Below are 56756 nucleotides of genomic sequence, written 5' to 3' on the forward strand. Positions count from 1 at the left end.
TACTGGCGCATACGCGGCGCGTTCAAGTTCAGGGTCTTCTTTCTATGAACGTCGAGCGCATCGTCATCTTTCGCGCATTGCAGCTCGGGGACATGTTGTGCGCCGTGCCTGCGTTGCGTGCATTGCGCCGCGCCTATCCGCAAGCACATATCGCGCTTATCGGTCTGCCTTGGGCGGCGAGTTTCGTCGAACGATACGCGCATCTCGTCGATGAACTCATCGTGTTTCCCGGCGCTATCGGTTTTCCCGAGCAGCAGGAAACAGATGCACATCTGCCTCGTTTTCATCAAGCGATGCGCGCACGTCGCTTCGATCTCGCGATTCAACTGCATGGAAGCGGCGGCGTGGCGAACGATATCGTCGAAGGCATCGGCGCGCGTCTGAACGCGGGCTTTCTGAAGCCGGACGAAGCCATGCGTAAAGGCGTCTTCATGCCATGGCCCGACGATCTGCCCGAATCCGCGCGATACACCGCGCTCATGCAGCGGCTCGGCATCGACGCAAACGATCTCGATCTCGAGATTCCGCTGACCGATGCCGACAATCGCGAATGCGATGCGCTGATCGAAGCGTGCGCGCTCGATAGCGAGCGGCTCGTGCTCGTGCATCCGGGCGCGCAGCTGCCTTCCCGTCGATGGCCCGTCGAGCGCTTCGCCGACGTGGCGCGCGCGTTGTCGCGGCGCGGCTGGCAAGTCGCCGTCACAGGCAGCGCGGGTGAAGCCTCGTTGACGGCGCGCGTTGCGCAAGGTGCCGGCATCGATCTCGCCGGCCGCACGTCGCTCGGCTCGCTCGCGGCGCTCGTCGCGAAGGCGCGGCTCATCGTATGCAACGACACGGGGCTTTCGCATGTCGCCGCAGCGATGCGCACGCCGAGTGTCGTCGTCGCGTCGGGCAGCGATACACGTCGCTGGGCGCCGCTCGATCACGCGCGTCATCGCGTGCTCGCGGACTGGCCCTCGTGCCGTCCGTGCGCGTTTCGCGAGTGTCCTTACGGTCATGAATGCGCGGTGAACATAAGCGTGCAATCCGTGATCGACACGGCATTCGCCCAGCTTGAATCGACCGTCCGAGAGGAGACGCTTCTTCATGCCCACGACTAGTTCCCGGCGTCTGCGCGTGCTTACCTGGCATATTCACGGCAATTATCTTTACTATCTGAGCCAGGCGCCGCACGACTTCTATCTCGTCACGCGCCCCGGTTATCCGCCGGGCTATGCGGGCACGGCGGGTGCGTTGCCCTTCGGCCCGAACGTGCATGAAATTCCGGCGAGCGAAGTGCAGTCGCAATCCTTCGATGTCGTGCTCTTTCAGCACAAGCGTCAATGGGACGACGACCGCATCAATCTGCTGAGCGACGCGCAACGCCGGCTGCCGCGCGTCTACATCGAGCACGATCCGCCGCAGGAAAACCCCTTCGAACAGAAGCACTGGGTGCAGGAACGCGACACGCTGCTCGTGCACGTCACGCACTTCAACAAGCTGATGTGGGACAGCGGCGAAACGCCGACGCGCGTCATCGAACACGGCGTGATCGTGCCCGAAGACGTGCGCTATAGCGGCGAACTCGAACGCGGCATCGCGGTGATCAATCATCTGCGCCAGCGCGGCAGGCGGCTCGGCAACGATGTCTATGCACAAGCGGCCGCGCGCGTGCCGCTCGATCTCGTCGGCATGGATGCGCAGTCGGCGGGCGGCATCGGCGAGATCGGCAATCTGGAGCTTGCGGCGTTCAGCGCGCGCTATCGCTTCTTCTTCAATCCGATTCGCTGGACGAGCCTCGGGCTCGCCATCGTCGAAGCGATGACGATCGGCATGCCGATCATCGGTCTCGCGACGACCGAACTCGCCACCGTGATCCGCAACGGCGAAAGCGGCTACGTGCATACCGACACGCAGGCGCTCATCGACGCGATGCAGCACCTGCTGCGCGATCCCGCCGAAGCGCGGCGTCTCGGCGAAGGCGCGCGGCGCACCGCGCTCGAACGATTCAATATCGCGCGCTTCGCCCGCGACTGGGACGAAACGCTGCGCTTCGTATGCAGTTAGCACACACATCGAAAGGATGAAGGCGACATGAGAGAAGCCTATAGAAAGCGAATTCTGGTGACGGGCGGCGCGGGCTTTCTCGGCTCGCATCTGTGCGAGCGGCTGCTCGCGCTCGGGCACGATGTGCTGTGTGTCGATAACTTCTACACCGGCACGAAGGACAACATCGCGCATCTGCTCGACAGCCCGAATTTCGAACTGATGCGGCACGATGTGACATTTCCGCTTTACGTCGAAGTGGACGAGATTTACAACCTCGCCTGCCCCGCTTCGCCGATTCATTACCAGCACGATCCGGTGCAGACGACGAAGACCAGCGTGCACGGCGCGATCAACATGCTCGGGCTTGCGAAGCGCGTGCATGCGCGCATCTTCCAGGCATCGACGAGCGAAGTGTATGGCGACGCGCATGTGCATCCGCAACAGGAAGCGTACTGGGGCAACGTGAATCCGATCGGTCCGCGCTCGTGTTACGACGAAGGCAAGCGCTGCGCCGAAACGCTCTTCATGGATTATCGGCGGCAGCACGGACTGTCGATCAAGATCGCGCGCATCTTCAACACGTACGGGCCGCGCATGCATCCGTCGGACGGACGCGTGATCTCCAACTTCATGATGCAGGCGCTCTCGGGCGAGCCGATCACCGTGTACGGCGAAGGCTCGCAGACGCGCTCCTTCTGCTATGTCGACGATATGGTCGACGCATTCATCCGCCTGATGGACACGCCCGATGAACTCACCGGACCCGTCAATCTCGGCAATCCGCACGAGCTTTCGATGCTCGAGATCGCGCGGCGCATCATCGAGTTGACGGGATCGTCATCGGAGATCGTGTTCAAGCCTTTGCCGATGGACGATCCGTGGCATCGTCAGCCGGATATCGCGCTCGCACGCGATGCCCTCGGCTGGACACCGACGACGCCGCTCGACGAAGGCCTGCGTCGCACGGCGCAGCATTTCCATGGCGTCATCGAGGCGATGCAGGGACGTCACGCGCTCCATATCGCCACGTCAGGTTGATGCTTCCGTTCAACGGCGCAGCATTGCATCGTCACATTCGAACGCGCGCTCGCGCCGCCCTCATCGAAGCGATGTGCGCGCCGTCACGTCGCCGATCGTCGCGATCAGCTTCGGCGCGGCGACCGGCTTCGTCAGATGCGCCTGAAAGCCCGCGGCCTGCGCGCGCGAACGTGCATCCGCCTGCGTGTGTCCCGTCAGCGCGATCGCGGGCATGCGTTCGGACAGCGACGCGCCGCGGCGCGACTCTTCCTCGCGAATGAGTCGCAGCACGTCGTAGCCGTTCTGTTCGCCGCCTAGCACGATGTCGCACAGAAGCGCGTCCGGCCACTGCGCGCCGGGCAGTTCGCGCAGACGCGCAAGCGCTTCATCGCCCGATGCGCAAGACATGACGCGCGCGCCCACCGATTCGAGCACGGCTTCGAGCGCATCGCGCGCGTCTTCCTGATCGTCGAGCACCATCACGGTGATGCCGGCCAATGCATCGTCATGCGTGGCTTCGGACGCTTGCGGATCGTCGAGCACGGGACGCAGCGGCATCGTCGCGACATACGCGACATGCTCGTCGATATAGCGCACCGTGAAGCCGCCGCCCATTTCGTTCAATGCGGATTCGAGCCGCCGCATCTGCTGCGAAGACAGATCGGCGGGACTCGCGCGCTGACCGATCACCGTGAGATTCGCGTGATTGTCTTCGCGGAACACGCGCAGTTCGATGCGCTCGCCGCGCGCCGCCGAGCTCATGTGCGAACGGCACAGATCGGCCACGATCTGCTGCAGCACGCTGGCATCGCCCGAGACGCGCAAGCCCGGATCGCTGATGACCGTGTAGAGATTCACGCCGCGCGTGACGATCTCGTCGTGCAGCGCATCGACCACGCCTGCGACGAGCGCATCCAGTCCGAGCGCCGTCGCGGACACCTTGCGTTGCGCGTGCTTCAGCTCGCCCTGCTGCCATTGCAGCGACCACATGCGCGCGTACACGCCATCGCGCGCGAGCAGTTCGTCGTGCTGTCCCTGCTCGACGATGCGTCCATGCTCCATCACGAGAATCCAGTCGGCATCGACGACAGTGGACAGCCGGTGCGCGATGACGATCGACGTGCGGCCCTCCGCGAGCCTGTCGAGCTCGTTCTGGATCGCGCGTTCGGAGCGCGTATCGAGCGCGGACGTCGCTTCGTCGAACACGATGATGCGCGGATTCTTGAGTATCGCCCGCGCAATCGCGATGCGCTGACGCTCGCCGCCAGAGAGCCGCACGCCGCGCTCGCCGACGCGCGTCTCGTAGTCGTCCGGCAGACGCTCGATGAAGCCGTCGAGTTGCGCCGCGCGCGCCGCCCGCGCGATGTCCGCGCGCGTCGCGCCGGGACGCCCATAGCCGATGTTGTAGGCGATCGTGTCGTTGAAGAGCACGGTGTCCTGCGGCACGATGCCGATGGTCGCGCGCAGGCTGTTCTGCGTGACCTGCGAGATGTCCTGACCGTCGATGCGTATCGCGCCCGCCGTCGGCTCGTAGAGCCTGAACAGCAGCTTCACGAGCGTCGACTTGCCCGATCCGCTGCCGCCGACGACCGCGAGCTTCTTGCCCGGATGCGCGCGAAAATCGACATCGCGCAGAATCTGCCGCGCCGGATCGTAGCCGAACTCGACATGATCGAACTCGATCTCGCCCGCCGTCACGACGAGCGGCTTCGCGTGCGCTTCATCGACATCCTCGCGCACGCGGCCGCGCGACAGCAGAATGTTGAACATGCGCTCGACGTTGACCATCGCGTCGTTGGTCTCGCGAAACACGAAGCCGAGCGTGTTGAGCGGATTGCACACCTGCACGATATACGCGTTGACGAGCACGAGATCGCCCACGCTCATCGTGCCCGCGACGACGTGTTGCGCCGCGCGCAACATCACCGCCGCAATGCCGATCGTGATGATCGTGCTCTGCCCGACATGCAGCAGCGTGAGCGCGCGCTGATTGGCGATGCGCGCATGCACCCACTGCTCCAGCACGCTCGAAAGACGCCGCGTTTCGATGCTTTCACTCGCGAAGAACTTCACCGTTTCGTAGTTGAGCAGGCTGTCGACGAGACGGCCGTCCGATTGTGCTTCGAGGCCGTTCACCGCGCGCTGGAAGCGCATGCGAAAGCGCGTGAAGATGACCGTCCACACCGAATACAGCACGAACGTCGCGCCGATGATCGCCATGAATTCCAGCGAATACGCATGCACCATGACCGCGACGATCGTGCCGATCTCGATCATCACCGGCACGATCGTGAAGAGCGATGTGCCGAGCAAAAAGCCGATGCCGTCCGCGCCCTTCTGCACGTCGCGCACGACCGCGCCGGTTTCGCGCCGCGCATGAAAGCGCGCGCCGAGCGCATGAAGATGCGCGAACGTGCGCTCGGTGAACGACGCGACCGTGCGCTGCGTGACGATGCTGAAGACGACGTCGCGCGCTTCGTTGAGCACATCGCCGAGATAGCGCAGCAGCACGTAGGCGAGGACGAGAAAGACCGGAAAGACGACGCTCGATGCGGGATGGCTGAACTCGTCGATGACGCGCTTGAGCATCAGCGGCACGCCGACCACCGCGAGCCGCGCGCCGATCATCAGCGCGACCGCCGCGGCGGTCTGATAGCGCCAGGCCCACACCGCGCGCCACAGATCGGCGCCGATGCGCCTGCGCAGACGCGCGCGCTCCTGATCCTCCGTTACGCGGGCCGTCACTCCTTCCAGTCCTTGCGCTTGCCCGCGCCGGGATTCGATGCGCCCTTCGTCGCGGATTGCGCGTTGTTCTTCTGCACGCGCTCTTCTTCCATGCGGCTAAGCGTGGCCGGGTCCGTGCCCGACTGGCCCGCGGCGCCCGCGCCGCCGGCAACACCCGCGGATTTCCCGGATGCCTGGTTTCCCGATGTGGAATGGCCTGGCGGCGCACCGTTTTGCTGGGCGTTTGCGAGCGTGACGCCCGACAGCGAGACGCACGCGAGCGTGTGGATCATTCCCGATCGTAATTTGCGATTCATGGCGTTCTTCCTGCAACAGGGAGTGGTCAGCACTGGTGTGTCGATCAGCAACCCGTGCGCCCGGGACCGCGATGACGGACCGAATGGGAAGCGTCAAGGGGCCTGAATCCAGCATGAACCCACGTCATCATCGGGGCGCCCGAAGTCTTGTCCGACAGCGAATCGATATCGCCGGAGGCATCTCAGGCGGTTTTGCAATTCGTGAAGCAATGCCATGCACTCTTTACCATTGCAACCGATCTGTCGTAGACGAATCTGACGCTATTCCTGTTCGGAAACTCTACGCTCGAATTGCGTGAGCGTGAGGTCGATCCTCGAGAGAGTCTGCCTATCCATCTTGTCGTAGTGGATTGAGATCGAAAAGACTCGACCCAGTACGTTTGCAGGCAATTGCCTTCAATGAGCCTTGCGCGCCGCCTCTTCCAGCCGCAAGGACGATTCGAGAACTTCGCTCGAAGACGTGACGAATTCGCGTGCCCATTGCGTGGCGGCGCGCTCGGCGGCGCTCCGTGTTCCATACGCCACGTTGGTCGGAAAGGTCGCTTTGGGCACTTCGTCGTGCTTTCGATAATCTCGCTGGCGCGAGAACTGTGCGATCGCGGTCCAGCCGTCATCCGGTACGTGTTCTGGAATGATCTCGACAAAAAAACCGCTCATGGAGTACATGATGTCCTTCGTTTAAAAGCACATCTGCTGATGCAAGGTCCGAACGCCCGGAGAAACGCCCGACCGTTCGAGCGCTGCCTTGCCGCGCCGCTTTCGACGGCCACGCAATGCACGTTTTTCCAGACATGCGATGTAAATCAGGCATTCGGATAGCCTAGCCCTTATCGAGCAAATATCGGACCGCAGCGCCTAAAAAATCACGCGCATTTCATGATGTGGTTATAGGAAAGCATTCGATTGAATGCGCCGCTTTCTTGGCCGCATCCCGGGCAACATCCGGTAAGAGGCGCGTAACCCAATGCGCGTCGTGCCTTCATAGACTGTGCGCTTTCGATAACCCGCTTCGAACGCACATGCGCCCGGCTCTCACCATCGATTCGCTCGCGAGCTTCCGGCTAAGCGAAGACGGCGGCTATCTCGTCGTCGACGCGCCCTCGGGCTCGTCGGTCGCATTGCATTGCTCCGTCATGCACGAGTTGATCGCCGCGCTCGCGCACGCCATCGCGTGCTCGGAAAGAATCCGCAAGAAAAATCGCGCGGCCAAATTCACGATGCATTGCGCAGGCTGGGAAGTCGCGCTCGATGCGGATGGCACCGGCGCGCTGATTCTCTCCTTCGTCCTTCAGGGCGGCGCGCAGCTCTCCTTTCGCATACGCCGCGAAAGCGCGCTGCAGATCCATGAAGTCATCGGCGCGGCGACCGGCCAGTCCCTGCCTGCCATCGGCGATGCACCGATCCAGTAAGCCCGCGCCGCTCTCTCCACTTTTCCCGGTTCCCGCATGAAGCATCACATCTATCGCTCGCTCGCAGTCGCGGCGGGCGCCCTCGTCAGCGCGCACGCGCATGCCGGCAGCAGCTTCATCGTGCGCGACATTCGCGTGGAAGGCGTGAGCCGCGTCGATCCGTCGACGGTCTTCGCCAATCTCAAGATACGGCGCGGCGACACCTTCACCGAGACGGGAGCCACCGATGCGATCCGCGCGCTCTACGACACCGGCCTCTTCACCGACGTGAGCGTGTCGACCGAAGGCGACGTGCTCGTCGTGCGCGTCGTCGAAGCGGCGGCCATCGCCGGCGTTCAGTTCGCGGGCGTGCATGAATTCGACAAGGACAATTTGTCGAAGGCGTTGAAATCGGTCGGACTCGCGCCGGGTCAGACCTACAACAAGGCGCTCGCGAACCGCGCGGAACAGGAACTCAAGCGCCAATATCTGATGCGCGGCTTTTACGCCGCCGAAGTCACGACCACGGTGACGCCGCTCGATCGCGGCCGCGTGCAACTGCTTTTCTCGGTCGCCGAAGGACCGAGCGCGAAGATCAGGCAGATCAATTTTCTCGGCAACACCGCGTTCGATGAAAAGACGCTGCACGACGAGATGCAGCTCTCCACGCCCAACTGGTTTTCCTGGTACACGAAGAACGATCTTTATCAGAAGGAAAAGCTCACCGGCGATCTGCAAAACCTGCGCTCGTTCTATCTCGATCGCGGCTACCTCGAATTCAGCGTGGAATCGACGCAGGTTTCGATCTCGCCCGACAAGAAGGACATGTATCTGACGATCATGCTGCACGAAGGCAAGCCTTACACCATCACGAGCGTGAAGCTCGCGGGCAATCTGCTCGGGCGCGATGCGGAATTGGCGCGGCTCGTGAGCATCGAGCCGGGCGAGCTGTTCTCGGCTAACAAGCTGCAGCAAGTGACGCAGACGCTCGTCGACAGGCTCGGCGGATACGGCTACGCCTTCGCGAGCGTGAACGCGCAGCCGGACATCGATCAGGCGCATCACACGGTCGCGCTCACGTTGCAGGTCGATCCGGGCAAGCGCGTGTATGTGCGCCGCGTCGAAGTGATCGGCAATACGCGCACGCGCGATGAAGTCGTGCGCCGTGAAATGCGCCAGTTCGAAAGCGCATGGTTCGACAGTCAGGCGCTCAAGCTCTCGAAAGACCGCATCAGCCGTCTCGGCTATTTCACCGATGTCGATGTGACGACCGTGCCCATCGAAGGCGATCCGGATCAGGTCGACGTGCAGATGAAAGTGACAGAGAAACCGACAGGGGCGATCACGCTCGGCGCGGGCTTTTCATCGACGGACAAGGTCGTGCTGTCCGCCGGCGTCACGCAGGACAACGTGTTCGGCTCGGGCACGAGTCTCGGCGTGAACGTCAATACGGCGAAGACGTATCGCACGCTGAGCATCACGCAGACGGACCCGTACTTCACCGTCGACGGCATTCAGCGCATCACCGATGCGTATTACCGGACGACGTATCCGCTCTACTATTCGAGCGATTCGAGCTTTCGTATCGTGAGCATGGGCGTCGACACGAAGTTCGGCATTCCGTTCTCCGAATCGGACATGGTGTACTTCGGCGCGGGCGTCGAGCAGGATCGCTTCAATACCGATTCGGATACGCCGCAATCGTATCTGGACTACGTGAGCGAGTTCGGCCGTGTGGTGAACAACGTGCCGCTCACGGCGAGCTGGAAGCGCGACCATCGCGACAGCGCGCTGGTGCCGAGCCGCGGCTATTATTTGCAGGCCAACGCGGAAGTGGGCACGCCGCTCGGCAACACCGAGTACTACAAGACCGATTTCACCGCGCAGTATTACCACTCGTTCTCGCGCGGCTTCGTGTTCGGCGTGAACCTTCAGGCGGGCTATGGCTCGGGTCTGGGTGGCAAGTCGTATCCGATCTTCAAGAATTATTACGCGGGCGGCATCGGTTCCGTGCGCGGCTACGAGTCGAGCTCGCTCGGTCCGCGCGACAAGACGACGAACGATCCGATCGGCGGCTCGAAGATGGTCGTCGCCAACATCGAGATGACGTTCCCGTTGCCGGGCACCGGCTACGACCGCACCTTGCGCGTGTTCACCTTCGTCGATGGCGGCAACGTCTGGGGCGACGAAGGCAACAGCACCGGATCGAACGGCCTGCGTTACAGCTACGGCATGGGCCTCGAATGGATTTCGCCGATCGGCCCGCTGAAGCTGAGCCTCGGTTTCCCGATCGTGCATCACAGCGGAGACACGTATCAGAAGTTCCAGTTTCAGATCGGCACCGCGTTTTAAGGCTCTTTACGTGAATCTCCGGCGAAGAGCCCGGCCCGTCCCGGTTCGGCGATCTACGCATGAGCGGGCATGACCGCGCCGAGCTTCGCGCCATTCGGACTGAAGGCGTAGCCGCGCCCGCGTATCGTCTGAATGAGGCGCGGCTCTGCGGGATCGTCCTCGACGATCTGCCGCAAACGGCACACGAGCGCATCGACCGAGCGCTCGGACAGCGCGCAGCCCTGCTCGCTCAACTGACGCGTGAGGCGCAGGCGCGACATCACCGTCATTGGATTGCGCGCGAACAACGCGAGCAGTTCGAGGAGCCTGTCGTGTACGTCGATGGCCACGCGCTTGCGCTTCAGCGTGCGCTTCGCCGGATCGAGCACGAAGTCGCCGAGGCGCAGCTTGCCGTCGCCAGGCGTGACCGGCAATGCACGCCCCGCGCGATGACGCAACAGATTGCGCATCCGCGAAAGAATCTCGCGCTCGTTGCAGGGCATTTGCACGAAGTCGTCGGCGCCGAGATCGAGACAGGTGACGGCGTCCATCCAGCCGTGCGGCGCGCCGATGACGAGCACCGCGATATCCGGATGCAGCGTGCGCAGATCGCAGAGCACGGCTGCCGTGGGCGTGTCGGTCAGTTCGTTGCTGAGCAGGATCAGCGAAGGCTTCGTGTGCTCGATCTCGACGGCGAGCGTCTCTGCATTCGAGATCGTTCGCATCGCCGGGTAATAGCTCGAAAGAAATGCGCGCAGTTTTTGCCGAACGCCGTCATCCGGCTCGACGATGACAATGCGATGCGGCTCGTGCGTACCTGAGATCATCGTTACGCCCTCCGCAGCTTCGGACGGCCGAGCGCGGCCGCATCGAGCGCGACGTGACGTTCGCCGTTGGCGTGCAGGCGCATGCGCTCGCGGATTTCCGGTTCCGTCGCGCTCACATGCACCGCGATGAACGAGCGTTCGCCGCGAAAGTTGATCCATTCGACGACACGGCAGGACGCGCCCCACGGCTGCACGATCGGCGCGGAAAGGCGGCAGCCGCGCAGTTTCGTCGCGGGTTCGTCGGCGATCTGCGCTACATCGGCGGAACTTCGTCCGGGCCAGGACGGGCGCTTCATATCGGCCTCCTTTGGTTCGGTGCGTGGCATGGCGTAACTCCGTGGTTTTCCCTTGAGATTGCCAGCGACGTTAGCGATCAATGCCGCATCCAGCATGGAGAAAAAGTGGAGAAGTCGTGGAGATTCGCGAGGAAACTGCGTGACGAAGGCCGCATCAACTAGAATCGGCCGTCATTCAATCCGCCTGCCACGCGAAGGGTTCCTCATTGAAGTTTCGTTTTGGCATCGCCTCGAAGATCTTTCTGCTCGTGCTGGTCGCGTGTCTCGTCATCACGTTGACGATGGGCTACGCCGTGCGCGTCAGCTTCGAGAACGGCTTTCTGCATTACGTGCGCGAACGCGATGCGGGGCGCGAACGCGCCGTGATGGCGAAGGTCGCGAGCGAGTACGCCGCGCACGGCAACTGGGCGTTCCTGCGCGGCAACGACGATGCATGGCTCGCGCTGCTCGACGACGCACAGGAGCAGTTCGTGCGGCGCGAGATCGAAGACATGCGCGCGACCGTGCCGAGCGCGTGGCGCAGCTTTCCGGGCAGCGGGAGCGTGGCGCGCATCCTCGGGCCGCTCGGCGAGCCGTGGCACGGTCCGCACTGGGGCATGCGTCCTTCGAACGCGTTGCCGAACCCGTCGCCTTTCGCGCCGCCCGAATCCGCACGTCTGCGCGATTCGCTGAATACAGCGCCCGAAATCGAATCGGCGGATCGCGTGCGCGGGCATGGACGGGAACGTCCGCCTGCCGCGCTGTTCGATGCGGATCGCGCGCTCGTCGCATCCACCAACGAGCCGCCGCCGCCGGATGCGCCCGCGTCGCCCGTGCGCGTGCATGGCAAGATCGTCGGCTGGCTCGCAACCGCCGGGCCGACGCCGCTCACCGACGCCGCCGACATCGCGTTTCAGGCGCAGCAGATGCGCGCGACCTGGCAGATCGGCGGCGTCGCCGTGATACTCGCCGCCGTCGTCGCGATGGTGCTCGCGCGCCTCGTGCTCGTGCCGGTGCGCCGCGTGATGGCCGCGACGCATCGGCTCGCGAGCGGTGACTATTCGATTCGCGTGCCCGCGAAGAATCGCGACGAGCTCGACAAGCTCGCATCGGACTTCAACTCGCTCGCCGATTCGCTGGAGCGCGCGGAACGTTGCCGGCGCGAGTTCATCGCGGACGTGTCGCACGAATTGCGCACGCCGCTCGCCGTGCTGCGCAGCGAACTCGAAGCGATCGAAGACGGCGTGCATGTATTCGATGCCGCATCGCTCGCCTCGCTGCAGACGGAAGTCGCGGCGCTGAACAAGCTCATCGAAGACCTGTACGACCTGTCGCTGAGCGATGTCGGCATGCTGCGCTATCGCAAGGCGCCCGCGCAGGTGAACGCGCTCACGCGCGCGTCCGTCGATGCGATGCGTCAGTCGTTCCGCGCGAAGCGGCTCGCCATCGATGTCGAATGCAGCGATGCGCTCGCCTCCGCCGATGTCGATGTCGACGCCGCGCGTTTCGTGCAATTGCTGAAGAACCTGTTGCAGAATTCCCTGCGCTACACGGATCCGAACGGGCGCGTGCGCGTCGCGCTCGCGGGCGCACCCGACGACTGGACGCTCAACGTGCAGGACTCGTCGCCGGGCGTGCCGACGTCCGCGCTGCCGCATCTCTTCGACCGTTTCTATCGCGTCGACGAATCGCGCAGCCGGCAAAGCGGCGGCGCGGGACTCGGGCTCTCGCTATGCAAGGCGATCGTCACGGCGCATGGCGGCAGCATCCGCGCGGACGATTCGGCGCACGGCGGCGTGTCGATCACCGCGCGCTTTCCTTCCCTCCGCGAGTAAGCGATGCCCGTAACTTCTCCCGCCCATGTCCTGATCGTCGAGGACGAGCCGAAGCTGGCCGCCGTGCTCGCCGACTATCTGCGCGTCGCGGGTTACATCGTGACGACGCTCGCCGATGGCGCGCAGGTCATCCCGTTCGTGCGTCAAACGCCGCCTTCGCTGATGCTGCTCGACCTGATGTTGCCGGGCCGCGGCGGACTCGATATCTGCCGCGAATTACGGACGTTTTCGGAGCTGCCGGTCATCATCCTGACGGCGCGCATCGACGAGATCGATCGTCTGCTCGGACTCGAAACCGGCGCGGACGACTACGTGTGCAAGCCGTTCAGCCCGCGTGAAGTGGTCGCGCGCGTGAAGGCGATCTTGCGTCGCGCGGGCGGCGCGAACGCAACCGCGAGCGGCGCGGCGGCCAGTGCGCTTCAAATCGATCCGCAGTTTCATCGCGTGACGCTCGACGGCCACGAACTGCGCCTCACGCCGATCGAATTCCGATTGCTGCATCTGCTGCATGTGTCGATGGGCCGAATACTGCCGCGCTCGTTTCTGCTCGATAACGTCTACGCGGATCATCGCGTGGTGACGGATCGCACGATCGACAGCCACATCAAGAATCTGCGCCGCAAGCTGCAGGACGTCCGGCCCGAGGGCGAGATCATCGTCTCGGTCTACGGCGTCGGATACAAGCTCGAAATCTGAGCGAACGTTCAGTTCGATGCGGGCATCGTCACGCGTGCGATCAGGCCCGAAGGCTCGCGATTGATGAGCGCGAGCGTGCCGCCGTGCGAACGCACGATGTCATCGACGATCGACAGCCCGAGGCCCACGCTGCCGGGCCGCTGCGCGCGCGCCGGGTCCAGGCGCACGAACGGCTCGATCACGTCCTGAAGGCGATCTGCAGGAATGCCCGGCCCGTCGTCGGTCACGTCGATCACCACGTTGCCTGCATCGAGCGCCGCAGTCACGACGATCTCCGTGCCGAAGTGAATGGCGTTGTCGATGAGATTCGTGAGAACGCGCTGGATCGCATCCGGCTTGCAGAAGAACGGAATCTGATCCGGCCCGTCGTAGCGGATCGCCGCGCCCGACTCCGCGTATTCGTCGCATAGCGTGCCGAGCAGCGCGCCGAGATCGAGCCACTCTTTTTTCTCCGCGCCCGCATCGCTCGTGAGGAATGCGAGGGCGGAACTCACCATTGTCTGCATCAGATCGATGTCGCGCAGCAGCTTGGCACGCTCGATCTCTTTCTTCTCGGCGTCGAGCTGCAGGCGCATGCGCGTGAGCGGCGTGCGCAGATCGTGGCTGATCGCGGCGAGCATGCGCGTGCGGCTTTGCATCGAGCGCGCGATGCGTTCCTGCATACGGTTGAACGCATGCGCGGCGCGGCGGATTTCGAGCGGTCCTTCTTCATCGATCGGCGCAACGGTGATGTCGCGGCCGAACGCATCGGCTTTCTCGGACAATCGCCGCAACGGGCGAATCACGCGCGACACCGCCCACGCCGACAATCCCGCGACGCCCACGCACAGAAACGCGAGCGCGCCGAAGAACGGAATCGTGAAGCGATCGGGCTCGCGTTCGTTGCGGTCGGTGCGAATCTCCAGCGTGCGCTGGCCGAGGGGAATCAGCACTTGAAGATTCTGCGTCGGCTGACGCGCATCGCACGTTCGCACCGTCAGCGCCGCGCCCGCGTGCAGTTCCGCTCTGAGCGCGGCTTCGAGATCGTGCGTGTCGAGCGTCGAGCCTTTGCAGATGACGGCATCGTCGACGAGCTTCGCCGTCATGCGCGCGCGATCGGCGGCGGCCAGCACGCGCACGCGGTCCGCGTCGGGCGTCGCGCTCAGCATGTCCACCAGCGCGACGATGCGATACGACGTCTGCCACGGCCACGGCGGGCTCGGCGGCGCGCCGGGATAGAACAGCAACACGATGAAGAGCAACAGCGTCGCCGCCGACGAGCCCGCGACGATCGCGAGAATCTGCCCGAGCGTGGTCGCGAAAACTCGCGGCATCAGGCGGCGCATCACTGGGCGGTCACTTCGGGCTGGAACGCGTAACCGTCGGCGCGCACGGTTCGGATCGGATCATCGAGCGGATCGTCGCCCGCGAGCTTGCGGCGCAGCCGGCTCACGAGCAGATCGACGGAGCGCGTCGCGATCGGGAAGTTTTTGCCGCGCGTGAGACGGATGAGTTCTTCGCGCGATAGCACTTGCCGCGGATGCTGGCACAGCACGAGCAGCAAGTCGGTTTCGGCGCCCGTCAACGGCACGCGCAAGCCGGCGGGCGAGCGTAGAAAGCGCCGGTACGGATAGAACGTGAAGCCGGAGAACGTCATCACGATTTCGCTTGCCGGCGCGCGCGCGGCGGCCTCGTTCGTCTGGCCGCGGCGCAACACGACGCGGATGCGCGCGAGCAGCTCGCGCAGATCGAAGGGCTTCGACACGTAATCGTCCGCGCCGAGTTCGAGGCCGACGACCTTGTCGGTCGGTTCGGACAGCGCGGTCAGCATGATGATGGGCGGCCCGCCCGATGCACGCACGCGACGGCAGAAGCTCAGGCCGTCTTCGCCGGGCAGCATCACGTCGAGCAGCACGAGGTCGAAGCCGCCGCGCGCGAGCAGTTCGTGTCCGGCTTCCGCGCTTCCGGCGACCTGCACGCGAAAGCCCTTGCCGCGCAGATAATCCGCGAGCGATTCGCTGATTTCCGGGTCGTCTTCCACGAGCAGCAGTTGAGATTCGTTCACTTCGTTGCACCGGTTCGAGAGCGGGCGGCGTCGCGCCTCAAGACGAGATTGTCCATCAATCCGGACCTCAACTTCATGTCAATCCGGACACACTCGGCCATCTTACTCAGTACGCGGATGTCGCGCGCAGACCACAACGTCCTTCCGATTCGCACAAGGCATTACCGCAGGTGATCGCGATTCGCGCCGCATTGCGGCATCGCGCGCACGCGAACGCATTGATGCTCAAGGGATTCCTCTTTCGCTGTGCTCCGCAGGCGCACGCGTTACACAACATTCGGTAACTCGCGTCCAACGAAAGCACGTCATGTGCCGTGATTTAATCCGCCGTCCGATGCGTCGACCGATCGATCGGAAAGAACCTCAAGCTCTCTTGGAGATACCACAGTGAAGAAATCCCTATTCACGCTGAGCGCGCTGGCCGCGCTCGGCACCGTCGCCGGCACGGCGCACGCGCAAAGCAGCGTGACGCTCTATGGCCTCATCGACGCGGGCCTCACCTACACGAACAATCAGGGCGGCGCGCATAACGTTCAGGCGACGAGCGGCGCCGTCAACGGCAGCCGCTGGGGCCTGCGCGGAACGGAAGATCTCGGCGGCGGCCTGAAGGCGATCTTCACCCTCGAAAGCGGCTTCAGCATCATGAACGGCAAGCTCGGCCAAGGCGGACGCGAGTTCGGCCGTCAGGCGTTCGTCGGACTGTCGAGCGATCGCGCGGGCGCACTCACGCTCGGCCGTCAGTACGATTCCGTCGTCGATTATCTCGGCCCGCTCGCACTCACGGGCACGCAATACGGCGGCACGCAGGCCGCGCATCCGTTCGACAACGACAACCTCGACAACTCGTTCCGCGTCAGCAACTCCGTGAAGTACCAGAGCCTGAACTACGGCGGCTTCAAGTTCGGCGGCCTGTATGGCTTCTCGAACGATGCGGGCGGCTTCGCGACGAATCGCGCGTATAGCGTGGGCGCATCGTACAACTACGGTCCGTTGAACGTAGCGGCGAGCTACATGCAGCTGAACAACGCGGGCGCGACGCTGAATTCGAGCGGCGCAGTCAGCGATGACGCCACGTTCAGCGCAAGCCGTCAGCGCACGTTCGGCGCGGGCCTGAGCTACACGTTCGGCGCGGCGGAAGCGGGCTTCGTCTTCACGCAGACGCGACTCGACGGCGCGACGGGCATCGGCGCATCGGCATCGGGCACGACCAACGGCATCACGCTCGATGGCGGCAGCGCGCGCTTCACCAACTACGAAGTGAACGGCCGCTACAACCTGACGCCCGCGTGGTCGGTGTCGGGCGCGTACACCTTCACCGACGGCCATCTCGAAGGCGTCGATCCGAAGTGGAATCAGTTCAGCCTGCAAACGGCGTACGCGCTGTCCAAGCGCACCGACGTGTATCTGCAAGGCGTGTATCAGCACGTGAGCGATACGGGCGATTCGGGCATCACGGCGGCGATCAACGGACTGTCGGCATCGTCGACGAACAGCCAGGTCTCGGCGACCGTGGGCTTGCGTCACCGCTTCTGATCGAAGCGTGAGCGAACGGCGGACGCGTATGTCCGCCGTTCTTGCGTCGTATGGGTTGCGGCGTTACTGATCGTCCCAGCGCGCGACGGTCTGTTCCTGAACACCGAGCCCTTCGACGGATAGCTTCATCACGTCGCCCGGTTTCAGGTATTGCTCGGGCTTCATGCCGAGGCCGACGCCCGGCGGCGTGCCCGTCGTGATGACATCGCCCGCTTCGAGCACGACGAACTGGCTGATGTACGAAACGAGCTTGCTGATCGGAAAGATCATGTCGGACGTCGATGAGTTCTGGATGCGCTTGCCGTTCAGTTCGAGCCACAGCGGCAGATTCTGCACGTCGCCGAGTTCATCGGGCGTGACGAGCCACGGACCGAGCGGACCGAAGGTGGGCGCCATCTTGCCTTTCACCCATTGACCGCCGTGTTCGAGCTGGAACGCGCGCTCGGACACGTCGTTGCAGACTTCGCGCGATCGATATCGCAGAGCGTGATGTGCGCGACGCCTGCATCCGCGAGCGATACCGCGATGGCCGCGCCCGCGCCGCCGCATCCGAGCACGAGCGCGCGCTTCGCTTTCACGTCGTGGCCCTTCGCGAGCAGGCCGCGCACGAAGCCTTCGCCGTCGAACATGTCGGCGTGCCAGCGGCCTTCGTCATCGCGACGCAAAGCGTTCACCGCGCCGATGCGCCGTCCGCGCGAATGCACTTCATCGGCGATGGCGAGCGCACGTGTCTTGAACGGCGACGTCACGAGCAGGCCGTCGAGGTTCTTCAGGCGCAGCAGCGCGGGCAGAACCGCATCGATCTCGCTTGCCTCGATGTGCATCGGCACGAGCACCGCATCGATGCCCGCATCGGCGAACTTGCGCGTATAGACTTCGGGCGAGCGCACCTGCGCGATAGGATCGCCGATGATGCCGTACAAGCGCGTGCGCCCCGTGATCGACGCGGCGCTCATGCGCGGCTCCCGTACCACTCGGCGATGCGTTGCGAACGATGCCTACGTTCCCGGGCCACCGTTTCATCCTTGATGCCCATGAGTTGCGGCGCGAAGATGCGCGCGTCCATCTCGTGCACGTCGGTGGCGATGGCTGGACGGAAATCCATCTGCGCGAAGACATCGCGTTCGATATCGATGCCCGCGCGACTTCGATCAACTCCAGCCCTTTATCGCCGACACGAAACACCGCGCGCTCGGTGATGAACAACGCGGAATTGCCGCGCTCGCGCGCGAGCGGCGCGCTATAGCAGATCTGTTCGAGCGAACGCACGAATTTGCGATGCCTGCCTTCCTGCACGATCCGCGTCTTGCCGTTCTCCCATTGCACGTCGAGCCCGCCCGCGGTGAGCGTGCCGCTGAAGATCACGCGCTTCGCGTTCTGGCTGATGTTGATGAACCCGCCGACGCCGACGATCTTGTCGCCGAAGCGGCTGATGTTCACGTTGCCGTGCGCGTCGACTTCCGCCAACGAGAGGAACGCGAGATCGAGACCGCCGCCATCGTAGAAGTCGAATTGCGACGGCTGCTCGATCATCGCGGCGAAGTTCTGCGCGCCGCCCGAATCGCGGCCTGTGATGGGCGCACCGCCGATCAGCCCTTGCTCGTTGGTGAGGATCACCGAGTCGAGCAGGTCTTCTTCCGCGGCGACGGTCGAGAGTCCCGTCGAAATGCCTGCGCCGAGATTGCACACGGCATGCGGATACAGCTCCATCGCCGCGCGCCGCACGATCAGTCTGACGCTGCTCCGGCTCGACGACGACGAAGTCCACGAGAATGCCGGGGATCTTCACTTGCTTGGGCGGCAGCGTGCCGCGCCGCGCCATGCGTTTCACCTGCACGACGACGATGCCGCCCGCGCGCCGCGTCGCCTGCGCCATCGCGAGCATTTCGCCGAGCACGGCTTCCTGTTCCATCGTGACGTTGCCGTCTTCGTCGGCGGTGGTGCCGCGCAGCAACGCGATATCGATCGGGAACGGCTTGAAGCGCAGCCATTCCTCGCCGTCGATATGCATCAGCTCGACGAGCATCTCTTCCGTCGACGGACTCTGACGCGCGCCCTGCTGACGCGGATCGACGAACGTGCCGAGCCCCGTCTTCGTGATGAGGCCGGGACGCCCGCCCGCCATTTCGCGCATCAGTTGCGACCTTGACGATGAGGCCATTGGGACAAACCCAAAGGACGAGGCATCGACGGGGCACGCATCGATTTACAGGCTATGATCTGTTTTCACGCTTAACAAATCAAAGGCTGTAAAATGGCTTTACAGATCAAAACCTGTAGGAGCACGCGATGGACTATTCGCTGAAAACACTGAGCCAGCTCAGGCCGATCCTGATCGGCTTTCGCAAGGCGGCGGGCCTTACGCAAGCGGCGGTCGCGGCGCGTCTCGGCGTTACGCAGCAGACGTACGCGCAACTCGAAGCCAATCCGGCAGCAGTGAGCGTCGAACGTCTCTTCAAGGTTCTACGCGTGCTCGACGTGGAACTCGCGCTCACGCGAGCGGAAAAGGCGAGCGGAGCCGCGTCGATACACCCGCCGCCGCCCATCGCGGCCAAGGCCACCGCCGCGCGCCCCGCACGCAAGCGCGCCACGGCCGCCGCTGCGGCCTCGAAGAAACGGGAGAACTGGTAATCATGGCGCGCCGCACGCAATCCGGCCGACTCGACCTGTGGATGAACGGCCTGCCCGTCGGGCATTGGGAAACAGGCGCGGCCGGCGAACGCCTCGTCTATCGCGACGACTGGATCGCCGATCCTCAAGGCCGTCCGCTATCGCTGTCGCTGCCCTTCACGCCGGGCAATCAGCCGTGGCGCGGGCAAGTCGTCACCGACTTCTTCGACAATCTCCTGCCCGATAGCGAGCCGATCCGCCGCCGCATCGCCACGCGATTCCGCACCGGCGGCACGGCGCCGTTCCAGTTGCTCGCGCAGTTGGGCCGCGATTGCGTCGGCGCCCTTCAAATGCTGCCGCCCGGCGAAGCGCCCGTCGATCTCGACACCATAAAAGGCCGTGCGCTCACCGCATCGCAGATCGCGCGTCTGTTGCGCGAGACCACATCGGCGCCGCAACTCGGTCAGCACGAAACGGTCGACGACCTGCGCCTGTCCATCGCCGGGGCGCAGGAAAAGACCGCGCTTCTGCGTCACGGCAAGCGCTGGCTTCTGCCCGAAGGCAGCACGCCGACCACGCATATCTTCAAGCTGCCGCTCGGGCTCGTCGGCAACATGCGCGCCGACATGCGTACATCGGTCGAGAACGAATGGCTCTGCTCGAAGATCGTCGCGGCGTTCGGCCTGCCCATCGCGCGATGCGAAATGGAACGCTTCGACGATCAGAAGGTGCTCGTCGTCGAGCGCTTCGATCGCCGTCTGTCGAGCGACAAATCGTGGATCCTGCGCCTGCCGCAAGAGGACATGTGTCAGGCCACCGGCACGCCCGCGCTGCTCAAGTACGAGTCGGACGGCGGTCCCGGCATCGAACGGATCATGGAGGTGCTCGCCGGATCGACGCACGCCGCACAGGACCGTCTTCGCTTCTTTCGCACGCAGATGATCTTCTGGATACTCGCCGCCACCGATGGTCACGCGAAGAACTTCAGCATCGCGCATCTGCCCGGCAACCGGTATGAATCGACGCCGCTTTATGACGTGCTCTCGGCGCATCCGGTCATCGGTACGCGGGCCAATCAATTCGCCGCGCAACGCGTGCGCCTCGCGATGGCCGTGCGCAGCAAGAACGCGCACTATCTGATCGGCGAGATTCAGCGGCGGCACTGGATCGCGCAGGGGCGGCGCGTCGGCCTTGCCGCGAACGATGTCGAAACGATGATCGATGAACTCGGCGCGCGCACGCCGCACGTCATCGATGAAGTGGCCGCACGCTTGCCACGCGATTTCCCGATGGACGTCGCCGAGACGATCTTCGACGGCATGCGCCGCCTCGCGCGCAAGCTCGCATCGTGACGCGCGGCGTCACTTGCCCATGTACTTCTGCGCGAGCGCTTCGTAGAGCGGCGGTGCGAACAGCTTCGACACCTGGCTCGCAATCAGCGCGGTGGCCATCAGCGACAGCACGAGCGCGTGACCGTTGATCATCTCGATGACGATCACGAACGCCGTGATCGGACTCTGCGTGACGGCGGCGAGATAGCCGACCATGCCGAGCGCGATCAGCATCGGCAATTCCATGTTGCCGAACACGAGATGCAGCGCATTGCCGATGCCCGCGCCGATCGCGAGCGACGGCGCGAAAAGTCCGCCCGGCGCGCCCGGCAGATACGACCCGACCATCGACGCCATTTTCAGCAACGGATAGCTCGCGCCGACTTCCGTGTGGCCTTCGAGCATGCCGCGCGCTTCCGCATAGCCGCTGCCGAAGGTATGGCCGCCCGCCACCACGCCGATGACCGCGATGACGAGCCCGCACGCCGCGCCGAACGCCACCGGATGCGTCTGACGCCAGCTCGCGAGACGGCCCGGCATCCAGCGCTCCGTGTTGAGCAACAGCCAGCAGAAGATGCCGCCCGCGATGCCCGTCACCACGCCGAGCAAAACGACGGCGAGCGCGAGCGATTCGGGGAAGTGTCCGGTGAGATCGATCGTGCCGAAGTAGACGTAGTTGCCTTGCAGCGCGAGCGAAACGATGCCGGCAAAGATGATCGCCGTAATCAGCACGCCGCTCGTGCGCTGCTCGAAGCTGCGCGTGAGCTCTTCGATGGCGAACACCACGCCGGCGAGCGGCGCATTGAACGCCGCCGACAATCCCGCAGCCGCACCCGCGAGCGCGAGATTGCGTTCCAGCGCGCCGCCGCGCATGTTGCGCAAGCGTGTGGGATAGAAGCGGCGCAAGCTGAACATGAGCGCCGCGCCCACATGGATGGTCGGCCCTTCGCGCCCGATGGTGAAGCCGCCGAGAATCGACAGAAACGATATGGCGATCTTGCCGACGAGAATGCGCAGCGTGAGCAGGCGCGGCCCGAGCTCGCGCTTGTCGTGCAGCATGGCGATGACCTGCGGAATGCCGCTGCCTTCGGAGCCGGGAAAGAAGCGGCGCGTCAGCCAGACAGCGAGCGCGCCGATCGCGGGCGTGAGCAGCAGCGGCAACCACCAGTAGACGGCGACGACGCGCAGAAAAGCGTCGTACCCGAAGTCGATCAGCCGTGCATACATGACCGCGACGAGCCCGGTCGCGATCGCGCCGAGCCAGAACACGCCGTAATGCAGCCACAGTCTGCGCGCGCGCAGGATGGTGCGCCGGTCGATGAATCCAGGAATGTGCATCGGGGAAGCCGCCTAAAATTTAAGGCACATTGTGACATAAAAGTTGCATCACACTTCCTGCGGACCGAACACCCAGCCGAACGATCCATAGTGCGCCTTGTGTTCTGCAGCGAGCCTGAGCAGGCACCGCTCGCCCTTCGCGGTGAGGTGAACCTGCACTTGACGGCGATCGGTCTTGTCGGTTTTGCGCGTGACGAGTCCCGCCGTCTCGCATCGCGACACCAGCGCCGCGGTGCCGTTCGGCGCGGCCTGCAGCCGCTCCGCGAGCTCGCCCACGGTGGCCCAGCGCCGTTCGGGAAATCCGCGTACATGCAGAAGCAACTGGTACTGAAGCGTCGTGATGCCGGCCGCGTTGCAGACTTCCTCCGACACGCGCAGGAACTTGCGCAGCTCGTAACGGAAGCTCGACATCGCTTCCAGGTCCTGCTTGTTGATGCTCGATGACATTGGCGATCCTGATTCGAGATTGGCTTGCTCGCGGATCATACGACGCCGGCTACCCGAACACGCGTCGCCACGCCACCCGAAGGCGCCGCGCGCGGTCCTCGAACAGATACGAAGCGAGCAGCGCGAGAAGCATGGAGACGGCGCCCGTCAGCACATGCTCGACGTAAGGCAGACGATAGTGGCCCGGATGCGCATACGCATCGCCGATCGCGGTGAGCACGCCGACGAGCGCTGCATTGCCGTACCGGTTTCCGTAGAGTTTCGCGGCGGGCGTGAAGGTCAGAAGCAGCGCGAGCAGTCCGGTCAGAAGCCCGGTCTTGAACGCCACCATCCAGTGCGCGGCGCTGGCGATATTGCCCCAGCTGCCGGGCATGCACGTCATGCATGCGCTCGTCGGCTGCCAGAAGCGTTGAACGAAGACCTTGATTCGACGCGTCCATTCGTTCCACATGATCGCCGTCCTCATCGACGCAGCGCGTCATCGATTGCTGCGAGCGCGTAAACCAAGCCGCGCTTCCTGCCCTCTTGCGCGAGCCGCTGTAGCGCATCCGTCGACGCCGCTTTCCGGTCGCCCTTGCCATGCGCGACGAGCGCGCGCGCCCGCGCCACGACGAATGCCGAAAACGGCGATGGCTCGCGTCGCGCGTAATCTTCGAGCGCCGCAGCGTGATGCGCGGCCGCGTCCAGAAGTCCGCGATCGAGGCACGCGTCTATCGCGTCGCGCCGAAAGAGAAAGTGGTTGTGGCTCACCGCGCCGCTGGCGAGCAGAGCTTCGCCTTCGGCGAGCGCGCTGTCGAAGACCGCGACGTCGTCCGTCGAACGCGCCAGCACGCCGAGATACGCGGCGCCCAGATACGTCATGCCGGTCTCGCGGCTGATCGACAGCGCCTCTTCGATATCGTCGAGCGCGTCGCGCCGGCGTCCCGCGACACGATGCAATTCCGCGCGCAACGCGAGCGCCTCGCCTTCGAAGCGCCTCGATTTCAGTTCGCGCGCACAGCGCAGCGCCGGGCCGACATGCTCCCACGCGCGATCCCACTGCGCGAGATCGTGCAGGCAGTGAAACGCCGCATGATGCGCAACCGCGAGCGCCCGCAACTGCCCGACCTTCTCCGCCGCGGCCACACTCGCGAGCGCCGCATCGAGCCCCGCGTTCGCCGCGCCCGCGAACCATGCGGTAATCGCGTACATCGGCAGATTGGCGACTTCGATCCGTCCGAATCCGTGGCGCCGGCACAGCTCGATGCAGCGGCTGAAGGCGTCGTTCGCGCTGATCATCCGTCCGCGCATGTACTGCGCGTCGCCGATTCCGCCGAGCGCGGCGGCCTCCAGTTCCGCGTCGCCCGCTTGCTGCGCGAGCGCGAGGCTGCGTTCGTGTTCGCGCACGCAGCCTTCGATATCGCCGCGCGGAAAACACAGGTTGCCGCGCAGGAAATGGATGCGCGCTTCCTCGCGCAGCAGTCCTTGCGCGGTCGCGGCCGATGCGGCGCGATTCAGATCGGCCCACGCACCGTCGAGATCGTCGATGACGCGCTTCACCGTCGCGCGCCCGATCCACGCGTGACAGCGCGCCGTGTCGGTCGTGGCGAAGCCGAGCGCGGTTTCGAACGCCGCGAGCGCCGATGTCATGTCGCCCGCGTCGTGCAGGATCGTGCCGCGCAGGCATTCGAGCGCGGCGCGGTCGCTGTCCGCATCCGCGATTTCGAGCCCGCGCGCGACGAGCCGAAGCGCCGCTTCATGCCGATACGCCGACGCCTGCACGCGCGCCGCGTCGCAATAGGCGAGCGCCGCTGCGCGATCCGCGGCGCGATCGAGATGCTCGGCGCGCAGAACCGGATCGCGCTCGCCGAACCACTGCGCCGCGCGACGATGCAACGCGCGGCGACGGCTTTTCAGCAGCCCGTCGTAGATCGCGTCGCGGATCAGCGCGTGGTGGAAGATGAAGCCGGCGCCCTGGCGTCGCACCAGGCGATCCATCGACGGCGATTCGAGCGCGGCGCCCGCGCCGGTTTCATCGACGAGAAAATCGACTGCATCCTTCTCGACGAGCTGCCCGAGCACCGACGCCGCCTGCAAAGCGGTCTTGCCGGCGGAATCGAGCCGGTCGAGCCGCGCCTGCACGAGACTGCGCACCGAGCCGGGCACGCCGGATTCCGCGCCGTCCTGCGCGTGGTTCAGCAACTGTTCGAGAAACAGCGGATTGCCCGCCGCCCGCGCGATGCAGCGCTCCGCGAGATCCGCCGTCGCGCCGGGAAACGATTCGGCCATGACGCGCGCCTCGCTTGCGCTCAACGGTCCGAGATCGATGAGCGAATACGGCGCGCCGTGCGCGGCGTGCCAGGACGCGTCGAAGGTTTCGGATAACGGGCGCGCGGTCAGTACGAGCACGGCCGCGCAATCCGCCGCCGTCGCGGATAGCGCCGCGAGGTCCGCCAGCGTCGGCGCATCCGACCAGTGAATGTCTTCGACGGCAAGAACCCGCGGATGCCGGCCGCTCGCGCGACGAACGAGCCGCGCCACGACATCGCGCCGGCCGCGAACGCGCATCGCGTTGTCCATTGCCTCGAAGACCGTGCGATCCGCGAGCGGCATGGGCATGTCGAGCAGGTCTTCGAGAAAGAGCGCATCGCCTTCATCGATCGAACCGGCGGCGATCGCCTGGGCGATGCCCTGCCCTATCGTTGCGTCATCGTTCGGATTGTCGAGCGCGAGCAGTCCGCGCACGAGCGATTGAATCGCGCCTCGTCCGGTCGCCGCGCCGAAGTCGAGCACGAGCCCGCCGTGACAGACGAATCCCGCATCCCGCGCGGCGCTTTCGAACGCTTCGACGAGGCGCGTCTTGCCGATGCCCGCCTCGCCGCGCAGCACGATCGTGCGTCCATGGCCCGTCGCGCGGCACGAGCCGAGCACGGTCCGGAACGCGAGCAGATCTTCGCAGCGGCCGACCATCGGCCGGATCGGCGGCGCGTGTCGAATGCCGGCGATGCGCCATGCCGGAACCGGATCGGCGAATCCCTTGACGGACAGCGCGCCGCGTTCGACGCAATCGAGACGCTCGGCCAGATGACGCCGCACGGCCTCCGATACGAGGATTTCTCCCGTGCCGGCCGCGTCCGTGAGACGCGACGCGAGATTGACGGTGTCGCCCGTGACGGTGTACGCCCGATGCGTCGCGCTGCCCGTGCCGCTCGCGACGACCTCGCCGCCCGCAATGCCGATGTGCACGCAAACCGCGCGACCGAGCGCGCGCGACAGGCCGGGCATCGCATCGTCGATTGCGAGCGCGGCGCGCACGGCGCGTTCGGCATCGTTTCCATGCGAGACCGGCGCGCCGAAGACCGCCATCACCGAGTCGCCGACGTGCTTGTCGACATGGCCGCCATGCAGCTCCACGATGCGATCGACCTGCTCGAAGTATCGATCGAGCACGTCGAGCACTTCTTCCGCGTCGATTTCCCGGCTCATCTGCGTGAAGCCGCACAGGTCGGCGAAAAGCACGGCGACTTGCCGCCGCTCTCCTTCATCGCCCGGTTTGATGGACGCATGCGGCAGTCCGGCCAGCGCATCGAGCAGCTTGCGCCGATGCCCGACCGGCGCGACGCCGAGTTCCTTCAGGTCGTCGGCGGTGAGATTGCGCAGCACGTCGGCGTCGATGGCGTTCTCGCGAAACACCGGCTCGTACCGTTCCATTCCGAGGCTGCGCAGCCAGGCGGCGACGTCCACGATCTCTCCTGGGCGGAAGATCTGCTTCCACTCAAAAAGATAGCACGCAGCCGGACGCGCGCCATGGCTCTCACGCTCCGATCGACTGCAGCAACCGCGTGAGATCGCGCGGCTCGACGCGGATCAATCCGCCTTTCGGACTGTCGATGTCGGCGATCAGCGCGAGCGACAGCGCGACCGTCGCCGGAAGAATCGTGATGAGCAGCCCTTTGGTCAGCTTGCCCTTCGCGCCGTAGCCCTGCATCACGCAGCCGAGCAGCGCGATGATGATCATCAGATACCACGCGCCCAGCGGAATATGGTTGATGCGCGCTGCCTCCGAGTAGTCCTGCGAGTTCAGCACGTCGTTCATGCCGGCGACGACGAGCGCGCCGATGGGCGTCGGCTGATCCTTCGCCACTTGCGTCGCGAGCTGCCACAGCTCCGTTTCGACATTCGACGTATCGCGGACGATCGTCGCGAGCGCATCGGGCGCGCGCGTCGTGTAGTTCGCCAGTCTCAGCTTCGTATAGCGGAGCAGCGCGGACTTGATCTTCGCGCCGGTCGCGGCATCGACGAGATCGGCGCGCGCATATTCGGTGCCGATCGCGTTCGCCTCGCTTTCCTCCAGCGTCTTGCGCAAGTCGTAGCGATTCACCGCCATCGAAAGGCTGAAGCCGACGAGCAGCGCAAGCAAGGTCAGCGTGGAAGTCTGGATGATGTTGAAGTCTTCGCGATCCTCCGGCGGCAGCACGGCGAAGCGCCGCAATACGTGCGCGCCGCACGCCACCGCGCCGATGAACAGCGCGAGCAGCACGACGAACAAACCTTCCGGATGATCGACTAAAACCGTCATCGGCGCTCCTTCAGCGCGCGTCGGCCACGGAAGATTCGGCGCTCGCGAGCATCGTCGCCAGCGTCGTTCCGGCGAGCGCCGGCGCGTCGACGTGAAAGAGCGCATCGCCGAGCGCCGCGCGCGCGCCGATCCGTCCGGCGAGCCATGCGCGCAAGCCCGCCTCCGGCATCACGACGATGTTGCTGCGCCGCGATGCGTCGGTTGCGTCCTCGAAGTCCTGTGCATCCGCGAAGTTAAGGAAGTTGGCGTACTGCTGATTGATGTCGAGCGTCGCGCGCGTCGCCGGCTTCGACGCCGCGCCCGTCCCGGTCGATGGCGACGCGTCGGCCTGCGCCAGCGCATCGCCTACGACGCCCGACAGGCCCGTCGCCATGCCGGCGACCGCAACGTTCTTCAGAAAGACTCGACGCGCTTCTGCATCGGCTGGATGTTTCGGCTCGGACATCTCGTCTCCTGTCGGGGAATGCCGGAACGCGATGTATTCCGTCTCGGATCGCCTTTGCGATCCGCACTGAAACACACGCGTGAATAACGTCCATGTGTTGAACCGATACTGGAAAAGCGCTGGATCAACGGTCGATTAAATCTATCGTCCGAATGTTCGAATAGACGAGCGTTATGAAAGTCAATCCTCGCGCACGCGCGCCGTGATCGGAACGTGCGCGCTCGTGCGTGAAGATTCGCGCGACGCGCCGACGAGACGGCGCCCTTGCGGACCGTGAACGGCGTCGGGTTCGGGAAAGAGCCGCAGCATCGTCAGATACAGCGCGCCGCCCACGACGAACGAAACCGGCACGCTGAGATCGCAGCCGCCCGCGAGCGCGCCGAGCGGCCCGGCGAACTGTCCCGGCAGATTCACGAACGTCAGCCCGATGAACGCGGCCGGCAGCCATGCGCCCATCGCGCGCCAGTTCCAGCCGTGGCTATACCAATAGTGGCCGCCGCGCCCGCCGCGATTGAACACTTGCAGATCGTCGGCCAGATAGAAACCGCCGCGCTGCACGAAGCCGATCACCATGATCGCCATCCACGGGCAACTGAAGGTGCAGATGAGCGTCGAGAACGTCGCCACGCTTTCCACGAGGTTGAACGCGAAACGCCCCACGAAAATGAAGCCGATGGCGAGCAGGCCGATCAGCGCCGTCGCGCGCACGCGGTTGAGGAACTTCGGGAACATGCTCGACGTGTCGAGGCCCGTGCCGTAGAGCGCGGTCGTGCCCGTCGACAGTCCGCCGATGATCGCGATCAGACACATCGGCAACAGGAACCAGCGCGGCGATACCGCAAGCAAGCCGCCCACGTAGTCGTTCGAGCTGATGAAGCTCGGCGCTTGCGTCGCGATGATCGTCGCGGTGACGAGGCCGAAGAGGAACGGCACGAACGTCGCGATCTGCGCGAGAAACACGGCGCCTATCACGCGGTGGCGCGGCGTCGATTGCGGAATGTAGCGCGCCCAGTCGCCGAGCGTCGACGCGAACGAAACCGGATTGCTCAACGCGACCAGCGCCGCGCCGACGAACGCCGCCCAGAAGCCCGCGCTGCCGTGCTGAAGCGCGCCCGCGTAGTGGACGTCGAAAGGCTTCGCGAACGCGAATGCGCCGAGTACGAACATGAGGCTCGCCGCCCACACGGCGATCTTGTTCACCCACAGCATGAAGCGAAATCCGTAGATGCAGACGATCAGCACGAGCACCGCGAACACCAGATACGCCGTGCCGAGCGTCCACGGATTGACCGGCAAGCCGATCATGTCGTGCGCGCCGCCGACGAGCGCATCGCCCGAACTCCATACGGCGAGCGAGAAGAACGCGACCGATGTGAGCACCGCGAGAAACGATCCGACGATGCGGCCATGAATGCCGAAGTGCGCCCCCGACGACACCGGATCGCTCGTGCCGTTGCGCGGCCCGAAGAGGCTCATCGGCGCGAGCATGCAGGTGCCCGCGAGCACGCCGATCACGATGGACCACACGCTCGCTTCGAACGAAAGGCCGACGAGCACCGGAAAGCTGCCGAGCACCGAAGTCGAAAACGTATTGCAGCCGCCGAACAGCAGGCGGAACAGATCGATGGGCCGCGCGGATCGCGAAGCGTCGGGAATGCGCTCGAAACCGTAGGTTTCGATCTTCGTGATGCTGGTGCTGTCGCTGGTGTTGTCTGCCATGTTGTCTCGCTCCATTGTTATCGGCGGTCATTCCGTTGCGTCGGAATGCGCGCCGTAATGCGTCATCAAGGCGTCGTCAAGGCGTTCACATCGGGCACGTTGCTACCGCGCGTTCAGGCTCATCGTGATGAATCTCGCGCGCGCCATAGACGCCGAAAAGGTCTTCACAGAAGGCTCGAACGATGGCTTTGTCGGCCATGTCGCGCTTCATCGCGAGATGCAGCGGCACGTCGAAGCCGAACGCGGTGCGTCCCAGCACGCGGATCAGTCCGCGCTGCTCGAAGGCGTCCGCGTGATGCGCGGGCAAATAGCCGATATGACTGCCCGACAGGATCAGCACGGTGGCCGCGTCGATGCTGTCCGCGATCGCCGTCACGCGCCGCTCGCCGATGCTCGCGAGTTCTTCCGGCACCGGATAGCTGCGCCAGATCCAGTCGTGCGCGCGCAGATCGTCGAGCGTCACGAGCGGGTCCGCATGAAAGAGCGGATGTCCGCGCCCGCAGCAGATCACTTGCCGCTCGTTGAACAGCCTGCTGTACGACAGCCCCGCGACGCGATGCCAGAAATAGCCGATCGCCAGATCGAGTTCGCGATTGACGAGGCTTTCTTCGAGTTCCTGCGGCGGCGCGACGTGCATCGCGAAACGCACGGCCTGATCGCGCTTGCGAAATGCGCCGATAGCTTCCGCGAGCCGCGCGTTCTCGACATGCGATGCCTGTCCGATCAACCCGATCGACAGCGTGCCGACCAGCTTGCGATCGATGTCGCGCACCTGCGCGACGAATTGCGATGTCGCGCCGATCAGCGCCCGCGCCGACATCACGAAACGCTCGCCTTTGGACGTCAGCCGAAAGCCGCCGCGTCCGCGTTCGCACAGCCTGAAGCCGACGCGCGCCTCGAGCGCGGAAAGCTGCGAGCTGATGGTCGACTGGCGCACGCCGAGCGACGCTTGCGCGGCGGTGATGCCGCGCGCGTCGACGACCGCGAGGAAGACGCGCACGAGGCGAAGGTCGAGATCGGATGTATTGGAGAACATGTCGTCGCGCTCACATCGGGAAGCCCATCGCCTTGATGCCCTTGATCCACGCGCGCTTCCAGCCGCCCTCGGCATCGGCGCCGTCGAATGCGTGGAACGTGACTTTCGCGGCGAGCCATCGCACCGGCTCGGGCGGAATGTAGGTCGGGCTTCGATTGGCGATGTCGAGCGCGCGCTCGGGACTGTCGCGATCGAAAAGGATGTTCAGGCCCATGAACGCGCCGAAGCGGCTCGCGGCCACGCCGAAGCCGGTGTAGCCCGCGACGAACACGGCCTTGTCGCCGAGATAGCGCTTCGCGAATACCGATCCGCGCGAGCAGTAGTCGATCGGACCGCCCCACGCGTGCGAGAAACGCACGTCGCTCAGTTGCGGGAACGTCTTGTAGAACGCCTCCGCGAGACGGTAGTACGTGTCGCGCTGCCGATCGCGCGGCGGATTCGGATCGCCATCGAAGTGATAACTCACGAGGCCGCCGAAGATGATGTTGTTGTTCTTCGTGAGGCGGAAATAGTTGAGCTGCGTGCGCGTGTCGTAAATGCCCTGACGCTGCCTCCAGCCGATGCGCGCAAGTTGCTCGCCGGTGAGCGGCTCGGTCGCGAGTACGTGATCGCGCACTTGCAGGACGCGCCGGTTGATATCCGGAATGCCGACTTTCGCGGTGCCGCTGCCCAACAGCACGCGCGGCGCGCGCACGCTGCCCGCGGGCGTCGTCACGAAGACGGTCGCGCCTTCGTCGATCACGTCGATCAGCGGACTGTGCTCGTAAAGCCGCACGCCGAGTTCGAGCGCCGCGCGTTTCAAACCCCACGCGAGCTTCGCCGGATGCACGATGCCGCTGCGATTGCGCGACCACAGCGCGCCCGCGAACAGCGGCGAATCCAGTTGTTCGCGCGTGGCCGCGGCGTCGAGCAGCGTGACGTCGTGGCCATACGATCTGTGCAGATCGTAATCGGCACGCAGATGGTCGATATGCTCGGGATCGACGGCGACCGTCATCTCGCCGTTCCATTCGATATCGGCGTCGATGCCGTAGCGTTCGAGCGTCTCTTCGAAGCCGTCGAGATTGCGCTGGCCGAAGGCTTCGAGCTCGGCGATATCGTTCGGAAAGACCCGCACGGCGTTGGGCAGGCCGTGCATCACCGATGTCGAGATGATGCCGCCCGCGCGCCCCGATGCGCCGTGCGCGACCCGTCCTGCTTCGATCAGCACGACGTCGAGTTCGGGCATCTGCTCTTTCGCCTGCACGGCGGCCCACAAGCCGGTGAAGCCGCCGCCGACGATCAGCAGATCGGCGCGTGTTTCGCCCGCGAGCGACGGTTCGGCGGGCGGCTCGGCGGGATTGTCGAGCCAGTAGGGAGAGAGCTTCGTGCGGGCGAGCGCTTCTTCGACGGTCAGTCGGGCCGGCTTGCGGCGCACATCGCGCGATGCGCCGGGTGCGGCGAAGTCGGCTTCGAACAGTTGCGCGCTTTCGTTCATGACGTGTCCCCTCCTCGGGCGCGGTGCGCGACGTTATTGCTGCGGTTCGAGCACGACGTAGAACTTCTTCGCGTCCTCGATCGTTTCCCAGCGGCCCGCGAAACCGGCCGGCAGCAGATAGCCCTCGCCCGCCGCGAACTCGCGGCGCGCGCCGTTCATATCGGTCAGCGCGATGCGGCCTTCGACAAGCCAGACGGCTTCGTCGGCGGTGGTCGCGGGGAAATCGACGGCGCCGACCTTGCCTTCCCACCAGCCGATCACGTAGTTGCCGGTCTTGCCTTCGGCCGCGCGCCAGTCGCTTTCGTCCATGCCGTAATCGAGTTGCGTGAATTGCCCGATGCCAGCGCCCAGCGGCGCGATGTCCTGAATCAGCTTGCTCATGTGTTTCCTTCGGTGCGTCGTTTTCAATGAATCGGTGCGCCAAAGTTACCGGGTCGACATGCCCCGGTATGCCCCCCCGCAGGGGGGACAAGCCGCGTTTCAGCGATCTGCGGGTAAATACCTAGTTACCTCGAAATCCCCGTCTGGCGGGCGATACGGCGCTTGATCTACAATCGGACAGCCTTTTCTTTGGGGCGCGCCATGCTGCTCAACGTACCCCCGCTCAATCAGGATCAAGCCGCGTTTCCGCTGTCTTTCAAGACGCTCGGCAAAGTCATCGAAGCTGTCGGCACGCCGGATTTCGTGCCGCGTCTCACGCTGCTTCTCAATGAAGTCGTGCCGCTCAATGTCGTGCACATCGAACGTTCGCGCGTCGATCGCAGCAAGCCCACGGGGTTTCGCTGCGAGTGGATCGGCAGCAGCGGCGTCGGCATGGACACGAGCGTCATCTCCGATGTCATGACGCTGTACTACGACCGCTTCTACGACAGCGATCCGCTCTTCGCGGGCATTCGCGGCAAGGTCGGGACGATGCTCGTCGTGCGCGATATCGGCGCGATTCCGCCGGGCGAATTCCGTCAGCGGCTCTTCGACGAAGCGTCGATCGCGCACGAATGCGTGCTCGCGCGCGGCACGCCGCACGCGCAGGATTCCATCGCGCTCGAACGCGCGCTCGATGCGCCGCCGTTCACGCTCGCCGAGATGAACCGCTTTCGCAACGTGAGCGAGTTCCTGTTTCCGCTGCTGGAGCTGCATGCTTCGACGAGCGCCGCGAAACGCGTCGCGCATCCGACGTCGTTCCTGCATCCGCTCGCTCAGTTCGATGCGCGCATCGCCGAGGATCGCGTGCGTCTGTCGAAGCGCGAATACGAGATCTGCACGCATCTGATCACGGGCCGCACGGTGCCCGAAGCGGCGGAAATCATCGGTGTGCGAATCGGTACGGCCGAGTCGTATGTGAAGCGCGCGTTCGCGAAGCTCGGCGTGCGGACCAAGCGCGATCTGATCGCGTGGGGGCAGGAGCATCCTCGTCTGCACGCCACCTGAAGCCGCGTTCACATCGAACCGGCTCGATGTGAACATCTCCATTTCGTGATTCGCGCGGCGCTCGCCTCGCCTAACATCGCCCCGTCCTTACAACGATGACGGGAGATGTATCGATGCAGCGCGAACTCAATCAGCCGCTCGGCGGCAACGACATGCCGCGCTTCGCCGGCATCGCGACCATGATGCGGCTGCCGCAGGCGGCGAGCACCGTTGGTCTCGACGCGTGTTTCGTCGGCGTGCCGCTCGATATCGGCACGTCGAACCGTTCGGGCGCGCGCTTCGGGCCGCGCCAGATCCGCGCGGAATCGGTGCTGCTGCGTCCGTACAACATGGCGACGCGCGCCGCGCCCTTCGATTCGCTGCAAGTGGCCGATATCGGCGACGTCGCGACGAATCCCTACGACCTGAAGGATTCGATGCGGCTGATCGAATCGGCATACGACGAGATCGTCGCGAGCGGCTGTCGCCCGATCACGCTCGGCGGCGATCACACGATCGCGTGGCCGATCCTGCGCGCGCTGCACAAGAAGTACGGCAAGGTCGCGGTCGTGCACGTCGATGCGCACGCGGACGTCAACGACACGATGTTCGGCGAGAAGATCGCGCACGGCACGCCGTTTCGACGCGCGGTCGAGGACGGCCTGCTTCGCTGCGATCAGGTCACGCAAATCGGTCTGCGCGGCACGGGCTATCACGCCGACGACTTCGACTGGTGCCGCAAGCAGGGCTTCACCGTCGTGCAGGCCGAAGCGTGCTGGAACCGGTCGCTCGCGCCGTTGATGGAAGAAGTCCGCGCGCGCGTGGGCGACGCACCGGTGTATCTGAGCTTCGATATCGACGGGCTCGATCCCTCGTTTGCACCCGGCACCGGCACGCCGGAAATCGGCGGCCTTTCCGTGCAGCAAGGCCTTGAAATCGTGCGCGGCATGAAGGGCCTGAATGTCGTGGGCGCGGATCTCGTCGAGGTCTCGCCGCCTTACGATCAGGCCGGAACGACGGCGCTCGTCGGCGCGAATCTCGCATTCGAGATGCTCTGCGTGATGCCGGGCGTCGCGTACCGTTGAACCATCGAGGACGATCATGAATATCCGCGACAATCACTCGATTCTTCTGCCCGCCGCGACGATCGCGGGCACGCGCTATGGAGCATCGGTTCTGGAAGCGGGCAACGCGATCCACAACGCGTCGACGGGCGCGGTCATCGGCTGGCAGGAACATGCCGACGCCGCGCAAGTCGATGCCGCCGTGCGTGCCGCGCACGCCGCGCTCGATGCATGGCGCAACCGCACGCCCGCATCGCGCGGCGAGGTGCTGCGCAAGATCGCGCAGTCGCTCGCTGCGAACCGCACGCGTCTTTCGTCGATGCAGCAAGCAGTCAGCGGCAAGCCTCCGCTCGAAGCCGACACCGACGTCAGCGACGCCATCGCCACGTTCGACTACTACGCGGACCTGTGCGCGGACGCATCGCTTTTTGCGACCGAGACGCTGACATTGCCCGACGACGCCGTGACGGGCGAGCGCCATTACGAAGCGGTCGGCGTGGCCGCGCTGATCGTGCCGTGGAATTTCCCGATGGTCACAACCGCGTGGAAGGCCGCGCCCGCGCTCGCGGCGGGGTGCACGGCCGTGCTGAAGCCGTCGGAATTGACGTCGCCGGTCGAGCATCTGCTCGCGGAAGTCATGACGGCGGCGGGCGTGCCCGATGGCGTCGTGAATATCGTGAACGGCGGCGGCGAAGTCGGCGCGCTGCTCGCGGCGCATCCGCTCATCGACAAGATTTCGTTCACGGGCAGCACGGGCGTCGGCCGCAAGGTGATGCAGACGGCGGCGCAGGACATGAAGCGCGTGACGCTCGAACTCGGCGGGAAATCGGCGCTGATCGTGCGCGCCGATGCGGACATCGAGCACGCGGTCGCGCTCGCAATGGGCGGCGCGTTCACGAACGCCGGGCAAATGTGCTCGGCGACGTCGCGCATCCTCGTTCACGACGAGGTCTATCGCAAGTTCGTGGCCGCGCTCGAAGCGGCCGTGCGCGCGCTCGTCGTTGCCCCGCCGCACGTCGAAAATGCCGCGATGGGCCCGCTCGTATCGCATGCGCAGCGTGCGCGCGTGCAGGCGCTCGTCGAGCAGGGCGTGGCGGACGGCGCGCGCATCGCGTTCCGCGGCGCGCTCGACGGCGCTTGCGCGGACGGCTTTTTCATGGCGCCGGTCGTCGTCGCCGAACCGGATGCCGCCAACGTGCTTTGGACGGAAGAAGTGTTCGGGCCGGTCGCGTGCGTGAAGTCGTTCCGCACCGACGATGAAGCCATCGCGCTCGCCAACGGCACGCGTTATGGGCTCGTCGCAACCGTCGTGACGCGCGATGAAGACGCCGCACGGCGCTTTCGCGATGCGCTGCGCGCGGGCCTCGTGTGGATCAACACACCGCAGTTGATCTTCCCGCAGGCGTGCTGGGGCGGACTCGGACTGAGCGGAATCGGCCGCGAGCTCGGCGTGGCGGGATTGCGCGGCTATCAGGAATTGCGCCACGCGATCGCGGCGCGCGGATAGTCGGCCCGTCGACGCGCGTGAGCAAGCTCACGCGCGCGTCGCTTGGGCCAACTCGCGCGCGAGACCGGACTAGCTGCGCGGCGGACGCGGCGGACGGTCGCCCGGACCACGGCTCTCGCGATGATTCGGCCGGCCGGGCGCGCCGTGATCTTCGCAAATGGTGGAAATCGCGTGCTTGAAAAGAACCTGGTTTCCGCTCGTCGAATTGAGATAGACCATATAGGTGTCGAACGACTGGATATGGCCCGTCAGCTTGATCCCATTAACGAGATAAATGGAAACCCGCTTGCGTTCTTTGCGCAGCGCGTTGAGAAAATCGCCTTGAATGCTGGCTGGACTGTTGGACATTTATGACCCGTGTTTAACCGAGCGCAGGCACCCCGACCGACCCTCGTCATTCGTGGAGCCTGCTTTTTGTGCTCGGCATGTTTTCTTTGGACAAGTCATTATCCCGTTTCCGCGCCGTTGTTGCGATGAAAAGATAATCGCCCTATATGGCGCATGGCCGTTTCCGTCGAATCGTCGGACAAAATACGACGAATCATGGCCGATAGAGACTGGAAGGCCCGTCCATCATTTGAGCACCGCCGCCTCCACGGCGGCGAGATACGCGGCGAGCGCCCGCTTGACCTCGCGCAGATAACGGCGCGCCAGTTGCACGTCGCCCATTGCGGGACGCAGCTTGACGGCCAGCGCGCCGCTCGCGAGCGCGTGCAGCATGTCCACGTACAGTTCGCGCTCGGACGCTTTCACGCCGGGCATGCGCGCGTCGATCACCTTGCGCATCATGCTGGACTTGCGCTTTTTCTTCGCTTCATCGTGCGGCATGACCGACATCAGAATCAGGAGATCGGTCTTGCGGTCGAAATATTCGATATGCGGCGACATGATCCGATCGATCACCGCTTCCGCCGACAACGCCCGCCAGGTCTCGCTGTCGACCCGCGCAAGTTCGTCTTCGAGTTCCTGCAGCGCCGCCGCGTGGCGGTCCCACAACGCGGCGAGCAACGCGTCGCGATCCGGAAAGAAGTGATACATCGAGCCGATCGGCGTTTGCGCACGCCGCGCGACGCCGTGCATCGTCACGCCTTCCAACCCCTTTTCGACGATCAGCTCGGCGGTCGCATCCAGCACCGCCTCGATGCGCGCGCGCCCGCGCGCCTGCAAGGGCGAACGAGCCGTGCTGGCGCGCTCCGGATCCTGCAATTCGCTTTCATTGTCGGCGCGAGCCTTCTTCATTGTCTCTCCTCGAGCAAGGTCAAACTAGACGCTCGCGTCTAGATTCGTGCATACTAGACGGCATCGTCTAGTTTGGCGAGCGCGTCGCGGTGACATCGTAGTCATTTCTGGCCGCAACGCCCTCGCCGTCCCGCATTCATCGAAGGCTACCGCACCCGCGCGGTGGCGCGAAAGCTCCCGGAGAACACATGTCAGTCACAGCGCCCACGCACGGCGGCCAACCCGCCGACGCCGTCGAACGCAAACCGTCACGCAAACGCCTGCTGATCGCAATCGGCATCGTCGCGGTCGTCGCCGGCATTGCATGGGGCGTGCGCTGGTGGACGGTCGGCCGTTTCGTCGAAACCACCGACGACGCCTATCTCAAGGCCGACAGCGTCACCATCGCGCCGAAAGTAAGCGGCTATATCACCGAAGTGCTCGTCGCCGACAATCAGGCGGTCGAGGCCGGCGCGCCGCTCGCGCGGCTCGATACGCGGCAGTATCAGGCCTCGCTCGATCAGGCGAAGGCCGCGCTCGATGCGCGCGCCGCCGACATCGACCGCGCCGAAGCCGAGCTGAAGCAGCAGCACGCCAACGCCGATCAGGCGAAGGCGCAGGCCGAAGTGTCGCGCGTAAGCCTCGCGCATGCGGAAGACGACGTGAACCGTTATCGTCCGCTCGTCGCGACGGGCGCCGAAACCGCCGAGCGTCTCGCGAGCCTCGTCTCCACGCGCGATCAGGCGCGCGCCACGCTTGCCGCGAATCTCGCCGCCGCGCGTTCGGCATCGACGCAGATCGGCGCGACCGAAGCGCAGATCGCGCAGGCGCGCGCGCAAGTCGAAGCGGCGCAGGCGCAACTGAATCAGTCGAAGCTCGATCTGAGCGACACGACGCTCGTGAGCCCGGTCGCGGGGCGCGTCGGCGATCGCACCGTGCGCGTCGGCCAGTATGTGCAGCCGGGCACGCGCTTGATGACGGTCGTGCCGGTCGAGGCGCTCTATCTGGAAGCGAACTTCAAGGAAACGCAGGTCGGGCGCATGCGCGTCGGCCAGCCGGCGACGCTGCACGTCGATGCACTCAAGGGCACCGAGTTGCACGGCGTCGTCGAAAGCTTCGCGCCCGGCACCGGCGCGCAGTTCGCGCTGCTGCCGCCGGAGAACGCGACCGGGAACTTCACGAAGATCGTGCAGCGCGTGCCGGTGCGCATTCGCGTCGATACGGGTCCGCAAACGCGCAAGGTGCTGCTGCCGGGCCTGTCGGTAACGGTCGATGTCGACACCAAAACCGCCACCGACGACAGCCATCGCATCGCGGCGGAAAATCGCCATGACTGAGGCCGCCGCGCATCCGCATCGCGCGAGCGCGACCGACTGGATCGCGGTCACGGCCGGCGCGCTCGGCGCGCTGATGGCCACGCTCGACATTTCCATCACCAACTCCGCGCTGCCGCAGATTCAAGGCGAAATCGGCGCGACCGGCACCGAAGGGACCTGGATCTCCACCGGCTATCTGATGTCGGAAATCGTGATGATCCCGCTCGCCGCGTGGCTCACGCGCGTGTTCGGGCTGCGCAATTTTCTGCTCGGCAACGCGGTGCTCTTCACGCTGTTCTCGGTGATGTGCGGCTTCTCGACGTCGCTGTCGATGATGATCGTGGGCCGCATCGGCCAGGGCTTCACCGGCGGCGCGATGATTCCGACCGCGCAGACCATCATCCGCACGCGGCTGCCGCGCGAGCAGATGCCCGTCGGCATGACGATCTTCGGCCTGATCGTGTTGCTCGGGCCGCTGCTCGGACCCGTGCTGGGCGGCTGGCTCGCGGAGAACATCTCGTGGTCGTGGTGCTTCTTCGTCAACGTGCCGGTCGGCTTCGCGCTCGTCGCATTGCTCATCACCGGCTTGCCGGCGGAGAAGTCGCATTGGGAATCGTTCTTCAAGGCCGACTGGATCGGCATAGCGGGACTCGCCATCGGCCTGAGCTCGCTTACCGTCGTGCTCGAAGAAGGCCAGCGCAATCAGTGGTTCGAATCGCATGAAATCGTGATGCTCACGTGCGTCACGGCGTTCGGCTTCCTGCTCATCGCGATCTCGCAATTCGTCGCGACGAAGCCAATCGTGCGGCTGTCGCTGCTGCGCAATCCGCGCTATGCGAGCGTGATTCTGATCGTGTTCGCCGTCGGCGCGGGGCTGTATTGCGTGTCGTTCCTGCTGCCGCAGTTTCTGAGCGTCGTCGCGGGCTATAACGCGCTGCAATCCGGCGCGATCATGCTCGTGTCGGGCGTGCCCGCGTTTCTCATCATGCCGGTGCTGCCGCGTCTGCTCGGCAAGGTGGATTTTCGCGTGCTCGTCATCTCGGGCCTGCTGTGCTTCGCCGCGAGCTGCCTGCTCGATATCTCGCTCACCGCGCAAAGCGTCGGCCACGATTTCTTCTGGTCGCAGATCTTGCGCGGCTTCGGCCAGATGCTCGCGATGATGCCGCTCAATCAGGCGTCGATGGCCGCCGTTTCGCGCGAAGAATCCGGCGATGCGGCCGGCCTCTACAACATGGCGCGCAATCTCGGCGGTTCGGTCGGGCTTGCGATCATCGGCACCGTGATCGACCGTCGCAACGACTTTCACACCGCATCGATCCGCGAATCGCTGACGGCGAATTCCGTCATCGGTCAGGAACGCATGGCCGCGAGCGCCGCCAGCTTTTTCGCGCAGGGCGGCGACATGGCGCATGCGAAGATGCAGGCGCTCGGCCAGTTGTCGATGCAAATCGGTCAGCAGGCGATCGTCATGACTTACTCCGAAACCTTCTACGTGCTGGCGATCGCGCTGCTCGCGTGTCTGCCGCTCGCACTCTTGCTCAAGACGCCGCGCGGCCAATCCGGCGACATGTCTTCTGCCGGCCACTGATTCATGAATTCATCGACGATGTTCCCTCGCACGCTTCGCCTGACCGCCCTGCTTCCGCTCGCTGCTTTCGCGCTCGCCGCGTGCACGGTCGGCCCCGACTATCGCGGCGCGCCGGAAATCGCGCCCGACGCCGCGAAAAGCGCCGCCTTCGTGCGCGCGCCGGCGCAGGGCGTCGTCGCGACGCACGCGCCCGCGACGTGGTGGCAAGCGCTCAACGATCCGCAACTGAACGCGCTCATCGATGCCGCGTTCGCCCACAATCCCGATCTGAAGATGGCGCAGGCGCGCTTGCGTCAGTCGCGTTCGCAACTGCGCGGACAGCGCGCCAACGAGTTGCCGAAAGTGTCGGGATCGGCGGCGGCGTTGCGCATGCGCTCGCCGGATACGTCGATCTTCGGTTCGTCGGGCGATGACGGTTCGTCGGGTTCGACGGGACGCGGTCCGGTCGATTTCTACACCGTCGGCTTCGATGCCTCGTGGGAGCTCGATCTCTTCGGCGGCACGCGCCGCGCGATCGAAGCGGCATCCGGCGAAGCCGAAGCCGTGCACGCCGATCTTTCGGACGCGCAGGTGTCGCTCGCGGCGGAAGTGGCGTCGGTGTACATCGACTTGCGCGATCAGCAGGAACGTCTCGCGCTCGCGGAACGCACGGCCGAGTATCAGCAGCAGATGCTGACGCTCACCGAGCAGCGGCGCGCGCGCGGCACGGCGGCGGAAGTCGATGTCGAGCGGCTCACGACGCAAGTCGACACGACGCGTGCGACGCTCGTGCCCTTGCAGACGCAGATCACCGATTCGCTGGATCAACTCGCCGTGCTGACGGGCCGCGCGCCCGGCGCGCTCGATGCCGAACTCGGCGCGCGTGCGCCGTTGCCCGCGTTGCCGTCGTCGGTGCCGATCGGCGATCCGGCGGCCATGCTCCAGCAGCGTCCGGATATCCGCGCGGCCGAGCGTCGTCTCGCATCGAGCAATGCGCAGATCGGCGAGCATATTGCCGATTATTTTCCGAAGGTGACGCTGCTCGGCGATATCGGTTTCTCCGCATCGGAGCCGAGTCATCTGCTGCGCAAGCAGAATTTCTCGTGGGTCGGCGTGCCGTATCTGCAATGGAATCTGTTCGACTTCGGGCGCACGGCGGCGAATGTCGATGCCGCCAAAGCCGCGCGCGACGAAGCCGAAGCGCGCTACGAAAAGACCGTGCTCGGCGCGCTGAAGGACGCGAATTCGTCGCTGTCGCGTTACGGCAACCAGCGCGAGCATGTCGTGCGGCTGCAGCAGGTACAGGCGTCGGCGGAGCGGTCGGCCACGCTCGTGCGGCAACGTTATACGGCGGGCGTATCGACGCTCATCGATCTGCTCGACGCACAGCGCACGCAATTCGCCGCGCAGCAGGACGTGGTCGCCGCGCAGGCCGAACTGCTGAAGGACTTCGTCGCGTTGCAGAAGAGTCTCGGACTCGGCTGGGCGACCTAAGCGTCTTCGGTCGATTGACGCTGCGACGCCATCTCCCGCTCGAACATCGGCGCATAGAACGCGACGGCCTTGCGCAAGATGTCGTTCACTTCCCTTAGCGCGACATTCTCTTCTTCGAGTTGCGCGATGCGTCGAAGCGGATCGTCGTCTGCGGCTGGCGTCGTCATGTGCGTTCGCGTGATGTGCGCTATCGATGCGACAGCGCCTTCGCCGATTGCAGAAGGTCGTCGAGCATCGACTGGCGTCGCTCTGGATCGGTGTCGCGGCCCGTCATGAAGCACAGCGCCGCGATCGGCAGTCCGGCGCGATCGCGCACGGGCGCGGCCATGCACAGGCGAAACGCGTTCGACAAGCCTTCGGTGCAGCAATAGCCCTGATTCTTCGCGGCTTGCACATCGCGCATGAATTCATCGAAGTCGATGCGCACGCCGTTGTCGAGCGCGAAGTCTTCGGCGGGAATCAGGGCGCGGATTTCATCGGCGTTCAGGTGGCCGAGCAGCAGGCGTCCGGTCGCCGTCCACGGAATCGGCACGCGCACGCCGATATCCGAGCTGATGTTGAACGGCCGCGCGCTGTTTTCGGACAGCACCACGGTGTACTTGTTTCCTTCGAGCATGCACAACTGCGTGGTCTCGTCGTACTTGCGCACGAGCGCGAGTATCGACTGATGCGCGCGGCTGATGAGGTCGTTGTGCGTCGCGTAGTCGGAGCCGTAGTAATGCATCTCGCGTCCGAAGAACACGCTGCCATCGGCCGATGTCTCGAGCCAGCCCACTTCCGCCAGGATCGCGACCAGCTCGTAGATGCTCGAACGCGGCGCGCCGGTCGCTTCGATCAGCTCGCGCATCGTCATCGGGCGCTGCGCGAGATGCAATTGCCGGAACATGGCGATGACCCGATCGACTCCCCTCGCTCGCGACGATTCCGTGACTGCCATTCATTCGCTCCGTGTGCGTCAGTGGTCGAGCACGCGATGCAGGAACTGCCGCGTCCGCTCGTTGGATGGATTCACGAAAATCTGCTCCGGCTCGCCCTGCTCCGCGATCACGCCTTTGTCCATGAAGACGACCCGATCGGCGGTCTTGCGCGCGAAACCCATCTCGTGCGTGACGACGACCATCGTCATGCCATCGCGTGCGAGTCCGCGCATCACTTCGGTCACTTCGCCGACGAGTTCGGGATCGAGCGCCGAAGTCGCTTCGTCGAAGAACATGATGCCCGGCTCGACGGCGAGCGCCCGCGCAATCGCGACGCGCTGCTGCTGTCCGCCGGACAACTGGCTCGGATAATGATCCGCACGGTCGGCAAGCCCGACGCGATCGAGCACGTCCATCGCGCGCTTGCGGGCATCGGCGGGACTCATCTTGCGCGCCTTGATGAGCGCGAGCGTGACGTTGCCGAGCGCGGTCTTGTGCGGAAAAAGATTGAACTGCTGGAACACCATGCCGACGTGACCGCGAATATCGCGCGCGCGTTTCGGGTCGTGCAGCGGCACTTCGTTGACCCATACTTCGCCGGAATCCGTCGTTTCGAGCCCCGCCATGATGCGCAGCACCGTGCTTTTGCCCGAACCCGACGCGCCGATCAGCACGAGCACTTCGCCCGCGCGCACGTCGAGATTGATCTCGTTGAGCACGCGCGTCGCGCCGAATGCTTTGCTGACGCCCGACAGCGAAATAATGGGCCTGGTCTGACTTTGATTGCTCACGACAGTCTCCTGCGGTCATGGTGGCGCACCCATTGCGAAAGCGGGAAGCACACGACGAAATAAATGAGTGCGACGAGTCCGTAAATCTCGACCGGCTTGCCGATGCGATCGACGATCGCCTGGCCGCCGTGCATCAGCTCCGACATGCCGATCATGCTGACGATCGACGTATCTTTGATAAGCGAAAGATATTGGCCGATGAGCGGCGGCAACACGATCCTGCCGGTCTGCGGCAACACGACGAACGCGAACGCCTGCGTGCGCGACAGACCGAGAATCTGCGAGACTTCCCACTGGCCTTTCGGCACCGCTTCGATCCCGGCGCGAAAAACTTCGGCGATATACGCGCCTTGATAAACGCTCAGGCCGAGCACGCCGGCGGCGAAAACATCGATCGCATAGCCGAAATACGAGACGCCGAAGTAGATGAACATCAGCGTGATGAGCACGGGCGTGCCGCGAAAGAGCTCGGTATAAAGCCGCGCGATGCGGTCCGTGCCCCACGGTCCGAACGATCGCAACACGGCGGCGAAAAGGCCGATCAGCGTGCCGCCGACGATCGACGCGACGGACAGCAAAAGCGTCGTCACGAGACCTTGCAGCAGGATCGACAGACTGGTTCTCAGCAGTTCAAATGACATGATCCGACTCCGGTTCGGGCATCAGGCGCGATTGGCGCGGCGCAACGCGAGGCCGCCGAAGCGTGCGCGCGGCCGGACGACGAGCGGCGGATGAAACATGCGCGCGCCGAGCTGACCCGCGATCCACGACAGCACGTTGCTCAGCACGAGATACGCGACGAGCACGACCGAAAACGTCTGCACGTAGAGCAGCGTGCGCGAATTGATGACGGTCGCGGTGCCGGTGAGTTCGGGCAGCGCGATCGCGGAGAGCAGCGACGTGCCGAGCAATAGCTGGATCAGATAGTTGACGATCGCCGGATAGACCGCGCGCGCGGCCTGCGGCAAGACGATTTCGGTGAAGATCTGCCCGCGTTCGAGGCCGAGAATGCCCGCGGCTTCGAGCTGTCCGCGCGGCACCGACTGAATGCCCGCGCGAAACACTTCCGACAGATACGCGCCGACGTTCAGGCCCAGCGCGATCACGCCGGCCCAGTAGGCATCGAGCGCAATGCCCGCCGACGGCAAGCCGAAGAACACGATGAATATCTGCAAAAGAACCGGCGTATTGCGGATGACTTCGACATACGCGCGCGCGACGAAGCGGATCGCGGCCATCGGCGACAGGCTCGCCAGCGCGGCCAGCAAGCCGAGCACCAGCGACAGCACGAACGCGAGAAGCGTCACCTGCAGCGTCAGCCATCCGGCTTTCAGGAACTCGGGGACGTAGCCCCACAAGGTCAGCCATTCGTAGTTCATCTCGGCCTCCGCATCCGTCCGGTCTCGTGCGATATCGACATCACTTCATCCTCAGAACTGCGGGTTGAGCGGGAAATGCGGATCGGTGCCGAACCACTTCTTGTAGAGCTGCGCGTTGAGCTTCGACGCGTTGATGTTGAAGAGGAACAGGTTCAGATAGTTGAGCCACGCCTGATCGCCGGCCTTCACGCCGAAGCCGTTGTATTCGAGCGGCACGAGTGCTTCGTTCGTGACGGTCAATTCGGGATCGAGCTTCGCCTGATACGCGAGGAAGTTGTTGTCCTCGATCATCGCGTCGGCCTGGCCTTGCTTGACGGCGAGAATCGCGGCCTGCGAGCTGTCGTATTCCTGGATCTTGATCGGGATGTTCAGCGAGCGGACTTCATCGCCGTTGGTCGAGCCCTTGACGGTCGCGATCGTGCGGTTGCCCATGTCCTGAACCGACTTGATGCCGCTGCTCTTCTTGACCAGCAGCGCCTCGCTCGCGACGACATACGGCGTCGTGAATTCGATGACCTTCGCGCGCTCCAGATTGCGCGTGAAGTTGCAGAACACGACATCGACCTTGCTCGTCTGCAGGTTCGGGATGCGGTTCGCGCTCGTCGTGTTCACGACTTCGAGCTTCACACCCATCTGCCTGGCGAGTTCCTTGGCGAGATCGACGTCGTAGCCGTCGGGCTGACCATCCTTGTCGTAGAAGCCGAACGGCGCGAACGTCAGACAGTCGCCGACCCGCAACGTCCCGCGCTGCAGAACCGCCTGGAGCGTCGACGAACCTGCCGCCGCCCCGGCGTTTGCGCCGCCGCCTTCGGCCGGCGTGGAAACCTTGGTGCAGGCGGCCAACGCCAGCGCGCCGGCGATGACGAACAGCGAAACGGTTCTGACGCCTATGTTCGAGAGTTTCATGAGCAGGTCCTTTCGAAGGATGGTTAGGAGGAACCGGTTCCAGAACCGGCTCAGAGCGAAACGCGAAAGTTCGTCTATGTCCGATATACCGGACAGACATCTGGCGTATCGGATCGAACTTCAGTGTTGGATGAGAAAATTCCGAGCACAAGCGGCCCGAACCCTAATTGGCGAGGGTTTTTTGATCAGATAGGGGATGCGGCTACAAACGCAGCCGGCTGACGAGCCGCCAGGACGCGCGAGCGGCGCGGCGGAATCACGGAAGCGATGGTTCGACGTTCGGCCGCGCGGCCCGACCCGGCCGAACCGGGTCATGGATTTTGCGTTCTATGTCTCGCGAGCCGGAACGTCGCGTCGGAAGCTACTGGCTGGCGCCCGCTCCGATCCCCGCTTTCTTCTGAGCGTTCTGCAAGTCCTGGGGATAGTTAGGATCATTCGCGCGGCCGGGGTTATAGCCCGCATCCTCGAGTTTCTTCAGCTCGGCGTTCTTCTTGTCGCGCGCCTGTTTTCGTGCGGCTTTTTTCTCGGCTTTCGTCATGGACGCAGCTTGCGTCGCGCCGGTTGCGGTCGAACCGGTATCCTGCGCATAGGAAAGCGAGGCCGCGGATGCGCCCGCCACGCCCAGGAAGAATGACACAGCAATGCTTGCTAGCTTCGTTCTCACGGTGATTCTCCGTTCGCCTGGAGGACTTGCGTTGAGGAAAGTATAGGGCGCGCGTTTCGGCACTGCGCCCGTCGAGCATGCGACTTTCGTTCGTCACGACATAACTTATCGGAAGCCAACGGATGCAAATCATCGTCGATGCCGACGCCTGCCCCGCCGTCGTGAAGGATATTCTCTTTCGCGCAGGCACACGCATGAAGGTGCACGTGACGCTCGTCGCGAATCAGTTTTTGCGCACGCCGCCCTCGCCGTGGATACGCGCGATTCAGGTGCCCGCCGGTTTCGATGTCGCCGACGCGCGCATCGTCGAGATGGCGCAGGCTGGCGATCTCGTCATCACGGCGGACATTCCGCTCGCGGCGGCGGTGATCGCAAAGGGCGCGTTCGCGCTCGATCCGCGCGGCGAATGGATGAACGCGGAGAACATCGAGGAACGTCTGTCGATCCGCGCGATGATGGATCAGTTGCGCGGCTCCGGCGTGCAGACCGGCGGGCCGCCGCCGTACGCGCCGCGCGACGGCAAGAACTTCGCCGCGCAGCTCGACCGTTTTCTCGCGAAGCAGCGGACGCCCGAATGAGCAGGCGGCTTCAGGCGGTCCCGTCGATGATCTTCCGGATCGCTTCCTCGAACGCCTCGGAAGGCTGCCCGCCGCTCACCAAATACTTCTGGTCGAAGATGATCGCCGGCACGGACTGAATGCCGAGTTGCTGGAACTCGCGCTCTTCGGCGCGGACTTCGTCGGCGTACGCACCGCTTTGCAGCACCGTGCGCGCCTCGTCGCCATCGAGCCCGGCGCTGCGAGCCGCTTCGACCAGCACGTCGGGGTCGCTCGTATCCTTGCCGTCACCGTGATAAGCGCGCAGCAGCGCGAGCTTGAGCGGCAGTTGCTTGCCTTCGATGCGCGCCCAATGCAGCAGCCGATGAGCATCGAACGTGTTGTAGACCCACTTGCGTTCGCCGAACGCGAAGCCTTCGCGCGCGCCGCGCTCGCGGATCATCGCCTGCGTCTCGCCGATCTGTTCGGGCGTGCGGCCATATTTGCGGCCGAGATAATCGACGATGCGCTCGCCTTGCGGACTCATGTCCGGATTCAGCTCGAAGGGATGAAGGGTGATGCGCGCATCGACGGTATCGCCGAGACGCTCCAACGCGCGTTGCAGCGAAGAGAGTCCGACGGCGCACCACGGGCACGCGATATCGGAGACGAAGTCGATTTGGAGAGTGCGGGACATGAGGTTCGTGAAGATTGGAATCGAGTCGGACAGACTAGCTCAAATCGCCGATATCGGTTTGCGCGTGCCCTTCGCGGCATCCGCGGACAGGTCGAAGACTGGATTCACGATTTCGACGCGCTCGAACTGGAGCCGAAGAGCGTCAGGGCGGAACGTGGCTCGAGCCGATAGTGCGAATGCCCAATGTCGTTCTTGCCGTCGGGCATGGGGATCGCGAAGCAAATGGTGGCGCGGTTGCTAAAGACCGTTAGTTGCGATCGATGCGATTGCGTAATGGTCAGTCCCTGCCCTTCGCGCTTTTCGACTTGTTGAAGACGTAGCCCGAGAAGCCGTCTCTCAGATCGGGATATTTCTGAATGATGGTTTCGACGAGCTCGCTCGATGGATCGATGCCCAATCTGCGCAGCGTCAGCTTTCCCGCCGGACTCGTCTTGTAGGTGCGCCGCCAGTCTTCGCGCTGCCGCGGCGTCGCGGCTTCGTACATCTCCCAGCCGCGACGGACTTCATCGACGATCCGGTTCTGAGCGTTCACATCCTGTGCCGCGACCTGCAATGCCCGACGCGCCTCGGCCTGTTGCTTCGCTTCGGTGTCGCGTTGATCGGTCAGCGCCAGATTCTCCTGAATCTGAACCATCTGGCGTTCCGCATCCGAGACGATCCAGCCTTCCTTCAGCGCTTTCATGAAGAAGCCCGCCGGACTCTTCGACACCTTGCCGAGCTTGAGGCTGAAACGCGTACGCTCGATTGCCTGCTCCAGACGTTCGTCGGTGAAGGTATCGCGGTCGGAAGCGATCTGATTCAACTGCGCGCTGGACAGACCGATTTCCTGTTTCAGCGTCAGATACAGCGCCTGCGCGTGCTCGTGCGTATGCAGCAGGCGCTCGGCTATTTCCTTGCGCTCGACGCGAAATCGCATGCGTCCGATCTTGCGTGAACCCGGTTCATTGCGCGTCTCATACGAGAGGGAAAGATCGGATACCTCATTAATTTGATCCACCGCCGGAGCGAGCCAGTCGCGCTTGAAGTATTTGAATTCCTGCGCTTTTGCGCCCATCGTCCCCTGCCAGGCACGCAATTCGTCGAGCGTGAACCAATCGGTTATACCCTCGGACGCGTAGGGAAGCAGATGGTCGTACATCACGCGCGCATAGCTGAGCGTGAAAAGCGAAGTGATGCGCAAGCTCAGCCAATGCGATTTCCCGGGACCGCGAATGATTCCGATGAGATCGGGCGGAACGCGGAACTGAAACCGTCCGCCGACGTATGAGATGCGTCCAATCAGTTGAACCGAGCCGAACGGCTTGGAGCCATCGGCGTCGGCTTCCGCGGTCGCCTGGATGAGCGCCCTCTGCGCCTCGGTGATCACCTGTTCCAGATGCGCGTTGTTCCGGCTCGAGTAGCGCATGAGCCACTTGAAATAGTCGAGCTCGACGTCGTACAGGTCGTGAATCTTTTCTTCTTGCGCGACGATGAAATAGGCCGCGTCGATCAAGCGGCGAGCCGCCACGCCAAGATCGACGATGCGGATCAGGACGTTCTTGCGCGAAAAGCCGATGTCCGAGCGGGCGGCGTCGACGGGCAAGCCCTGCGCATTCGCATCGTCGAATAGGGCCAGCGCCAGTTGTCTCGACGTGGCCACCTGCCCTGCTGTCGTCATTCCGTCTCCGTGTCCGGCGCTAGTTCATTGTGTCGAGCGGTACCTTAACGGCTGCAAGGTGAGCTGTCAACACAAACTACCTCACCTTTTGCAGGCGCGGACACAGGAAACCTCACCATTGCGTCGCAACCTACACAAATTTCCTCACCATTCTTGCCTGGACGCCTCACCTTGGGGTCCACTTCATCTCACCTTGACGGGGTAAACACAGCACCTTGACGCTCAATCAACATCACTTCAAGCACACTTTTCCTCACCTTATGGGTGTAAGTCGTTGATTTCATGAGCGTGCGCGTGAGACGTTAGTGGTGGTGAGTCTTTGTGTTTACAAAAATAACTAACCAACGGCCTTACTCATATAGACGGTGCATTTGATTTTTAACCAGCGGGACGATGGCGTTTCGCGCGCTTCGTTTAGGTGAAGTGAATTGTGACCAGCCGTCGAGACGCTGGAATCCAACTGCGCCGGCGTCCGCAGAGGTGAGGTTTTTTGTGATGGGATCCGGCGTTCCACTGAGCTTCCGATGCCGTGGAGCGTTTCGCTGTCCTCTGAGCGTTTCGGGAATCACTGAAGATAGCTTGTATAAGTGGTTGATCTTATTGATAGTCTTGCACCTCCGCCCCGGTGCTTGCAAATTTCGATCAATTCCAATAGCTATTCATCACTGCGGCGAGTATTCTACGGTTCGACATCTAGTTACACCAAAACCGTGGAAACATCGGCGAGCGTGAAGAAAACGCCTCACCGTGGACTAAAAAGGAAGCACCGAATGAATTTGAGCGAACTGCCAGGGATTAATCGAAGGGTGAAGCTCTCCAACCTAGGAGAATTCGCAGAGCGTTTGTCGGTCATGACGAACGAACTGCGTGATCAGATCTTGGCACCACGGCCAAGGAAGACAGCGCCCGTGTTTACGATAGGCGAGCTGTCGGACATGTGCGGGATCGACCGGCAGAAGATCAATTATCTGGCGACAAAGGAAGGTACTGACCTCCCGCCGGGTGAAACGCACGGAACCGGGCGTGCGCGTATCTTCTCTCTGAAGGATGCCCGAACGTGGGTTCAGCAGGTCTCGGACATTTATCAGACGCCGCTTGTCACTGGTACGCGCGAACATCGCGGTCGCGTGTTAATCACGGCGAACTTCAAAGGCGGATCGTGCAAGACGACGACGTCGATGTGCATCGGCCAAGGATTGAGCTTGCGTGGTCGCAAGGTTCTCATGATCGACCTCGACCCACAAGCGTCGCTTTCGGAGTTGTGCGGCCTGTACGCGGAAAAGGACGTGACTTGGGAGGATACGGTCCTGCCATACATTTACGATCCGGACATGGAAGGCGGTCTCGCGTCGAAAGTGCAAAGCACGTATTGGGACGGACTCGATGTGATTCCGGCACACAACTATCTTCACGACGCCGAATTCCATCTGCCTACTGCGCAGAAGACGAACGCGAACTTCGAGTTCTGGTCGGTGTTGCGAAAAGGGATTGAGCCGCTGCGCGCGGAGTACGACTACATCATCCTGGATACCGCGCCTTCGCTCTCTTATATGACGCTGAACGGATTGATGGCGGCCGATTCGATGGTCATGCCGCTCGTACCCGAAAGTCTGGATTTCATTTCGTCGGTGTCGTTCTGGTCGTTGTTCGCTGAAGTCGCGAATGGTTTCGTCGAACACGAAGTCGACAAAACATACGACTTCGTTTCGGTGCTTCTCTCGCGGGTCGACTATGGCAATACATCTTCGGCGCCGGTCGTTCGCTCATGGTCTCAGCGCGCGTATGGCGACTGGTTGCACACCACTGAGATTCCGGCGAGTTCGGTCATGAGCAATGGCGCGTTGGCTTTTTCTACTGTCTTCGATCTTTCACGGGCCGAGACAGTCGCGAAAACTTTGGCGCGCGTAAAACAGCCGATGGTCGACTACTGCAAATGGATCGATGACCAGTACGTTGAGCAATGGAGGGCGGGACAATGAGCAGCCTTCGCGACCGAATGATGAGCAAGACCGCGGAAGTTCGTGCGGCAAAGGACATCCAACTCGATCCGCAGCAAGAGAAGGCGACGAGTCCGCGCACTGCGCCCGGAATGGCAGCGGCGTTGGCCTCGGCGCAGCAGCGCATCGCGCAACTCGAGCAGGCAGGTCCCGCGTCGGAAGCGCCGGTGTCGGAGATCGTTCCGAATCCCTGGCAGCCTCGGCAGGTATTCAACGACGCGAAGCTTGTGCAACTCGCCGAGTCGATCCGCGAAGCGGGTCTCGTACAGCCGATCGTTGTACGGCGCATCGGCACCGGATACCAGATCGTGGCGGGTGAGCGTCGCTGGCGCGCGCATAAGATGATCGGTAAGGAATCGATCAAGGTTCTTGTCGTCGATCTTTCTGACGAAGAGATGGCGATGCTCGCCCTCGTCGAAAACGTAGCGCGTGAAGATCTGTGCGACTACGAGATCTCGCGATCGATTCGACGGACCGAAAAGGAGTTTCCTAACCGCAAGCGCATGGCGGAAGCGTTGGGCATCTCGCGCTCCGAGTTGTACCGGTATCTTTCGTTTGGCGAGTTGCCGGATTTCGTCGTGCAGGATCTAGATGTGCAGCCTCGCCTGTTGGGAGCCACGGCCGCGGAGAATGTCGTCTCGGTACTGCGTGGGCGGAATGCGGCGGCGTTCGACGTTGCCAAGGGCCTTTGGGCGCGCGTCGTTTCGGGCGATCTGGATCAGTCGAAATTTGGCAAGGCGATCAAGCAGGCGTTGGATGACGAGCGTAAGCCGGCGCCGGCCGTAAGCGATCGCAGTATCGACAAGATTTTTGCGGGTGGATCGCAGGCAGGGTCGATCACGAGAGACTCAATGGGGCTCACGGTCAAGATCAAAGCAGGATTACTGACCGAAGAAAAGGAACGGCAAATTCGGGAGTTGGTGACACAGTTGTTTGCCGATAACAGCTAGTCGATTCCCTCCAGCAATTGGTCTTGATGCGGTGCGCTCGGCATCTGGGTCAATTTCCGAAGCTCCAAGAGTGTCTCAACTTGGGACACGCGCAGCGCGAAGTCACGCTCGTGCACTTCTAGATTGATCTAACGAGTGTCCCGACTTGGGACACTCGATCTCCGCAGCAACCTCGGCCGTTCGCGCCCCGGGCGCAAACTTTCCCACACGCGCGCATCGACACGACCCGCACGGTTGTTTGCACGCGAACTCGTGGACTGGGGCAGTTTCCCATTGGAACGATCTGTCTCAACGGCAGGACAATTGATGGCAAGCACCATCGATGCACATGAGGCGCGCGAAATATCTCGATCTCGATCCAGGCGCATGGTCATCCGGTTTGGCGCAGAGGACGACGCAGCCACTACTCCAAGCGCGTCGATGCGAGTCACTCTCAGCGTGGGTGAATAGCAGCTTGGGAAAGGCGGAGCCCGCCAGCATCCGAAGCTTGAATGTAAAGCCTGAACGTCCTCTTAGCGATGCGAAACCAACGGAGAAGGCGGTCACCGCCACTCGAGCAAGTACTTCGCCTAGAAAGCTGCTGAACAATGATCGCTCCGATCGTTCGTGAAACAATCGACGCCGCGTTTCCACTCCTGCGATCGCTAGGCAGGACGGGCTTGGCGGCCCATTTTCAAGGGTGATCTGGGAGGATGTTTCACGAAATCGTCTGCGTGAACAGAGGGTATCGGCATAAAAGGAACCGGCGAGCGCTCCGAAACGCGCTTAACGGCCGCATCGTGACGAATAAGACGAAAAATGTAGCGCTCGATACGTCCGCAGTGAGGCGTCGAAGCTGCGGTAGACGGCGTTTCGCTGGTCGCGGCGAAGAACACCCGTCGCGACTCCGGATGGGGCGACGGAAGACATCGATCCGCCAGACTAACCTTCGTAACATGCTGCGCGGATCAGCAAACTTTCCGCTTGCTCCCTCGTCCTTTCAGACTGCTTGCCGCCCGCGTGCTGGTGAAAAAGCTCGGACGGAACATGCGCGAGCCGCAGGTATCTGAAAGTTAGGCTCAGCGTCCCCGCGCGTTCGCTCTCGCGAACTTCCGCGCGCGCGACAATCCCGAAGAGCGCTCATCACGCGCGACCGGGATCAGTCGCGGGAAGAAAATGTCGAGCACCGCGACCATCGAGAGCAATACGACGGCAACGAAGACCATCGTGCCAAGGAACTCGAGCAAAGACATATTCACCTCGTCCGGTCGCATAGTTTTGTATTGGAGATCTACTGGACTCAGTGTGAGCGAGGCATGGCAAAGTCGATGTCGCGATCAGCCGGGACAACAGGCATCTGTTCGACGCTTCAAATTTCCGTCCGCGCTTAATGTCTGGAATGCGCGCGGGCTGACCGAAATGCGTCCGCGGGCGTCCGGCGCGTCGAAATTCAAAGTCAGACGCAAGTGGCGAGTTGTCGGCGGAAAGGCCCTTGCGCAACGCCTACCTTGTATATTTCTTCGGTATCCGAAGTAATGTGGCCGTGAAAATACGCGCGGGATGCTTAGCGCAAATAAATCCGGACGGGCAAAGCTCAACAGGCCGCCGGCATTCCGATCCGCAACTGGGAGTGCGCGACGCGCACTCCACGCGACATCACTTCGTAGCGGCCACCACGAAGGCGTCTGATCTGTCAGGTAGCGTCAAAGCTCCTAATACCTGACTGTTGCTGAAAAAAACGACGCCCGTAAGCTTCGCACCCGGATATATGCAGGGCGCGGGTCCAAACGTGATCGTGGCGTCCAGCACGTCTTTGTCGCCATGAGGCGTGGCGGCTCCGCTGAACGTGCAGCCGCTCAAGCCTTCACCCTTGATCGAGCCGTCCTGCCCGATTACAAAAGTGGCGGTCTCGCCGTCCTTCGTCGATCCGGCCGCGCCCGAATACGTCCCGGCAACGGACGACAGCGCCACCGGACGTTCATAGTTGGCGTCATAAACCACGTTGAACTTGATGCTGTTCTGCTTCGCCGTGCTCGTATAGATCACGCCCTGAACGCTGTTCGTCGCGTTGTAGCCCGCGAGGACGGGCGTATCGGTCGCAGCCTTGCCGCTTATGTCGAAGGTGCGCGCATTGTCCGACTGAAAAGTGCCATGAGATGCGGATGCCGCACCCTGTACCAGACCTAGCGCGTTTGTCGTCGTGTTCGCATACACGAAATAGAAAGCGCCAGTCTCGAGCACTACGCCGCCCACGACGTTGCCGTTCGCATCGGTTCCGGAATAAAGGCCTTGTGCAGCGTTAGCCTCGGGCGCGCTCGGCGCATTATCGGAACTGCCGCCGCCCCCACCGCATGCGGCCAAAACGACTGTAACTGCAGATACTGCGACGACGCGTTTCATATTTTTCTGATGTCTGAACTTGCGCTAGCGGCAAGCGAATGAAATAAGCGATGACCGGAATCTTGAACTGGTCCGACAGCCTTTGAAGCGGCAGGCCATCGTCGTCCCGCGATTGCCGAATTTGGCCTTCCCCTTGGGGATAACGGCATGGAAGCGCACGACTTGAGGGCGTATGCTATTCATCGATGCGCCATGACGCAGCACTGTCAACGGCCGGACATAGAGCCGGCACATTCTTGTCGAAGCCCGGTACGCAGGGAGAGAGGACAGATCATGGATGACACGCCCACCATCGAATCGCGGATCAGCGCCGAGCCCGCACGCAGCGGACTTGGCGTCGAGGCGCTGCAGCGCGATATCGTCGATAACCTCATCTGTCTGCAGGCGCGCTATCCGGAGATCGCCACGCCGCACGACTGGTACATGGCGCTCGCCTACGCCGTCCGCGACCGGATGATGACCCGCCGCGTCGCCACCACGCACACCTATGTCGCGCGCGACGCAAAAGTCGCGTGTTATCTGTCCGCTGAATTTCTCATCGGCCCGCAACTCGGCAACAACCTGATCAATCTCGGCATCGAAAGCAACGCGCGCGAAGCGTTGCAGGCGCTCGGACTCGACCTCGATACGCTGCTGTCGATCGAAGAGGAACCGGGCCTTGGCAACGGCGGCCTCGGACGCCTGGCCGCGTGCTATCTCGACTCGCTTTCCACGCTCGAAATCCCGGCGATCGGTTACGGAATCCGCTATGAGTTCGGCATCTTCGATCAGGAAATCCGCGACGGCTGGCAAGTGGAAATCACCGACAAATGGCTGCAGAAGGGCAACCCGTGGGAAATCCTGCGCCCGGACGTCGCGTTCTACGTGAACTTCGGTGGCCGCACCGAAAGCTCGACCGATGAAGCGGGCCGCTTTCATGTGCGCTGGATTCCTGCCTATACGGTCAAAGGCGTGGCCTGCGATACGCCGATCCCCGGTTTTCACGTCAATACATGTAACTCGTTGAGGCTCTGGAAAAGCGAGGCAGTCGAGTCGTTCGATCTTCAGGATTTCAATGCCGGCGACTATTACGAAGCCGTGCACGAGAAGGTGCTTTCGGAGACGCTGTCGAAGGTGCTTTATCCAAATGACGAGCCCGAAGCGGGTAAGCGCTTGCGGCTCGCGCAGCAGTACTTCTTCGTTTCGTGTTCGTTGCAGGACATGTTGCGCCTGCTTGCGCTCAAGGGCGAGCCGATCAATCGCTTGCCGGACATGTTCACGGCGCAATTGAACGACACGCATCCGTCGATAGCCGTCGCCGAGTTGATGCGCCTGCTCGTGGATGAGCGGCAACTGCCTTGGGACGACGCCTGGGACATCACGCAGCGCACGCTCGCCTATACGAATCACACGCTGTTGCCCGAAGCGCTCGAAACGTGGGGCTTGCCATTGTTTCAGGGCTTGTTGCCGCGATTGATCGAGATCATCTACGAGATCAATCGCCGCTTCCTCGATGATGTCCGCCAACGATATCCCGGCGACGAAGCGCGGATCGCGCGCATGTCGCTGATCGACGAAAGCGGCACGAAGCGCGTACGCATGGCGCATCTTGCGACGGTCGGCAGTCACGCGATCAACGGTGTGGCCGCGCTCCATTCGGCACTGCTCGAAAAGACGGTGCTGCGAGATTTCGCCGAGCTATGGCCCGAGCGCTTCCATAACGTGACCAACGGCGTCACGCCGCGCCGCTTCATGATGCTCAGCAATCCGGGTCTCGCGAAACTGCTGGACGAGGGGCTGGGGGAAGGTTGGGCGACCGATCTCGGCAAACTGCGCAAGCTGTCCGAATACGCCGACGATGCCGCATTTCAGGAACGCTGGCGCAACGTGAAGCAGGCGAACAAGCAGATCCTCGCGGATAAGATCAAGAGCGCGACGGGCATCGTCGTCGATCCTGCGGCGCTGTTCGACATACAGGTCAAGCGAATCCACGAGTACAAGCGGCAACATCTGAACGCGCTATACATCGTGACGCAGTACATGCGTCTGCGCCGCGATCCACAACTCGCGCTGACGCCGCGCTGCTTCGTATTCGGCGGCAAGGCCGCGCCTGGCTACGCGATGGCCAAGCTCATCATCCGGCTGATCAACGGCATCGCCGAAGTCGTGAACGACGATCCCGCGATGAACGGCCGCCTGAAAGTCGTATTCTTCCCGGACTTCAACGTCAAGAACGCACACTTCATTTACCCGGCTGCGGACCTGTCCGAGCAGATCTCGACCGCGGGCAAGGAGGCTTCGGGCACCGGAAACATGAAGTTCATGATGAACGGCGCGTTGACCATCGGTACGCTC

Annotated in this window: 53 protein-coding genes and 2 pseudogenes (2 of these 55 cut by a window edge); 23 read left to right on the forward strand and 32 right to left on the reverse strand. The window is 63.6% G+C overall.

What is annotated here, in order from left to right; all coding sequences use genetic code 11:
- The 4 genes in view from NCS03_RS29395 to NCS03_RS29410 are tightly spaced (at most 27 nt apart) and all read left to right on the forward strand, a layout consistent with a single transcriptional unit that may run on beyond the window.
- Positions 1-48, forward strand: the end of a protein-coding gene (locus NCS03_RS29395) for a glycosyltransferase family 2 protein (RefSeq protein WP_250530391.1). 969 nt of this gene lie to the left of the window's left edge; 48 of the gene's 1017 nt are visible here — the last part of the coding sequence; its start codon lies off the left edge, out of view; its stop codon occupies positions 46-48.
- Entirely contained in the window at positions 45-1100 is a 1056-nt protein-coding gene (locus NCS03_RS29400; RefSeq protein WP_250530370.1) for a glycosyltransferase family 9 protein, read from the forward strand. The genes NCS03_RS29395 and NCS03_RS29400 overlap by 4 nt, the downstream gene beginning before the upstream one ends.
- A complete protein-coding gene (locus NCS03_RS29405; protein ID WP_250530371.1) occupies positions 1087-2046 on the forward strand; it encodes a glycosyltransferase family 4 protein in 960 nt (319 codons plus the stop codon). Before NCS03_RS29400 ends, NCS03_RS29405 begins: the two co-directional genes overlap by 14 nt.
- A gap of 27 nt (positions 2047-2073) precedes the next feature.
- Positions 2074-3066 carry a UDP-glucuronic acid decarboxylase family protein gene (locus tag NCS03_RS29410; protein ID WP_250530372.1) on the forward strand — a complete coding sequence of 331 codons (993 nt, stop codon included), beginning with the start codon at positions 2074-2076 and terminating at the stop codon, positions 3064-3066.
- A gap of 60 nt (positions 3067-3126) precedes the next feature.
- Here NCS03_RS29410 and NCS03_RS29415 read toward each other — a convergent pair whose 3' ends face one another.
- From NCS03_RS29415 to NCS03_RS29425, 3 genes are all read right to left on the reverse strand, one after another.
- The gene (locus tag NCS03_RS29415; protein WP_175982412.1) at positions 3127-5790 is read right to left on the reverse strand and encodes an ATP-binding cassette domain-containing protein; all 2664 of its coding nucleotides are present in this window, start codon (positions 5788-5790) and stop codon (positions 3127-3129) included.
- Positions 5787-6086 carry a hypothetical protein gene (locus tag NCS03_RS29420; protein WP_175982411.1) on the reverse strand — a complete coding sequence of 100 codons (300 nt, stop codon included), beginning with the start codon at positions 6084-6086 and terminating at the stop codon, positions 5787-5789. The genes NCS03_RS29415 and NCS03_RS29420 overlap by 4 nt, the downstream gene beginning before the upstream one ends.
- Before the next feature lie 396 nt (positions 6087-6482).
- Entirely contained in the window at positions 6483-6743 is a 261-nt protein-coding gene (locus NCS03_RS29425; RefSeq protein WP_239295324.1) for a hypothetical protein, read from the reverse strand.
- 362 nt (positions 6744-7105) lie between these two features.
- Between NCS03_RS29425 and NCS03_RS29430 the strand changes: the two genes are divergently transcribed.
- Positions 7106-7495: a hypothetical protein gene (locus tag NCS03_RS29430; protein ID WP_250530373.1), complete on the forward strand. Its 390-nt coding sequence runs from the start codon at positions 7106-7108 to the stop codon at positions 7493-7495.
- A 36-nt stretch (positions 7496-7531) separates the two neighbouring features.
- Positions 7532-9826 carry an outer membrane protein assembly factor BamA gene (gene bamA, locus NCS03_RS29435; protein WP_008345355.1) on the forward strand — a complete coding sequence of 765 codons (2295 nt, stop codon included), beginning with the start codon at positions 7532-7534 and terminating at the stop codon, positions 9824-9826.
- A 53-nt stretch (positions 9827-9879) separates the two neighbouring features.
- Here bamA and NCS03_RS29440 read toward each other — a convergent pair whose 3' ends face one another.
- Together NCS03_RS29440 and NCS03_RS29445 are read right to left on the reverse strand one after the other, a co-directional pair.
- Positions 9880-10632 carry a winged helix-turn-helix domain-containing protein gene (locus tag NCS03_RS29440; RefSeq protein ID WP_250530374.1) on the reverse strand — a complete coding sequence of 251 codons (753 nt, stop codon included), beginning with the start codon at positions 10630-10632 and terminating at the stop codon, positions 9880-9882.
- Between the two features lie 2 nt (positions 10633-10634).
- The gene (locus NCS03_RS29445; RefSeq protein ID WP_051078953.1) at positions 10635-10928 is read right to left on the reverse strand and encodes a DUF2866 domain-containing protein; all 294 of its coding nucleotides are present in this window, start codon (positions 10926-10928) and stop codon (positions 10635-10637) included.
- Positions 10929-11134: 206 nt separating this feature from the next.
- Between NCS03_RS29445 and NCS03_RS29450 the strand changes: the two genes are divergently transcribed.
- Together NCS03_RS29450 and NCS03_RS29455 are read left to right on the forward strand one after the other, a co-directional pair.
- Positions 11135-12742 (forward strand): ATP-binding protein, encoded by a 1608-nt coding sequence (locus NCS03_RS29450; protein WP_250530375.1) that lies wholly within the window; start codon positions 11135-11137, stop codon positions 12740-12742.
- 3 nt (positions 12743-12745) lie between these two features.
- The gene (locus NCS03_RS29455) at positions 12746-13438 is read left to right on the forward strand and encodes a response regulator (protein ID WP_008345351.1); all 693 of its coding nucleotides are present in this window, start codon (positions 12746-12748) and stop codon (positions 13436-13438) included.
- An 8-nt stretch (positions 13439-13446) separates the two neighbouring features.
- Here NCS03_RS29455 and NCS03_RS29460 read toward each other — a convergent pair whose 3' ends face one another.
- Both NCS03_RS29460 and NCS03_RS29465 read right to left on the reverse strand, forming a co-directional pair.
- The gene (locus tag NCS03_RS29460; RefSeq protein WP_250504380.1) at positions 13447-14751 is read right to left on the reverse strand and encodes an ATP-binding protein; all 1305 of its coding nucleotides are present in this window, start codon (positions 14749-14751) and stop codon (positions 13447-13449) included.
- An 11-nt stretch (positions 14752-14762) separates the two neighbouring features.
- Positions 14763-15482 carry a response regulator gene (locus tag NCS03_RS29465; protein ID WP_008345349.1) on the reverse strand — a complete coding sequence of 240 codons (720 nt, stop codon included), beginning with the start codon at positions 15480-15482 and terminating at the stop codon, positions 14763-14765.
- Positions 15483-15869: 387 nt separating this feature from the next.
- On the opposite strand from NCS03_RS29465, the gene NCS03_RS29470 reads away from it, so the two are divergent.
- Positions 15870-17015: a porin gene (locus NCS03_RS29470; RefSeq protein ID WP_250530376.1), complete on the forward strand. Its 1146-nt coding sequence runs from the start codon at positions 15870-15872 to the stop codon at positions 17013-17015.
- A gap of 63 nt (positions 17016-17078) precedes the next feature.
- Here the strand turns inward: NCS03_RS29470 and NCS03_RS29475 are convergent.
- Together NCS03_RS29475 and NCS03_RS29480 are read right to left on the reverse strand one after the other, a co-directional pair.
- Positions 17079-17477: pseudogene (locus tag NCS03_RS29475) on the reverse strand (fumarylacetoacetate hydrolase family protein); the annotation flags it as partial.
- A complete protein-coding gene (locus tag NCS03_RS29480) occupies positions 17420-17971 on the reverse strand; it encodes a shikimate dehydrogenase family protein (protein ID WP_239295323.1) in 552 nt (183 codons plus the stop codon). The pseudogene NCS03_RS29475 and the gene NCS03_RS29480, both read right to left, overlap by 58 nt.
- A gap of 38 nt (positions 17972-18009) precedes the next feature.
- On the opposite strand from NCS03_RS29480, the gene NCS03_RS31305 reads away from it, so the two are divergent.
- Together NCS03_RS31305 and NCS03_RS31310 are read left to right on the forward strand one after the other, a co-directional pair.
- Positions 18010-18261, forward strand: a complete 252-nt coding sequence (locus tag NCS03_RS31305; protein WP_350029379.1) for a hypothetical protein — start codon at positions 18010-18012, stop codon at positions 18259-18261.
- Between the two features lie 60 nt (positions 18262-18321).
- Positions 18322-18519: a hypothetical protein gene (locus tag NCS03_RS31310; RefSeq protein WP_350029380.1), complete on the forward strand. Its 198-nt coding sequence runs from the start codon at positions 18322-18324 to the stop codon at positions 18517-18519.
- A gap of 306 nt (positions 18520-18825) precedes the next feature.
- Here the strand turns inward: NCS03_RS31310 and NCS03_RS31315 are convergent.
- Positions 18826-19176: pseudogene (locus tag NCS03_RS31315) on the reverse strand (CoA-transferase); the annotation flags it as partial.
- Between the two features lie 128 nt (positions 19177-19304).
- Here NCS03_RS31315 and NCS03_RS29490 point away from each other — a divergent pair.
- Both NCS03_RS29490 and NCS03_RS29495 read left to right on the forward strand, forming a co-directional pair.
- On the forward strand, positions 19305-19646 hold the full coding sequence (locus NCS03_RS29490) for a helix-turn-helix transcriptional regulator (protein ID WP_250530377.1): 342 nt from the start codon (positions 19305-19307) through the stop codon (positions 19644-19646).
- Positions 19646-20977, forward strand: a complete 1332-nt coding sequence (locus tag NCS03_RS29495; protein ID WP_250530392.1) for a type II toxin-antitoxin system HipA family toxin — start codon at positions 19646-19648, stop codon at positions 20975-20977. Before NCS03_RS29490 ends, NCS03_RS29495 begins: the two co-directional genes overlap by 1 nt.
- Positions 20978-20986: 9 nt before the next feature.
- On the opposite strand, the gene NCS03_RS29500 is transcribed toward NCS03_RS29495, so the two are convergent.
- From NCS03_RS29500 to NCS03_RS29545, 10 genes are all read right to left on the reverse strand, one after another.
- Positions 20987-22294, reverse strand: a complete 1308-nt coding sequence (locus tag NCS03_RS29500) for a chloride channel protein (RefSeq protein ID WP_008345342.1) — start codon at positions 22292-22294, stop codon at positions 20987-20989.
- Between the two features lie 48 nt (positions 22295-22342).
- Entirely contained in the window at positions 22343-22741 is a 399-nt protein-coding gene (locus NCS03_RS29505; protein ID WP_008345341.1) for a MarR family winged helix-turn-helix transcriptional regulator, read from the reverse strand.
- A gap of 49 nt (positions 22742-22790) precedes the next feature.
- Positions 22791-23192, reverse strand: a complete 402-nt coding sequence (locus tag NCS03_RS29510) for a hypothetical protein (RefSeq protein ID WP_008345340.1) — start codon at positions 23190-23192, stop codon at positions 22791-22793.
- A gap of 11 nt (positions 23193-23203) precedes the next feature.
- The gene (locus NCS03_RS29515) at positions 23204-26464 is read right to left on the reverse strand and encodes an adenylate/guanylate cyclase domain-containing protein (protein WP_250530378.1); all 3261 of its coding nucleotides are present in this window, start codon (positions 26462-26464) and stop codon (positions 23204-23206) included.
- A 70-nt stretch (positions 26465-26534) separates the two neighbouring features.
- On the reverse strand, positions 26535-27299 hold the full coding sequence (locus NCS03_RS29520; protein ID WP_008345338.1) for a bestrophin-like domain: 765 nt from the start codon (positions 27297-27299) through the stop codon (positions 26535-26537).
- Positions 27300-27309: 10 nt separating this feature from the next.
- Positions 27310-27744: a hypothetical protein gene (locus NCS03_RS29525; protein WP_250530379.1), complete on the reverse strand. Its 435-nt coding sequence runs from the start codon at positions 27742-27744 to the stop codon at positions 27310-27312.
- Positions 27745-27924: 180 nt separating this feature from the next.
- Complete coding sequence (locus tag NCS03_RS29530; protein ID WP_250530380.1) at positions 27925-29463, reverse strand: purine-cytosine permease family protein; 1539 nt, start codon at positions 29461-29463, stop codon at positions 27925-27927.
- Between the two features lie 85 nt (positions 29464-29548).
- Positions 29549-30499: a LysR family transcriptional regulator gene (locus tag NCS03_RS29535; RefSeq protein ID WP_250530381.1), complete on the reverse strand. Its 951-nt coding sequence runs from the start codon at positions 30497-30499 to the stop codon at positions 29549-29551.
- A gap of 10 nt (positions 30500-30509) precedes the next feature.
- Complete coding sequence (locus tag NCS03_RS29540) at positions 30510-31976, reverse strand: NAD(P)/FAD-dependent oxidoreductase (protein WP_250504399.1); 1467 nt, start codon at positions 31974-31976, stop codon at positions 30510-30512.
- A 33-nt stretch (positions 31977-32009) separates the two neighbouring features.
- On the reverse strand, positions 32010-32357 hold the full coding sequence (locus NCS03_RS29545) for a cupin domain-containing protein (protein ID WP_008345333.1): 348 nt from the start codon (positions 32355-32357) through the stop codon (positions 32010-32012).
- Positions 32358-32558: 201 nt separating this feature from the next.
- Here NCS03_RS29545 and NCS03_RS29550 point away from each other — a divergent pair, with 201 nt between their 5' ends.
- The 3 genes from NCS03_RS29550 to NCS03_RS29560 all read left to right on the forward strand — a co-directional run bounded on the left by NCS03_RS29550 (position 32559) and on the right by NCS03_RS29560 (position 35954).
- Positions 32559-33404: a helix-turn-helix transcriptional regulator gene (locus NCS03_RS29550; RefSeq protein WP_008345332.1), complete on the forward strand. Its 846-nt coding sequence runs from the start codon at positions 32559-32561 to the stop codon at positions 33402-33404.
- 113 nt (positions 33405-33517) lie between these two features.
- A complete protein-coding gene (gene speB, locus NCS03_RS29555; RefSeq protein WP_175982400.1) occupies positions 33518-34468 on the forward strand; it encodes an agmatinase in 951 nt (316 codons plus the stop codon).
- 16 nt (positions 34469-34484) lie between these two features.
- Entirely contained in the window at positions 34485-35954 is a 1470-nt protein-coding gene (locus NCS03_RS29560; RefSeq protein WP_250530382.1) for an aldehyde dehydrogenase family protein, read from the forward strand.
- Between the two features lie 69 nt (positions 35955-36023).
- On the opposite strand, the gene hfq is transcribed toward NCS03_RS29560, so the two are convergent.
- Positions 36024-36302: an RNA chaperone Hfq gene (gene hfq / locus NCS03_RS29565; RefSeq protein ID WP_008345329.1), complete on the reverse strand. Its 279-nt coding sequence runs from the start codon at positions 36300-36302 to the stop codon at positions 36024-36026.
- A 225-nt stretch (positions 36303-36527) separates the two neighbouring features.
- Positions 36528-37193 carry a TetR/AcrR family transcriptional regulator gene (locus tag NCS03_RS29570; RefSeq protein WP_008345328.1) on the reverse strand — a complete coding sequence of 222 codons (666 nt, stop codon included), beginning with the start codon at positions 37191-37193 and terminating at the stop codon, positions 36528-36530.
- Between the two features lie 188 nt (positions 37194-37381).
- Here NCS03_RS29570 and NCS03_RS29575 point away from each other — a divergent pair, with 188 nt between their 5' ends.
- Genes NCS03_RS29575 through NCS03_RS29585 form a run of 3 tightly spaced genes read left to right on the forward strand, consistent with a single transcriptional unit; the run spans position 37382 to position 41549 of the window.
- On the forward strand, positions 37382-38509 hold the full coding sequence (locus NCS03_RS29575; RefSeq protein WP_008345327.1) for an HlyD family secretion protein: 1128 nt from the start codon (positions 37382-37384) through the stop codon (positions 38507-38509).
- Positions 38502-40076: an MDR family MFS transporter gene (locus NCS03_RS29580; protein ID WP_250442145.1), complete on the forward strand. Its 1575-nt coding sequence runs from the start codon at positions 38502-38504 to the stop codon at positions 40074-40076. The genes NCS03_RS29575 and NCS03_RS29580 overlap by 8 nt, the downstream gene beginning before the upstream one ends.
- 3 nt (positions 40077-40079) lie before the next feature.
- On the forward strand, positions 40080-41549 hold the full coding sequence (locus tag NCS03_RS29585) for an efflux transporter outer membrane subunit (protein WP_372492611.1): 1470 nt from the start codon (positions 40080-40082) through the stop codon (positions 41547-41549).
- Here the strand turns inward: NCS03_RS29585 and NCS03_RS29590 are convergent.
- The 7 genes from NCS03_RS29590 to NCS03_RS29620 all read right to left on the reverse strand — a co-directional run bounded on the left by NCS03_RS29590 (position 41546) and on the right by NCS03_RS29620 (position 46212).
- Entirely contained in the window at positions 41546-41716 is a 171-nt protein-coding gene (locus NCS03_RS29590) for a hypothetical protein (protein WP_008345324.1), read from the reverse strand. The genes NCS03_RS29585 and NCS03_RS29590 overlap by 4 nt on opposite strands.
- A gap of 20 nt (positions 41717-41736) precedes the next feature.
- Positions 41737-42486: an IclR family transcriptional regulator gene (locus NCS03_RS29595; protein WP_008345323.1), complete on the reverse strand. Its 750-nt coding sequence runs from the start codon at positions 42484-42486 to the stop codon at positions 41737-41739.
- An 18-nt stretch (positions 42487-42504) separates the two neighbouring features.
- The gene (locus NCS03_RS29600; protein WP_008345322.1) at positions 42505-43257 is read right to left on the reverse strand and encodes an amino acid ABC transporter ATP-binding protein; all 753 of its coding nucleotides are present in this window, start codon (positions 43255-43257) and stop codon (positions 42505-42507) included.
- Positions 43254-43898: an amino acid ABC transporter permease gene (locus NCS03_RS29605; protein WP_250520479.1), complete on the reverse strand. Its 645-nt coding sequence runs from the start codon at positions 43896-43898 to the stop codon at positions 43254-43256. Before NCS03_RS29605 ends, NCS03_RS29600 begins: the two co-directional genes overlap by 4 nt.
- Positions 43899-43919: 21 nt before the next feature.
- Positions 43920-44636 (reverse strand): amino acid ABC transporter permease, encoded by a 717-nt coding sequence (locus NCS03_RS29610; protein ID WP_008345320.1) that lies wholly within the window; start codon positions 44634-44636, stop codon positions 43920-43922.
- A 51-nt stretch (positions 44637-44687) separates the two neighbouring features.
- Positions 44688-45542 (reverse strand): ABC transporter substrate-binding protein, encoded by an 855-nt coding sequence (locus NCS03_RS29615; protein ID WP_008345319.1) that lies wholly within the window; start codon positions 45540-45542, stop codon positions 44688-44690.
- Between the two features lie 361 nt (positions 45543-45903).
- The gene (locus tag NCS03_RS29620; RefSeq protein WP_372492612.1) at positions 45904-46212 is read right to left on the reverse strand and encodes a hypothetical protein; all 309 of its coding nucleotides are present in this window, start codon (positions 46210-46212) and stop codon (positions 45904-45906) included.
- A gap of 116 nt (positions 46213-46328) precedes the next feature.
- Between NCS03_RS29620 and NCS03_RS29625 the strand changes: the two genes are divergently transcribed.
- Positions 46329-46784 (forward strand): YaiI/YqxD family protein, encoded by a 456-nt coding sequence (locus tag NCS03_RS29625; protein ID WP_250442147.1) that lies wholly within the window; start codon positions 46329-46331, stop codon positions 46782-46784.
- A 10-nt stretch (positions 46785-46794) separates the two neighbouring features.
- On the opposite strand, the gene NCS03_RS29630 is transcribed toward NCS03_RS29625, so the two are convergent.
- Positions 46795-47439, reverse strand: coding sequence for a DsbA family oxidoreductase (locus tag NCS03_RS29630; RefSeq protein ID WP_250530383.1), 645 nt, complete (start codon positions 47437-47439; stop codon positions 46795-46797).
- 277 nt (positions 47440-47716) lie between these two features.
- Positions 47717-49096: a replication initiation protein gene (locus NCS03_RS29635; protein WP_250530384.1), complete on the reverse strand. Its 1380-nt coding sequence runs from the start codon at positions 49094-49096 to the stop codon at positions 47717-47719.
- Between the two features lie 770 nt (positions 49097-49866).
- Between NCS03_RS29635 and NCS03_RS29640 the strand changes: the two genes are divergently transcribed.
- Together NCS03_RS29640 and NCS03_RS29645 are read left to right on the forward strand one after the other, a co-directional pair.
- Positions 49867-51075, forward strand: coding sequence for a ParA family protein (locus NCS03_RS29640; protein ID WP_033535672.1), 1209 nt, complete (start codon positions 49867-49869; stop codon positions 51073-51075).
- Complete coding sequence (locus NCS03_RS29645; protein WP_008345313.1) at positions 51072-52043, forward strand: ParB/RepB/Spo0J family partition protein; 972 nt, start codon at positions 51072-51074, stop codon at positions 52041-52043. Before NCS03_RS29640 ends, NCS03_RS29645 begins: the two co-directional genes overlap by 4 nt.
- A gap of 1635 nt (positions 52044-53678) precedes the next feature.
- On the opposite strand, the gene NCS03_RS29650 is transcribed toward NCS03_RS29645, so the two are convergent.
- Complete coding sequence (locus tag NCS03_RS29650; protein WP_250530385.1) at positions 53679-54422, reverse strand: hypothetical protein; 744 nt, start codon at positions 54420-54422, stop codon at positions 53679-53681.
- 273 nt (positions 54423-54695) lie between these two features.
- On the opposite strand from NCS03_RS29650, the gene NCS03_RS29655 reads away from it, so the two are divergent.
- Positions 54696-56756, forward strand: the 5' portion of a protein-coding gene (locus NCS03_RS29655; protein WP_250530386.1) for a glycogen/starch/alpha-glucan phosphorylase. It continues 441 nt past the right edge of the window; the window shows 2061 of its 2502 coding nt (coding positions 1-2061); the start codon lies at positions 54696-54698; its stop codon lies off the right edge, out of view.

It is taken from the genome of Caballeronia sp. ATUFL_F1_KS4A (assembly GCF_023630905.1).
In the GTDB taxonomy this organism is placed as follows: Bacteria; Pseudomonadota; Gammaproteobacteria; order Burkholderiales; family Burkholderiaceae; genus Caballeronia; species Caballeronia zhejiangensis.

Bases quoted from the DNA above. Each gene is read 5' to 3' on its own strand.
- NCS03_RS29425 (WP_239295324.1), bottom strand. From the start codon at position 6,743: ATGAGCGGTTTTTTTGTCGAGATCATTCCAGAACACGTACCGGATGAC.
- NCS03_RS29400 (WP_250530370.1), top strand. From the start codon at position 45: ATGAACGTCGAGCGCATCGTCATCTTTCGCGCATTGCAGCTCGGGGAC.
- NCS03_RS29440 (WP_250530374.1), bottom strand. From the start codon at position 10,632: ATGATCTCAGGTACGCACGAGCCGCATCGCATTGTCATCGTCGAGCCG.
- NCS03_RS29420 (WP_175982411.1), bottom strand. From the start codon at position 6,086: ATGAATCGCAAATTACGATCGGGAATGATCCACACGCTCGCGTGCGTC.
- NCS03_RS29530 (WP_250530380.1), bottom strand. From the start codon at position 29,463: ATGGCAGACAACACCAGCGACAGCACCAGCATCACGAAGATCGAAACC.
- NCS03_RS29410 (WP_250530372.1), top strand. From the start codon at position 2,074: ATGAGAGAAGCCTATAGAAAGCGAATTCTGGTGACGGGCGGCGCGGGC.
- NCS03_RS29585 (WP_372492611.1), top strand. From the start codon at position 40,080: ATGAATTCATCGACGATGTTCCCTCGCACGCTTCGCCTGACCGCCCTG.
- NCS03_RS29635 (WP_250530384.1), bottom strand. From the start codon at position 49,096: ATGACGACAGCAGGGCAGGTGGCCACGTCGAGACAACTGGCGCTGGCC.
- NCS03_RS29610 (WP_008345320.1), bottom strand. From the start codon at position 44,636: ATGAACTACGAATGGCTGACCTTGTGGGGCTACGTCCCCGAGTTCCTG.
- hfq (WP_008345329.1), bottom strand. From the start codon at position 36,302: ATGTCCAACAGTCCAGCCAGCATTCAAGGCGATTTTCTCAACGCGCTG.
- NCS03_RS29640 (WP_033535672.1), top strand. From the start codon at position 49,867: ATGAATTTGAGCGAACTGCCAGGGATTAATCGAAGGGTGAAGCTCTCC.
- NCS03_RS29540 (WP_250504399.1), bottom strand. From the start codon at position 31,976: ATGAACGAAAGCGCGCAACTGTTCGAAGCCGACTTCGCCGCACCCGGC.
- NCS03_RS29505 (WP_008345341.1), bottom strand. From the start codon at position 22,741: ATGTCATCGAGCATCAACAAGCAGGACCTGGAAGCGATGTCGAGCTTC.
- NCS03_RS29615 (WP_008345319.1), bottom strand. From the start codon at position 45,542: ATGAAACTCTCGAACATAGGCGTCAGAACCGTTTCGCTGTTCGTCATC.
- NCS03_RS29500 (WP_008345342.1), bottom strand. From the start codon at position 22,294: ATGCACATTCCTGGATTCATCGACCGGCGCACCATCCTGCGCGCGCGC.
- NCS03_RS29460 (WP_250504380.1), bottom strand. From the start codon at position 14,751: ATGCCGCGAGTTTTCGCGACCACGCTCGGGCAGATTCTCGCGATCGTC.
- NCS03_RS29545 (WP_008345333.1), bottom strand. From the start codon at position 32,357: ATGAGCAAGCTGATTCAGGACATCGCGCCGCTGGGCGCTGGCATCGGG.
- NCS03_RS29560 (WP_250530382.1), top strand. From the start codon at position 34,485: ATGAATATCCGCGACAATCACTCGATTCTTCTGCCCGCCGCGACGATC.
- NCS03_RS29510 (WP_008345340.1), bottom strand. From the start codon at position 23,192: ATGTGGAACGAATGGACGCGTCGAATCAAGGTCTTCGTTCAACGCTTC.
- NCS03_RS29605 (WP_250520479.1), bottom strand. From the start codon at position 43,898: ATGTCATTTGAACTGCTGAGAACCAGTCTGTCGATCCTGCTGCAAGGT.
- bamA (WP_008345355.1), top strand. From the start codon at position 7,532: ATGAAGCATCACATCTATCGCTCGCTCGCAGTCGCGGCGGGCGCCCTC.
- NCS03_RS29520 (WP_008345338.1), bottom strand. From the start codon at position 27,299: ATGACGGTTTTAGTCGATCATCCGGAAGGTTTGTTCGTCGTGCTGCTC.
- speB (WP_175982400.1), top strand. From the start codon at position 33,518: ATGCAGCGCGAACTCAATCAGCCGCTCGGCGGCAACGACATGCCGCGC.
- NCS03_RS29430 (WP_250530373.1), top strand. From the start codon at position 7,106: ATGCGCCCGGCTCTCACCATCGATTCGCTCGCGAGCTTCCGGCTAAGC.
- NCS03_RS29490 (WP_250530377.1), top strand. From the start codon at position 19,305: ATGGACTATTCGCTGAAAACACTGAGCCAGCTCAGGCCGATCCTGATC.
- NCS03_RS29480 (WP_239295323.1), bottom strand. From the start codon at position 17,971: ATGAGCGCCGCGTCGATCACGGGGCGCACGCGCTTGTACGGCATCATC.
- NCS03_RS29525 (WP_250530379.1), bottom strand. From the start codon at position 27,744: ATGTCCGAGCCGAAACATCCAGCCGATGCAGAAGCGCGTCGAGTCTTT.
- NCS03_RS29630 (WP_250530383.1), bottom strand. From the start codon at position 47,439: ATGTCCCGCACTCTCCAAATCGACTTCGTCTCCGATATCGCGTGCCCG.
- NCS03_RS29575 (WP_008345327.1), top strand. From the start codon at position 37,382: ATGTCAGTCACAGCGCCCACGCACGGCGGCCAACCCGCCGACGCCGTC.
- NCS03_RS31305 (WP_350029379.1), top strand. From the start codon at position 18,010: ATGCCTACGTTCCCGGGCCACCGTTTCATCCTTGATGCCCATGAGTTG.
- NCS03_RS29590 (WP_008345324.1), bottom strand. From the start codon at position 41,716: ATGACGACGCCAGCCGCAGACGACGATCCGCTTCGACGCATCGCGCAA.
- NCS03_RS29405 (WP_250530371.1), top strand. From the start codon at position 1,087: ATGCCCACGACTAGTTCCCGGCGTCTGCGCGTGCTTACCTGGCATATT.
- NCS03_RS29445 (WP_051078953.1), bottom strand. From the start codon at position 10,928: ATGAAGCGCCCGTCCTGGCCCGGACGAAGTTCCGCCGATGTAGCGCAG.
- NCS03_RS29595 (WP_008345323.1), bottom strand. From the start codon at position 42,486: ATGGCAGTCACGGAATCGTCGCGAGCGAGGGGAGTCGATCGGGTCATC.
- NCS03_RS29580 (WP_250442145.1), top strand. From the start codon at position 38,502: ATGACTGAGGCCGCCGCGCATCCGCATCGCGCGAGCGCGACCGACTGG.
- NCS03_RS29570 (WP_008345328.1), bottom strand. From the start codon at position 37,193: ATGAAGAAGGCTCGCGCCGACAATGAAAGCGAATTGCAGGATCCGGAG.
- NCS03_RS29535 (WP_250530381.1), bottom strand. From the start codon at position 30,499: ATGTTCTCCAATACATCCGATCTCGACCTTCGCCTCGTGCGCGTCTTC.
- NCS03_RS29550 (WP_008345332.1), top strand. From the start codon at position 32,559: ATGCTGCTCAACGTACCCCCGCTCAATCAGGATCAAGCCGCGTTTCCG.
- NCS03_RS29625 (WP_250442147.1), top strand. From the start codon at position 46,329: ATGCAAATCATCGTCGATGCCGACGCCTGCCCCGCCGTCGTGAAGGAT.
- NCS03_RS29650 (WP_250530385.1), bottom strand. From the start codon at position 54,422: ATGAAACGCGTCGTCGCAGTATCTGCAGTTACAGTCGTTTTGGCCGCA.
- NCS03_RS29455 (WP_008345351.1), top strand. From the start codon at position 12,746: ATGCCCGTAACTTCTCCCGCCCATGTCCTGATCGTCGAGGACGAGCCG.
- NCS03_RS29645 (WP_008345313.1), top strand. From the start codon at position 51,072: ATGAGCAGCCTTCGCGACCGAATGATGAGCAAGACCGCGGAAGTTCGT.